Origin of the sequence: Lapidilactobacillus gannanensis, from assembly GCF_003946675.1 — a bacterium.
GTDB classification, from domain to species: Bacteria; Bacillota; Bacilli; order Lactobacillales; family Lactobacillaceae; genus Lapidilactobacillus; species Lapidilactobacillus gannanensis.
The window spans coordinates 57,672-115,342 of the sequence record NZ_RHOT01000002.1; the positions used below are offsets into that span (position 1 = coordinate 57,672).

Consider the following 57,671-nt stretch of genomic DNA (forward strand, 5'->3'; position numbering starts at 1 on the left):
TGCTTTCGAGTGGCCAGCTTCAAAAACTTGTTGAAACTCCCGCTCTTTTTTAACTCGATAACGTTTACGCATTACACGAACCCAAACTTTCACTCAGTAAAATAAAAAATAACGAGTTTGCTAAAAAGCACTTAATTGCTTTTAAAGTCAAAAACACCGATATCCGCAAATTGGATAGCGGTGTTTTCGGATCAAGCAATTGAGCAGCTCTTTTTCGAAATACTACCAAAATTAGATCAGTCATTTACCGACCTAATAAAAAAACCACTGAAACTTCAGTGGCCTTAAGCAGATAACACTTTTCTACCTTTAGTACGACGTCTTGCTAATACTTTACGGCCGTTTTTAGTGCTCATCCGTTTCATGAAACCGTGAACGCGTTGACGATGACGTTTCTTTGGTTGATATGTCCGTTTTGTTGTCATGTGTGTGGCACCTCCTAATATAAGTGGATACACCATGAAGATCGTTTTTTATCGAAAAGTTCTTCAAGCGCAATTACTTTAAATATATTATCATATACGCGCTTAAAAATAAACTAGCAGTTACGATTTTTTTCATAAAATATACATATTTTTCCAAATTTGCTTGTCAATAAGCTGTGGAAAAGTGTTTCTTTTTAAAGATCCTGTCCACTACTTTTGGGGATAAATTTAACAATTCACCGTTTTTGGGATAACTTTACGCACACCCTGGGGAATGGTGGATAACTTTAATGTAAGCTTGACCGCAAGCAGTTAGTTGTCCACAAGTTGTTGTTAATAGTCAGCAAACTTCTGAAAATGATCCACTTTATCAACAGCCTGTGGATAATTTTGGCCACACCTGTGCATTACTTTTATTTTTTATTGCCAAATCTGTGGAAAACTTTTTTATTTTCGGCTTATCTATTGTATACTAAAGCAAGTATCTTCATTTTTATTTCCGAATAAAGGGGCGTCACCATGGATAACGCAAAATTACTATGGCAACAACTAGACGCCGAGTATAAGAAAACTTTCGAACCATTAAGCTATGACACTTGGATCAAAACTGTTGTGCCGCTGCAAGTGAGCAACCAAACGTTGGTATTGGAGGTACCTTCGCAGTACCACGCTGACTATTGGCGGATTCGGTTGATTGATCAAGCAACGGTTTCATTGCAAAAAATTAGTGGTGAGAATTTAAATATTAAACTCGTCGTCAAAAATGAACACGAGGATCCAGCAGCTAAGGAATACCCAGCTGTAATCGATCCAGGAGAACCGGGGCAAGTTTATTCCCACGATACCCACTTAAATGATAAATACACCTTTGAAAATTTCGTCACTGGTGGCGGGAACTACTTAGCCCAAGCAGCGGCACTATCTGCTGCCGAAGAACCAGGGCAAATTTATAATCCGCTAAACATTTACGGCGGCGTGGGTTTAGGCAAAACCCATTTAATGCAGGCGATTGGCCATGAAGTTTTACGGCGCAATCCTAAGGCCAAAGTCAAGTATGTGACCAGTGAAGAATTCGCCAACGACTTCATTAACTCCATTCAAACTCGGCGTCAAGAAGAATTCCGTCGTGAATATCGTTCGGTAGATTTACTATTAGTCGATGATATTCAATTTTTCGCCGAAAAAGAAGCAACTCAAGAAGAGTTCTTCCATACTTTCAACAAATTATATGAAAATAAAAAACAAATCGTCCTCACTTCCGACCGCGTTCCTAACGAAATTCCTAAGTTGGAAGATCGTTTGGTTTCCCGATTTAAGTGGGGGTTGTCTACTGATATCACACCACCAGACTTGGAAACGCGAATTGCGATTTTGCGGAATAAGGCCCAAGCTGAAGGTCTCGAAATTGATGACCAAACTTTAAGTTATATTGCCAGCCAAATCGATACCAATATTCGTGAACTTGAAGGTGCCTTAGTCCGCGTCCAAGCCTATTGCACCATCAATAAAATCGACATCAATTTGGAAAATGCGATGGCGGCACTGCGCGGATTGCAGGAAATCTCCGCAGAACGCGGCTTATCAATTAGTAAGATTCAAGAAATCGTCGCCCAATATTATCGGTTGCAAGTTTCTGATTTGACTGGGAAGAAACGAACTAAAAATATTGTTGAACCACGACAAATTGCGATGTATTTGTCGCGCGAACTGACTGAAAACTCCTTACCAAAAATTGGCAAAGAATTCGGTGGTAAGGATCACACGACTGTTATTCACGCTTACGATAAAATTAGCCAGAATTTACTTAGTGATGCTGAACTGAAAAAACAATTAAGTGATCTCCGCAAATTATTGCAAGGCTAAATATGGCCCTGTGGATAATTAAAAAAAACATCCCCAAATCTGTCCACAAGTTATCCACAGTGGAAAACAAATAAAATCATTTATGCGGCCTAGTTTTCCACAGCTTCAACAGGCCCTACTATTATTACTTTAAATTCTTTATATAATTAACTGCACACCTAGGAGGAACCTCTTATGAAATTCACGATAAATAGAACTGCTTTTTTACGTTATTTCAACGACGTCTCACGTGCCATCCCTTCAAAAACGGCCATCTCAATTTTGACAGGCCTTAAATTAGATTTAACTAATGATGGCTTACAGCTTACTGGGAGCAATGCTGATATTTCAATCGAGTCATTTCTACCAGTTAGTGATGAGGAACTTGATTTACAAGTTGAATCAGTCGGCGCAGTTGTTTTAAGTGCGCGCTTCTTCGGGGAAGTCGTTAAACGCCTACCTGACGAAACTTTTACTTTTGACGTTCAAGACAATTTTCAAACTGTTCTGACTTCTGGCCAATCAGAATTTACGATCAATGGCTTTGATGCTAATAACTATCCGCGTTTACCAGAAATTGAAGAACAAAACGAACTGAAAATTAACGCTGACATTCTGCACGATTTGATCAACCAAACTGTTTTAGCCGTTTCTAATCAAGAAAGTCGCCCAATTTTAACTGGGGTTCATTTTCTGATCGACGGCAATGGCTTGTTAGCAGTTGCAACCGACAGTCATCGTTTAGCCCAACGCCGGTTAGACTTGGAAAATATTACTGGAACTTATAACTTAGTGATTCCTGGTAAAAGTCTGCTAGAATTAGGCCGAATGTTAGCTGATCTTAAAGAAGATGTCAGCTTAAAAATCAATGAAAATCAGGTCTTATTCTCCTTTGGTAACACGAAATTCTATTCGCGCTTACTAGAAGGCAATTATCCAGACACAACAAAATTAATTCCGACTGATGCCAATACAACCTTGCAATTAGCTGCTGGCGATTTGTTATCCGCAATCGACCGAGCGTCATTGTTGTCTCATGCTAGTCGCAGTAATGTGGTCCGTTTAATTTTGAACCCGGCTAATAATGTGGCGACTTTATCGAGTACTTCGCCAGATGTAGGGACCACTGAGGAAAACTTGCAAATTGCCACTTTGTCAGGTGAGGAGTTAGATATTTCCTTTAACCCAGATTATATGAAAGATGCCTTACGGGCCTTTGGTGCCACCGATATTATTTTGGCGTTCACCACTAACTTACGACCATTTACGTTATACCCATCTGAGGATAAGGAACATTACATCCAATTGATTACCCCAGTCCGAACTTTTAATTAAAAAAGAAAAACATGTTTCGCTGCAGCGTTGATTTTGACTTTTAGTCAGAACCGGCGCTGCTTTTTTATGAGCAAAAAAGCAGCATTAGAATGTATGATTATGCAAGCAGCATAAATGGCGAAAAGGCCGACATTATATTTTGTTATATAACAGTCACGGCCAGAATCTGCTTTCGTCGTAAAAAGGGTAATCAAGTAGGTAACGACTAGTCGTCAGTAGCGGTAATTAAAAATGACGGTTGAAAATGAATTGGTAAAAGACAAAAATAGGTTTAGGTAATTTTAAATAATCCGAATTAACTATTAGTGGAGTATGTTGATGACAAAATTAAAATTTAAAGCTAATCAGCAATATGGTGATTTATCGGGGACTGACCTAAATTGGTTTGCGACTCATCGTAACTACAGCGATACTGCCTCTTGGCTGATTTATCAAGATTCGTTGAAAGAAGCGCAGAATCCGCCTGCGACCATTGGCAATACGAAAGGTGATCGCATTTCATTTCGGGCAGCTGTGCAGGCAAAGGAAACCAACTTTAATGGTCAGACCATGCTGATTCTGTCTAATCCTGCTAGTCAAAAGACTGTAGTCAGTGATGCTGATTTTGAAGCTTTTCACCATCCTAGTACAACTGATCGGCGGTTACGTTATTTAGCTAAGCATTTACAGCCAAATCAGTTTAAGTTGAATTTAGCAGGAGCCTTCGTGACTGACATGATCACCAATAAGTGGGATTCTAACCCTGATGCTGAGAATGTTTGGGCCAATGTTAGCTATGCGGCGATTGTTGAGCAATTATTAAGTGTTGCGAATGATTTATTAGTTCATAATCAGTGCCGACTGCGAAAACTTGATTTAGTGCTGGGCATTCACAAAAGTCGCCGCTCTGACAAAATCGTGACCTTACTGTTAGCACAATTAGAATTGTTAAAAGCTGGTCCTATTACGACTACTTCAGCATTGACTCAAGCCGTGCAAGCAGATCAAATTCGGGTATTTCGGCTACCATTTCATCCGGGAATCCAAGGCAAAGGTGCGCAACAAACAATACCAGCCATTCGCGCTGGCATTAAAAGAATTTTTTAAGTAAACGAAAGCCATTAAAAAAGCAATCAGTGAGCTATGTTCAACGCTCACTGGTTGTTTTTTTGACTTAATTATTGAAAATTTTTAAGCGTAAATTAATGAATTAAATCGGCAATCCATTGAGCTGGCAGCAACAACCGTTTTTTAAAGCAACTAATCATTTTGATAAAAATAAATTTATTTAGCATACTAAAGTGCAATTAATGGTCATGAAAATTTTCATTATTTTAAAAATAAATCATCAAAGAACGTCGTCATTAGCAATGATAACGAACTAATCGGCAAGATCGAAAGTATTTTCAGAAAATGGCCGAAATTTGTGTAAATCTTTGTGATTTAAGGTTCATTTATCTATATATTAGCGTTATACTATTTCTGTATGACTAATGATTAGTTTTTTTAAGGGAACGATCAGCGATGTTTAGGGCAAAAGGAATCGGAGCAAAATTTAGAACGATTTTTACAATTTTTGTATTAGCAATTTCACCACTATTCTCGGCAAATAGTGTTAGTGTGCTGGCAGCAACTAAAGCTAGTAGTGAGAGTGTTCCTAGTGGTGGCGACTTCTATGATGATGTGCCTGAAGCTGAGGATGCACCCTTAGGCGCGGCGCAATACTTCCATATTTTCTCAAATAAAACGAAAATTAGTGCTCACGTCAATGGCAACATTTCCACTGGCGAATTTGATGGGCAAGTTAATTTCGGAACTAATATTATTCAAGGGTTAGTTGATCAAGACATTAACTATTTCCAAAACATTGAAAACATCGCCAATAGTTCCTTCGTTGATTCTGGTAGTAGTGATGCGCGGATCAACAAGGTTGTTGTCGGTGACAACGTTGATGTTGGTCTAGAAAATCAAAATACCGTTTATCTAGAAAATAGTAAGATGGACCATTTAGCTGCTGACGAAATTTATCAAGATCCTTCTAACGACGAGACTTATATCAACATTAAGAAAGAACTCGGCGAAGATAAAACGCAAGGCGAGGAATGGGCTGCTAAGGAAGATTCAGCCAATGTTACGCCTAAATTTGCTGATGAAAATAATCGCGAAATTGCAATTTCGCCTGACGCTGAAGAGAGTGCTAAATATTCAGTTGAACTAACTAAAGTTGATGAACAAGGTAACCCTTTGGCAGGTGCTGTTTTTGACCTATATGAAGAGGGTAATGAGCAACCAATTCGTGAAGGGTTAACAACTGATAAAAACGGCAAAATCACTTTAGATAATTTAACGTCAATCGGTGATTATTATTTTGTCGAAACCAAAGCACCTGAAGGTTATCAACTTGATGGTGTTAAACATTACTTCAAAGTGACAATTGCTAGTCAAACTAGTAAAAGTGACTATGTTTATTACAATCTCGACGCTGCTGAATTAGAAAAAGATCGGCCATTAAAGATTTCAGGGATTAGTTCTGATGGCCCCTCAATTATTGTCAACGTTGATTTAAAGGGTCGTAGTGAACTTAATATTAATTCTAAAATCATCCCAGTCATTGATGAAAATGATCGTCATAATCAAGAAACTGAAGATTTTGCTGATGCTAAGATCCTTTTCAATTTTTATAATTCTAACGACACAACGATTAATGTTAATCAGCCATTTAGTGGCACGATGTTGGCACCGGAAGCTAAGATTGTCGCTTATCAAAACGTTGATGGTAGTTTAATTGCTGATGATGTCAACGTTGTTGGCGGGGAGACCCATCGCTGGGATTTCCAGTCGGCTTTCCAAACTGGGGATGGCGTGCCCGTTGAATTAACTGTCACGAATAGTAAAGAAGAAACGGCCGAAACAGTTAAGGTTGCTGGTAACAAGAAATGGATCGATGGTAATAATCCTGAACGACCTAAACAAGTTATCGTCGATCTTTATCAGAATGGCCAGTAAATCGATTATCGTGAAATCACAGCCAAAGATAATTGGCATTATAGTTTCGATAACTTGCCGAAGTACGATGAAAACGGTGACGAATATCTTTATACCGTGAAGGAATGGAAAGTGCCAGGTTATATTACTGGCGTTGATGGTGATGATAATATCACCAACACGTTAGCCACCAGCATTAGTGGCAACAAAATTTGGGTCGACAATGATAACGCTGCGGGGAAACGCCCAAGCAGTATTAAAGTGGACCTCTATCAGAATGGTGTTCAAATAGATTCAAAGAAAGTCAGTGGTGAAGGTAATGAGTGGCCTTATAATTTTGCCAATTTACCTAAATATGACGCTGATGGCAAAGAGTATGTTTATACCGTTAAAGAAGAGACGGTCCCTGGCTATACTCAAACGCAAAATGGTTTGGAGATCACCAACACGATTGAACCAGAAGTAACGCCAGAACCTGAAACAACAGCTGTTAGTGGTACGAAGACTTGGATCGATAATGACGACGCTGGTAAAACCCGGCCTGATAGTATTAATGTCCACTTGTATCAGAATGGCGAGTTATTTAAGTCGCAAACAGTAACGGCGGCCAACAACTGGCAATATAGCTTCACTGATTTGCCGAAATATGATGAAAATGGTGCCGAATACGAGTACACCATTGGTGAAGACGCCGTGCCTGGCTACACCAGTGATCGCGAGGGCGATAATTTAACCAATACCCTCGAAGAAACAACAACTGAACCAGAAAAGACTGAGATTAAAGGGACCAAGACTTGGGTCGGCGATGATGAAAATAACCGACCAAGTAGTATCACGATTGACCTATATCGCGACGGTCAAAAAATCGACAGTAAGCAAGTCACAGCTGCTGATAACTGGGCATACAGTTTTACTGACTTAGATAAAGATGATGGCAATGGTCACGAATATGTTTATTCCGTCAAAGAAGCTGATGTTCCTGATGATTACACCAGTGAACAAATCGGCACTGATTTCGTCAATACGTATATTGCCAAAGAAACCACTGAAATTAGTGGTACGAAGATTTGGCAAGATAATAACAACGCGACAAATTCACGACCTGACAGCGTGACTGTTATGCTTTATCGGAACGGTGAAGCAACTACGCAAACTCAAACCGTGACTGCAGCGAATAACTGGCAATACCACTTTACTGATCTTGCTAAGTACGATGAGAATGGCAAGCCATATGTTTATCTTGTTAAAGAAACGGATGTCCCTAATAATTATCAGGTGACTTATAGCGGCTTTGACATTGTTAATACTTTAAAGAAAACCAGCATTGCTGGTACGAAAACTTGGGTCGATGATAATAACGCTGCTAATAAACGGCCAGCCAGCGTGACTTTCGAACTTTATCGTAACGGTAAAAAGACTGGTCAAACAGCCACAGCGACGGCTGCCACCAACTGGCGATATCAGTTCACTGGTTTGGCCAAGCTCGACAAACTAGGCAAAGAATATACCTACACCTTTAAAGAAGTGGCGGTGCCAGGTTATACCACTAGTCAAAACGGCCATGATTTCACCAATACTTTAGACAAAGAAACCACTGATGAAGATAACAATGGTTCTGGTGAAGAAGATAACGGCTCTGGGGATGAGAATCACGGTTCTGAAGACAACCATGAAACTGACCACCACGAAGACCAACAAAATCAAAAAGACAGCAATAAACAGAAATTACCACAAGCTGGGGAACAACATAGCAGCAACTTATTAATCGTTGCTGGGTTCGTTCTGTTACTAACGACAATCTTCAGCTTGGCAAAAATTGGTTTTAAAAAAGAAAATTAATTTCTGATTTAAGTAAGCAGTCCTAATTCAAATGAATTAGGCTGCTTTTTTTATTGGCGCTTCACTATTATCACTCTTTGGTTTAGGAACGTTGAACAAGAAACGATGCTCATAAATTCTTCGTTTATAGCAAGTGGCCTTGATTCTTCCTAAATAAAACTCAAGATCATTCTCTGTTGTTCCTATGATAGAGAAATCTTGAGTCTTTTAGTGTTTAAAATAAACTGCATTAATTTGGATACGCTTTTTTAAGATTAGTTTTCCGTAACTGTCATTTTCGATACACGACCTATTTTCAAATAGGTCGTGTCCCTAGAATCACTTTTTTGATATCGTGGGTTTTCGTAGACAACAGTGGAATTCGAAACGTGTTCTTGTTCAGTGGTCTAAATGCACTAAAACATGTTATACTGTAGTCACAATGATATTGCAACATCAGATGCACCAAAGCCCTCAACTATGTCGGTAGTTGAGGGCTTTTTTTACACTAATTATCTTAATTTAGCGGGTGTGTCATCGGCTAATTGTGTTTATCAAGTCAATGCTGAATCAGCATTAGTAGAAGGCCCACAATTAATGGCGCAATAATATCGCCGAACATCAGATCACCTCCACTCTGCTGCTAGACTGGAAGTCTATTCCGGAAACATAACCAATATATCATGGAATCATTCAAGATTGATTGAAAAATGAAAAATAATGAGTAATATCATGATCAACGTTTTTATTTCGCCTTAACTAACACTGGAAACTCCTTACGCCAGTTTGAAAATTTACCAAAACGAAAAAGGCCAATCTAGCTACACGAGCAATATTTAAATTTGTCGTGTGTCTAAAGTGGTTTTTACCATGAAGTAGTGGTATTTTTCCAGATAATAGTTCGAAAGTTATTTTTACTAAAGTTAATGTTAAAAATTTGAATTGTAATTGTTGTCAATTCAATGCCTGTACTATAGGCCATTTAATGGCATATTTGTGTTAGACCTGTTATACTAAAAGTGCAAATAGGTTACTAACATTAGTACACCAAAGCCCCCAACTATTCCAGTAGTTGAGGGCTTTTTTTACACTATTTCGTTATCTTCTAGTGGGTGTGTCATCGGTTAATCGTGCCGATCTAGCCAGTGCTGAAGCAGCAATAGAAGAATGCCCACGATTAGAGGCGCAAATAAGTCACTAAACATCAGTATCACCTCCAACTAGTTGTAAAATTGGAAGTTTCTTCCGACAACATCCTCAATATATCATGAAAGCATTGGGAATTGGCTAAATTATGAAAAATAATGAGCAAAATCATCATTAGTGTTTTTAATTTCTCGGTTTTTAAGGTCATCGTCACAAATAGTCGGTTAAATTTAGTCTGTTTTTCAAAATTGGCCATTTTACTTAAAATCAAAAAAACGGCCCTTCTCAGCAATTTTAATAAAAATAGTCTACCTAGTTTATTTAAACTAAGATTTGCTATAAACGCCAAATTTCCAGTCTAAATTGTTTTTTAGGTAAAAAAGAGTATAATTTAATAGTGAAACTAACTCATCGTGGTGTGCTGGGGGCGAAAATAATCGAACAAGTTAAATTAACAGATAATTTCATGACTTTAACGCAGTTATTGAAAGAAGCAGGAATCGTTGGCAGTGGTGGCCAAGTGAAATGGTACCTGCAAGAAACCCCTGTTAAACTCAATGGGGTTACTGAGAATCGTCGTGGGAAGAAGCTTTATCCCAATGATGTGGTGGAATTAGCGTCTGGCGAAGTTTACCAAATCGTGCAGGCCTAAAATGTACCTGAAAGAATTAAAATTAAAGAATTTTCGCAATTACAGTGATTTGGATCTGACTTTTTCGCCGCAGATTAATGTACTGATCGGTGAAAATGCCCAAGGTAAAACCAATTTACTGGAAGCCATCTATGTGTTGGCTTTGGCGCGATCACATCGGATGAATGATGACAAAGCGCTGATTAAATGGGGCGCTGATTTCGCCAAGGTCAGTGGTGTGATTGAACGGAAGTTAGGGTCCTTGCCCTTGGAGATTATTCTAAGTCATCAAGGTAAGAAAGCGCGGATCAATCATTTGGACCAAGATCGGCTGTCCCAATATGTGGGTCAGTTTAATGTGATTTTGTTTGCGCCAGAGGATTTGGAATTGGTCAAGGGTTCACCAGCTAAACGGCGCCGTTTTATTGATATGGAATTTGGTCAGATCAATCACCAGTATCTGTATAACATCACCCAATATCGCAATATTCTGAAGCAGCGTAATCTTTATTTGCGGCAATTGAAATTTCATGAAGCTAAGGATTTAGTTTATTTGGATATTTTGTCAGATCAACTAGCTGGTTTTGGCGCTGAAATTGTTTGGGCGCGACATCAATTTTTGCAGCAAATGGCGGTTTTTGCCAAAGAGCAACATCAGCAAATCACCCAGCAACGTGAGCAACTGCAGTTTGTTTACCAGACGGTGTTGCCCGATGAGGAATTAACGGATTCAGATCAGATTTATCATTTCTTACAAGATCAATATCAGAAGAATCGTAAGCGTGAATTGCAACAAGGAACGACTGTTTTGGGACCACATCGTGATGATGTGGCGTTTATTGTGAATGACCGTAATGTGCAAGATTTCGGTTCACAAGGGCAACAACGCACCGTTGCTTTAAGTTTAAAGCTGGCTGAAATTCAAATGGTCAAGCAACAGACTGGCGAAGCGCCCGTATTGCTGTTAGACGATGTGCTGTCAGAGTTAGACGATTTACGGCAAACCCATTTATTACATACCATTAAGAATCAGGTGCAGACCTTCTTAACCACCACTAGTCTTGATGGCGTTGCCGAAGAAATTATTGGTAAACCTACGATTTTCCAAGTGGCCGCTGGGCAAGTGACGTCCGCTACCACTGAATCAGAATAACCAGAGGAGGTTTTCGCATGAGTAACGAGAATGATTCGCAGCAAACAACTAATCAACCAGTAAATGATGCGCAAAATCACGAACAGCCCACTACTGAGGCTAATATTGATCAAACGGCAGTCGATCAAGCCAATGCTCAACCAGAATTAACGGCTGAACAAGCAGCTGCTAAAAAAGAAGAAGCCTTAGAAGCTAAAGACGAAAAAGTTAAAGAATATGATGCTAGTCAGATTCAAGTTTTAGAGGGACTTGAAGCGGTTCGTAAGCGTCCCGGAATGTATATCGGCTCAACTAGTAGTCAAGGTCTCCATCATTTAGTTTGGGAAATTATTGATAACGGGATCGACGAGGCTTTAGCCGGTTTTGCCACGCGAATTGATATTGAAGTTGAACCAGATAATAGTGTTACCGTAACTGATGATGGCCGTGGTATTCCTGTGGGTATCCAAACCAAGACGGGCCGACCAGCGCTAGAAACAGTCTTCACGATTTTACATGCCGGTGGTAAATTCGGCGGTGGCGGCTACAAGGTTTCTGGTGGTCTCCACGGTGTTGGTGCTTCAGTTGTCAACGCTTTGTCGACCAGCTTGGATGTTACCGTGACCCGTGATGGTAAGCGTTACTACATGGATTTCGTTCGGGGTAAAGTGCATACCGAAATGAAAGTCATTGGCACCGCAGCGCCGCATGAACACGGCACTAAAGTTCATTTTGTTCCTGATAGTGACATCTTTACTGAAACCACCGTTTATGATGACAAAGTGTTGAATACCCGAATTCGCGAGCTGGCTTTCTTGAATAAGGGCTTGAAACTAACTTTTACTGATAAGCGAGCCGCAACAGCTGAGCGCATCACTTATCACTATGTTGGTGGGATCAAGAGCTATGTTGAATTCTTAAACGAAGACAAAACCGTGATTTTCCCTGAGCCAATTTATGTGGAAGGTCAACAGGATGGGATTACTGTGGAAGTCGCAATTCAGTATACGGATGACTTTCACTCGAATTTGTTAACCTTTGCCAATAATATCCACACTTATGAAGGTGGGACTCATGAGGCCGGATTTAAGACGGCCTTAACGCGGATCATCAATGATTATGGTCATAAAGCCAATATTCTTAAGGATAATGATGATAACTTGTCTGGGGATGATGTGCGTGAAGGGATGACCGCCGTTGTTTCGATCAAACATCCGGACCCTCAATTTGAAGGTCAGACTAAGACGAAGTTAGGTAACTCCGATGCTCGGACAGCCACTGATCGTCTGTTCTCCGAAACTTTCATGAAGTTCTTAATGGAGAATCCGACGGTTGCTAAGCAAATCGTGGAAAAGGGTCAATTAGCCTCGAAAGCACGGTTAGCAGCGAAACATGCGCGCGAGGTTACTCGGAAGAAGTCTGGTTTGGAAATTAGCAATTTACCAGGTAAGTTAGCTGATAATTCTAGTAAAAATCCAGATATTTCTGAATTATTTATCGTCGAGGGTGATTCTGCCGGTGGATCTGCTAAGCAAGGTCGTTCGCGGTTAACACAAGCAATTTTGCCAATTCGTGGGAAAATTCTGAACGTCGAAAAAGCTTCCATGGACCGGATTTTAGCTAATGAAGAAATTCGGACTTTATTTACGGCCATGGGGACTGGTTTTGGTGGTGATTTCGATGTCACCAAGGCGCGCTATCATAAATTGATCATTATGACTGATGCCGATGTCGATGGTGCTCATATTCGAACCTTACTGTTAACGTTATTTTATCGTTACATGCGACCAATCGTTGAAGCAGGCTATGTTTATATTGCCAAGCCACCACTATATCAAGTGCGTCAAGGTAAATTTATGCGTTACATTGATTCTGATGAAGAATTAGATGAAGTGCTGGGTCAACTACCAGCTTCACCGAAACCAGCGATTCAGCGTTACAAAGGTTTAGGAGAAATGGATGCATCCCAGTTATGGGAAACAACCATGAATCCGGAAAATCGACGGTTGGATCGGGTTGAAGTGACTGATGCTGAAGAAGCCAATGGCGTTTTTGAAATGTTAATGGGTGACGATGTAGCACCACGGCGCGAATTTATCGAGAAGAACGCCAAGTATACCAAGAACTTAGATGTCTAAAGGGAGAGTTGATGAATTAAATGGCAGAAATTGAAGATCATCGCATTGAAACCATCAATTTATCGCGAACGATGCGCGATTCGTTCTTAGACTACGCGATGAGTGTAATTGTGGCTCGGGCTTTGCCTGATGTTCGCGATGGTTTAAAGCCCGTTCATCGGCGAATTCTTTATGGGATGAATGAGTTAGGGGTTACGCCGGATAAACCGTATAAGAAGTCGGCCCGAATTGTCGGTGACGTCATGGGTAAGTACCATCCCCATGGTGACTCCGCAATTTACGAGTCAATGGTGCGGATGGCCCAAGATTTTAGTTACCGTTACATGCTCGTTGACGGCCATGGTAACTTTGGTTCAGTCGATGGCGATGGCGCGGCAGCGATGCGTTATACCGAAGCTAAAATGAGTAAAATTTCCGTAGAAATGTTGCGGGATATTAATAAAGATACAATTGATTTCCAACCCAACTATGATGGCACTGAACGGGAACCAGTCGTTTTACCAGCACGCTTCCCTAACTTACTAGTTAACGGGGCTACTGGGATTGCCGTCGGGATGACCACTAATATTCCACCGCATAATTTAAGCGAAGTTATTAGTGCGTTACATTTGTTAATGAAAAATCCTGATGCAACGATTGCAGATTTGATGGAAGTTTTACCAGGGCCTGATTTCCCGACTGGCGGAATCGTTATGGGTAAGTCTGGTATTCGCCGAGCTTACGAAACTGGCAAAGGGACGATTATTCTTCGGGCTAAAACTGAAGTTGAGACTAATAAGAGCGGTCGTGAGCGAATTATTGTCCACGAGATTCCTTACATGGTCAACAAGGCCAAATTAGTTGAGCGAATTGCTGAATTAGCACGTGATAAGCGAATTGATGGCATTATCGATTTAGCTGATGAATCCGATCGTGAAGGGATGCGGATCGTCATTGACGTTCGCCGCGATACCAGTGCCACTGTTGTTTTAAATAATCTCTACAAATTAACACCAATGCAAACAACATTCGGGTTTAATATGGTTGCGATTGTTGCTGGTGCACCTAAGCAATTGAGCCTTAAAGAGATTTTACAGTATTACTTGAAGCACCAAGAAGAAGTTATTCGTCGGCGGACTGTTTTTGATTTAAAGAAAGCACAAGCACGGGCTCATATTTTGGAGGGCTTGCGGATTGCGCTGGATCACATTGATGAAATCATTCGGATTATTCGTGGTTCAGAAACAGGTGAAATTGCTAAGAATACTTTGATTAGTAATTTTGGGTTAAGTGACAAACAATCTCAAGCTATTTTGGACATGCGCTTAGTTCGTTTAACTGGCTTGGAACGAGAAAAAATTGAGTCAGAATATAACGAACTGATGAAGACGATTGCTGATTTGAAAGATATTTTGGCTCGTCCAGAACGAATTGACACGATTATTTATCAAGAATTGCTTGAAATTCAACGTCGCTTCGGCGATCCGCGGCGGACCGAATTATTAGTTGGTGAGGAATTAAGCCTTGAAGATGAAGACTTGATTGAAGAAGAAGACGTGATGATTGTCTTGACTCATAATGGCTACGTGAAACGTTTGCCAGCCACTGAGTTTAAAATTCAAAATCGCGGTGGTCGTGGTATTCAAGGTATGGGTGTTCACGATGATGATTTCATCGAACACTTGATTTACACTTCAACGCATGATACTTTGCTGTTCTTCACCGACGTTGGTAAGGTTTATCGGGCGAAGGGTTATGAAATTCCTGAATATGGTCGTACTGCTAAGGGCCTGCCAATTATTAATCTCCTCGGCGTGGAAAATGGCGAGAAGATTGAAACCGTGGTTAAGATTCATGAAGTTCATGACGATGATTCCTTATTCTTTATTACTAAGTTAGGGACGGTTAAGCGGACACCGGTGGCTGAATTCACTAATATTCGCCGCAATGGTTTGCGTGCTTTAACATTACGTGATGGCGATTCTTTAACCAATGTTTTGTTGACTGATGGTATTCAGAATATCTTCATTGGCACACATCTAGGCTATGCTGTTACTTTTAATGAGCAGGATGTTCGTTCAATGGGCCGAACTGCCGCCGGTGTGCGGGGGATTCGTCTTCGCGAGAATGATTATGTTGTGGGCTCAGCCGTCTTACAACCTGATCATGAAGTATTAGTTATTTCCGAGAATGGTTATGGTAAGCGGACTGCAGCTAGCGAGTATCCAGTTAAGGGCCGTGGTGGTAAGGGTATCAAGACCGCCAACATCACCGAAAAGAACGGGCCATTAGCTGGTATGGCCGTTGTTGATGGTAGCGAAGATATTATGCTAATCACTAACGAAGGCGTGTTGATTCGTTTTGCAGTAGCTAACGTTTCGCAAACTGGCCGGGCTACTTTAGGGGTTCGTTTGATCAAGGTCGATAATGGTGCCAAGGTTGCAGCAATGGCTAAGGTCGATCACGAAGAGCCTGAAGATTCTGAAGATCCTGAAGATCCTGATTCTGCAGCAGTTACAGCTGATGATCCGAATGAGGTAGCAAGTGAGGAATCAGCAACTGTCAGTAATCCTGCTGATGAGACACCGCAAGCATTACCAAGTGATGTCCAGAAATTAGTTGATCGCGCTGAACAGCCTGATGATACAGCTACACATGACGATGAAAATACTGATGATCAGAAATAAATTTTAATTTAAAAAAGTAATTTATAAATACTTTGGCGTAATTAATTAGGTAAGCTATTCAACATCCAGTTAATTGCGACCAAAGTATTTTTTTGTGGGAAATTCAGAAATAACGGCTGAAAATTCTAGCTAATTCACAAAATTAAATTGTTAAATTGGCTTAGTTATGATAAACTAGTAGCTTGTGAGTAGCCATATTGACTAACTTACTCCTTGCTCTTAGTAGAAAAGAGCCAATAGTCCACGAGGAGGTGTACAAACCATGACACAAACTAACTATGAAGTTACTTATATCATCAAGCCTGATATCGACGAAGAAGCTAAGGCTGCTTTGATCAAGCATTATGATGAAGTTTTAGCTGCAGATGGTGCTGAAGTGGTTGATTCTAAAGATTGGTCTAAGCGTCGTTTCGCTTATGAAATCAATGATTACCGTGACGGTGTTTATCACATTGTTAATGTGAAGACCGACAACGATAAGTCAATCAACGAATTTGACCGTTTAGCTAAAATCGACAATGCTGTTTTACGTCACATGATCGTTAAACGCGATGACAAAAAATAATTATAAAACTTCAGTGAGATGAGTTCAGGAAGGGGATTTTTTCAATGATTAATCGTGTAGTGCTTATTGGTCGACTAACTCGGGATGTTGAATTACGTTATACCGGTAGCGGTACTGCAGTGGCAACTTTTACACTTGCCGTTAATCGTCAATTTACGAATGCCCAAGGTGAACGTGAAGCTGATTTTATTCAATGTGTACTCTGGCGGAAAGCAGCGGAAAATTTCGCTAATTTCACGCATAAGGGATCTTTAGTTGGTGTCGAAGGCCGGGTGCAAACACGGAATTACGAAAACAATCAAGGAAACCGGGTTTATGTAACCGAAGTTGTCGTTGATAACTTCTCGTTATTGGAACCAAAGAGTAGTCAAGATGGTAGCCATACTAATATGGGCGGTAACGCTAATAATGGTGGCGGTTATCAATCAAACAACACGAATAATAACAACTTCAATAATCAGAATCCGACTGGCCCAACTAATGGGACTGCTAATAACCAAAATCAAGGGAACAATAGTGGCAATAATGCGACGAATGATCCTTTTGCGGATAGTAGCGAACCAATCGATATTTCTGATGATGATTTACCATTCTAAAAGAACTTATTGATTACGCTTGAGAGGAGGAACCAACATGGCTCAACAACGTCGTGGCGGCCGTCGTCGCCGTAAGGTCGATTTTATCGCTGCTAATCACATCGAATATATCGATTACAAAGACACAGAATTGTTGAAACGTTTTATCTCAGAACGAGGTAAAATTTTACCACGCCGCGTAACTGGTACGAGTGCTAAAAACCAACGTAAATTAACAGTTGCGATCAAGCGTGCACGGATCATGGGCTTATTGCCTTTCGTCAGTGCAGAATAATTCTGAATAAACAAACCTCACTTAGCTTATTGCTGGGTGAGGTTTTTATTTTACAATTGGCAGCTGATACTGTGATCAACGTTTTTAAAACCAAATTGTTTAGGCAGAGTAGCGGTCAACTCCATTTCGGCCGGCAGGTATGGAAACGCAGCCCGGATTGATTTGGGCCTTTGGTGTCCATGAAGTGCTCCATTTCAGGTCTGTTCCTCTATCTTTACTAGGTTTTGATGTTTTGGCATTTAATCAACTTCGATCAATGCTGGCCGCGTTCACAACAAGTAAGCTCGAATGGCGTCAAAACTAGTTCTGTTTTAACAGATTTAAGGTCTTGCCAGTTGGGAAGACTACAGAGAAAACTAATTTATGGTAAAATAGTTTTGAATGGATATTTAGCGGAACTAACAACGAAGGGGTATTATGAAGAAGTTTATTAATTTCTTAAGGAATAAATTTGCTTTACCGACCTTTTTCGCCGATTTGCAATTGCGAGTTATCGCGTTGACTGTCCTCGGTATTGCTATTGCTGCCAGTGTGATTGCATTGATTATTGAGCCTATTTTTGGACTCATTTTTCTAGTGGCAATTATTTTGCTAGTCGGTGTTATTTTTTACGGGTTTGAAGTGCTTTCTAAAAATACCAATCAGTATGTTTCCGACTTGTCTTATCGAATTAAACGTGGTGAGCAAGAGGCTTTGATCCAAATGCCGATTGGAATCATGTTATTTGATACTGATTATGAAATTCAGTGGGTCAATCCCACCTTACAGAAGTATTTAGGCGATCGTAGTGTCTTAGGGCGCAAAATTAAAGATGTTGATCCTGATTTGGCTACTTTAATTGAACAACACCAGGAAGACGATGTTTCACGGATTGTTGACTGGGATCAATATAAGTTTGAAATCACGCTACAAGCTAAAGTAGGTGCGCTCTATCTACTGGATGTAACACACTCAGCAAAAATTGAACAACGATTCATTGATCAGCAAATCGTGATTGGCCAAATTTTCATCGATAACTATGATGAAATTACGCAAACAATGGATGATCAAGGGGTTTCCAACTTGAGCAATTACCTGACTAATCGTTTGAGTAATTGGGCAAGTCGTTATGAAATGTTCTTGAAGCGGGTTGATGAGGATCATTTCTTTGTCCTAGCTTACGCTCAATCGTTGGCTAAAGCTGAGAAAAATAAATTTCAAATTTTGGATCGTATTCGTGAAGATACGTCGGCCCAGAATTTTCCGATTACTTTAAGTGTCGGTTTTGCCTATGGTAGCGATGATTTAGCAGATCTTGCCGTCACATCACAGAATAATTTAGATTTGGCTTTAGGACGTGGTGGGGATCAAGTTGTTGTTCGGGCTAAGGGTCAACAAGCTCGTTTCTATGGTGGTAAAACCAATCCGATGGAGAAACGGACTCGAGTTAGAGCACGGATGATTAGCCAAGCCTTACAAGGGTTATTCACACAAGTCCAAGATATTTATGTGATGGGGCATAATCATCCAGATATGGATGCAATTGGTTCCTCACTGGGAATTAGACGGATTGCACAAATGAATAATGTGAAGTGCCACATTGTTTTAGATCAATCATCAATTCATTCTGATGTGCAGCGATTGGTTGCTGAAATCAAACGGTATCCTGACTTGATTCAATGCATAGTTACGCCGGAACAAGCCTTGGCATCAGCAACGGCAAAGAGTATGCTAATTATGGTTGACCATTCTAAGCCGTCAATTTCGATTAGTCCAGAGTTATATCATAAATTAGAGCAACGGGTCGTGATTATTGATCATCACCGTCGTGGGGAGGAATTCCCAGAGAATCCAATGCTAACGTATATTGAGCCTTACGCTTCCTCAACTTGTGAGTTGATAACTGAAATTTTTGAGTATCAGCCAACTGATGCTGAGCCCTTGAATAAGATTGAAGCAACGGCAATGTTAGCTGGTATTTCAGTAGATACGCAATCATTCTCACAGCGAACTGGTACACGAACTTTTGATGCTGCTAGTTATTTACGTTCGGTTGGTGCAGATAATTCCATGGTCCAACGGTTGTTGAAAGAAAATGCTGATGATTTCATTCAGCGTAATCATTTAATTGACGGCATGGAAATGGTGAAACCAAGAATTGCGCTGGCAGTTGGCGAGGAGGGTCAGGCTTATGATCCAGTTATCGCTGCTCAGGCGGCTGATACCATTCTTAGATTAGCTGGTATTGATGCTTCATTTGTCATTAGCCGCAGGGTTGATAATGTTATTGCCATTTCAGCACGAAGTCTTGGCGATTTCAATGTCCAGATAATTATGGAAAAAATGGGTGGTGGTGGCCATTTGTCTAATGCCGCGACTCAACTTAAGGACACGACAATTGAAGAGGCTAAGCAGCAATTAATTACGATTCTGGACCAGCAAGATCAAACTGAGCAGAATCAGCAATCATAGGAGGTTACAACAATGAAAGTTATCTTTTTGAAAGACGTACGTGGTAAAGGCAAGCGTGGCGATGTGAAGGAAGTTCCTGATGGTTATGCGCGTAACTTTTTAATTAAAAATGGTGCTGCCAAAGTTGCAACTAAAGAAGCCATTAGTCAATTACAAGGCCAACAAAAGGCAGAAGCTAAGCAATTAGCTAATGAAAAGGCAGAAGCAGTTGCAATTAAGGAAAAATTAGAAGCCGATGACACGGTAGTTCAACTGAAGTCTAAAGCTGGTGCTGACAGCCGCTTATTTGGTTCAGTACCAAGTAAACAAATTGTTGAAGCTTTGGCGAAACAATATGAAATCACGATTGATAAGCGAAAATTACAATTAGCTGAGCCAATTAAAGCATTGGGCTACACCAACGTGCCAGTGAAATTATTCAATGGTGTTAATGCAACGATCCGCGTTCATATTACTGCCGAATAAGCAGCTATCATTCATAAGTTTAACAATCCGTCAACGAGGATATATTCCCCTTGACGGTTTTTTTTACTATAATAAGAGTGACGAGATTATTAGTTAGAAAATAGGTTAAACGAGTTTTTTAGCGTTATAACGCAGGTAATGAGGAGTAAAAATGGATAATATAGCAAGTCAGTTACCACCAAATAGTGAAGAAGCAGAACAATCAGTACTAGGGGCCGTTTTTCTACAACCAGATGCTTTAATTGATGCTATGGAGTATTTAACTCCGGCTGATTTCTATCATCACGCGAATCAAGTTGTTTTTCAGGCGATGATCAATTTGAATGATCAAAATTTGGCTATTGATGTGGTGACAATGCGCAACGAGCTGGAAAGTCATCATCAATTGGAAGATATTGGCGGTATTGGCTATTTAAGTGATTTGGCCGTTGCCACACCTACTGCTCGCAATATTACCTATTACGCTAAAATTGTTGAAGAAAAATCAATGTTGCGTAATTTAATTGGAACAGCAAATCATATCATAAAAGATAGCTTTCAGCAGGATGATGATGCCGCTACAATTCTTGATAACGCCGAACGGCAGATTATGGATGTTGGACAGAACCGTAATCGTAATGGTTTTAAACAGATCAGTGACGTATTGACGGAATCGCTAGCAAACATCGATGCATTAACTCAAAATGATAGCACCGTTACGGGGTTGTCGACTGGCTATGCCGATTTAGATAAGATTACTGCTGGTCTACATCCAGATGAATTATTGATTTTAGCAGCGCGTCCTGGTGTTGGTAAAACAGCTTTTGCTTTAAATATCGCACAAAATATTGGAACGCGTAATGATGATACGTCGATTGCCATTTTTAGTTTGGAAATGGGTGCGGAACAATTAGTTAACCGGATGGTCTGTGCTGAAGGAAGTATTGATGCTGGTCACTTACGAACTGGTCAATTAAATGATGCTGAATGGCAACAATTAGTCGTCGCAATGGCTAGTTTAGCTAAAGCAAAAATTTATATCGATGATACACCTGGTGTTAAAATGGCCGAGATTCGAGCTAAGTGTCGCCGACTCCAACAGGAACAGAAAAATCTCGGTTTAATTGTGATTGACTATTTACAATTAATTGAAGGTAGTGGCCAAGAGAACCGCCAGCAAGAAGTTTCGGCAATTTCACGGCAATTAAAAAAATTGGCTAAAGAATTACACGTGCCCGTCATTGCTTTGTCACAGCTCTCGCGTGGTGTCGAACAACGACAGGATAAACGCCCCGTGTTATCTGATATTCGGGAATCAGGTTCAATTGAGCAGGATGCTGATATTGTTGCCTTCTTATATCGTGATGATTATTATCGTGATGAAGGTGAAGATGGTGATGGTGACACTTCAGGAGCACCAGCAGTTAATGATGATGAAGATCAAAATGTTGGCCCAGTGGAAGTTATTATTGAAAAGAACCGTTCGGGAGCCCGCGGGACGGTTAATTTATTATTTGTTAAATCCTTTAATAAATTCTCCTCAGTTTCAACACGCGAACAATAATTAATTTTGGGAATTATTTCCCGGGAAATAATCGCATCAAGAAAATACTTAAATGAACAAAAAAAATTTTAAGAAAGCGGTTAAAACACGAACGATAGCAACTACAAATTGATTAATATTAGTGTTTATGATAAGATACTCCTTGGCGTCTGATTTAATCAAGGATAAGGGAGCTGTCGAAATGACTGGTGTAGTGGTAATAGGTACGCAATGGGGCGACGAAGGAAAAGGTAAAATTACCGATTTCTTAAGCAGAAAAGCTAACGCAATCGTTCGATATCAAGGTGGCGACAATGCAGGACATACAATAAAAAATGAGGGCCATGTTTACAAGTTACGTTTGATCCCATCAGGAATTTTGTATGCTGATAAATTTAGTATTTTAGGTAATGGTGTTGTTATTAATCCGGAATCGTTAGTTGCTGAAATTGCGCATATTCATGCTGAGTCGTTAAGTACTGATAAATTTGTCATTTCAAATCGGGCTCACTTAATCTTGCCTTATCACATTGCTCTTGATAAAGCTCAAGAAATTTATCGAGGTGCTAATAAGATAGGGACTACTAATCGTGGCATCGGCCCGGCATATATGGATAAGGCTAGTCGCTCTGGAATCCGCATGGCCGATTTGCTCGAACGTGACGTTTTTGCAGAAAAATTAGCGGAAAATTTAAAGTTAAAAAATGATTTACTAACCAAGGTTTATCATCAAGCACCTTTATCGTTTGATGATATTTTTGAGAAATTTTATCAGTACGGACAACAATTGACACCGTTCGTTCAAGATACTTCGGTATTAATTGATGAAACTGCGCGCCAAGGTGGGAATGTTTTATTTGAAGGTGCCCAGGGTGTGATGTTAGACCTTGATCAGGGAACGTATCCCTATGTTACTTCTTCCAATCCGGCTGGTGGTGTGTCAGTTGGTGCCGGTGTTGGTCCTTCTGAAATAGATCATGTGGTTGGGGTTGCCAAGGCCTATACTTCACGTGTTGGTGATGGGCCATTCCCAACTGAACAATTAAATGAAACTGGTGACTTTATTCGTGAAGCCGGTCATGAATACGGTGTTGTTACTAAACGGCCTCGGCGGATTGGTTGGTTTGATGCCGTGGTGATCCGTCATGCGCGCCGCGTTGCAGGATTGACTGATTTATGCTTAAATTCGATTGATGTGCTAACTGGTTTACCAACTGTTAAAATTTGTGTCGGTTATCGTTTGAATGATGAAACAATTGATCGTTATCCGGCCAGTTTGACGGAATTAGCAAAATGTAAACCGATTTATGAAGAATTACCCGGTTGGACGGAAGATATTACTCAAGCAAAAGCCTTGTCTGATTTGCCAATTAACGCTCAGAACTATCTGAAGCGGATTGCTGAGTTGACTGGTGTACCATTAGCAACCTTTGCCGTGGGGCCTGATCGCCATCAAACCGTTATCTTGCGTGATGTTTGGGATAAATGATTATTAATGGCAGTTATTAAAGGGAGCAATCATCTGAGTGAGATGATTGCTCCCTTTATGTAAAATGACTAAGCTCTTTCTAAATACTAGGCTTAATAAAGATTTAAGTTGTCACGAATTGGTGAAAGCAGAGCTCAAACACGCTTACATTTAAAATCGATCAGGTTGTAGTCCAGTATCGTGGATAAAATAATAAGTTAACCATTGCTGCTGATCATTCACTTTCCAACTGGGTTAAGTGAAGTGAGCAGTTCTACTCAGTAATTCCGGATAGTCATACTATTTAGTCTTACATTAGTAGATCTGGGCTGATTACTCAATATCAATATTTGGCTAGAAATTAATGCTAGTGAATAGTATATTGAAATGATTTAACATCAGATTAAAGGACATGAGCAGTTACAATTTTAAAACCCTCTGATTAAATGTGTTAGCTGCAAATGCTTTTTGGCATCGTAAAGCCTGTTATTCTAATTTGGGATCTAATGTTTATTAGAAGAGGTGATTAAGCCGTAAACTGCCTCACCTAACATACCAAAACCCATTAAATACATTGAAGCCATACTTTGATGAACAATCAGTAACACGACCACTAGTGCATAGACGATTACTAAAAGAATGTTAAGCCACTTTGGATTATTCATTTATCTCATCTCCCAAAATCGATTTTAGCACAGTTACTGAAAAATAAATAAAAAAAGAGAACACAAGTCTGTTTTCTAAACGTTTGCACGCCAGCAGACTCTGTTCTCAGGGTTTGGCACCCACAGACATTATAGCATGTTTTGAATCAAATAACGAAATAATTTTTTAGCAAAATGTTCCACGTGGAACATTTGAGCTCTTCTGAAAACCGATGGCCAGATAGACTAAAATCTAATTTTTTAAGTAAATGCGAGTGAGACAAACAGTGATAAATAGCTTATAATAAAGGCATTGTATGAAATGTTCCACATGAAACATTAAAGGAGATGGCAATATGGAAAAATCTGCAGCAATTGATTTGATTCAAAAACTATCTAACGTTTATGGAATTTCCGCTTTTGAAGATGAAGTGACAGCACTATTCAAAGATGAGGTGGCTGGCTCTGGAAAAGTCAGCGAAGATCATATGCGTAATGTGTTTGTCCAACAAAAAAATAACAACGGTAAAAAACCGATTGTTGAATTGGATGCTCATTCAGATGAGGTTGGTTTCATGATTCGTGCCATTAAGCCAAACGGACAAATGATGTTTGTCCAAGTAGGTGGTTGGGCGACGGTAACCATTCCAGCTCAAAAGGTCAAAATTCGAAATCGGGCTGGTGAATGGATTTCTGGAATTGTTAGTAGTACACCACCACATTTTATGACGCCTGAGGAAAGAACTCGCTTGCCAAAAATGGATGAGTTAAGCATCGATGTTGGCGCAAGTAGCGCAAAAGAAGTCTCAGATGTTTATCAAATTGAAATTGGCGCGCCAGTAGTTCCTGATGTTACTTGTGAATATAATGAAAAAACTGGACTGTTTCTGGGAAAGGCTTTCGATAATCGAATTGGAACAGCATTACTTGCTTCAACTATGAAAGATTTAAGCGAGGATCAGTTAGCAGTTGATCTTGTTGCTGGCCTTTCATCACAAGAGGAAGTCGGTGACCGCGGCGCTGAGGTTGTTGTCCGAAAAATCAAACCAGATTTAGCAATCGTGTTCGAAGGTGCTCCAGCTGATGATACAGTAATGCCTGATTATTTAATTCAAACTGGTCTGCGTAAAGGACCAATGCTACGTCATTTTGATTCAACAATTGTGACGAATCCGCATTTCCAACAATTTGCACTTGACGTCGCCGCTAAGAATGATATTCCTATTCAACGATCAGTTCGTACAGGTGGTGGTCAAGACGGAGCCATTATAAATCGTTATAATGGTGCCCCAACAATTGTTATCAGTGTACCAGTGCGCTATGCACACACACCATATTGCTTTATTGCTTATGAAGATTACGAAAACGCATTGAAATTGGCTAAACTAATTATTCGGCAGTTAAATGCGGAAGTGATTGAAAAGTTCTAGTAAATAAACATAATGAAAGATGTTTTTAAATCATAAAAGAAGGCCACAACCATTAATGGTTGTGGCCTTCTTTTATGATTTATGAACTGAAAATTAATTAACTTCTTCTTGGTGACGACGAGCAATTGCTGGTAGGATGAAACCAATACCAATTAAAACGATCGGTGTTAAGACATTAAGAATTAATTGGAACCACCATGCACTAGGATTGCTAGCATAAGTGATCTTTGGCACCATACCTAAAATACAAGCAAAAGCGGTAAATAGGAAGCACCAAGCACCAAAGCCAAAACCAACTTTAGGATTCTTAACAAACATATAGTCAGAATGGAACTTATCAAGTTGCTTGTTCAGCATCATGAAGGCCCAGAATACCCATAAGTAACGTAATGGCATAACAACTGAGTTAAGATTTAGTAACCAGTTGTAGAGGTTGTTAGTACCACTAATACCAAGAGCAGGAATAATAATGATGATACTAACAAGAATACCGGTCAATTTATAACCATTGATTGGCACACCGCCGCTAGTTTTACGCCGTAGTGCATTAGGTACATATTTAGGATCAGCATCATCAAGCAAAATTCGTAGTGGCGCGTCAATTGAAACAGCTAAAGCAGCAATTGAGGCCATCGCATTTGCAATTGCGTAAATCCAAAGGAGTAGGTTACCAACATGATAGAAATTACCTAGACGTTGGAAAGCAATATAAGCACCGTTGGCCATTAAATCATCAGGAATATTATTCGCATCGAAAATCATGCCCATAGCGAAGGAACCGAGGATTGCCGAAACCGCTACCATGATTGCTAAAGCAATCATGCCCTTAGGAAAGTTTTTGGCAGGATTTTTAGTCTTATTAACATAAGGTGAGATTTTTTCAGCGCCACCTACGGCAAAGACTAACATCGAAATTGTTGTAAAATATTTAAAATCAAACTTAGGAATATAATTACTAACATGGGTCATATTAGCAGTTGCAATAGTGGAACCGGTCATTGCTGGTGCTGACAAGCCTAAGATAATGAATAGGATTGACATGATGAACATTGACATGCCGGCAATTGTCCCAACACGATTCAAAGTGGCAATCCCACGTGAAGCCATATACAAGAAGATTAAGAAAATAACCAAACACAGTGATTGTACAATAATCGATGGTGTATTTTTAACAAAATTACCATTTGAACGGAATAACCAGCTACCAGCAATTAAAATTGACTGAGGCTTTTGTGCGAGATAAGGAATATGAACGACCCAATAGGTCCAAGCCGCAAAATAAGCTAACCGCCGCGTTGAAACTTCTTTGATCCAACTGGAGACGCCACCTTCAGCATCCTTAAATGTGGCACCCATTTGTCCAACCATTAATGTATATGGAACAAAATATAAAATCATGATCAAGATCCAAGAAACAACAACAACTAAACCTTCTTGGGCAAAGTTGTTAACGACGTTTCCTAAACCCCAAACACTAACGAAAGCAAGCAAGGCAATATTATACCAAAATAGCTGCTTAGGTTTTTTCTCATCAGTCATGATTGACCCCCTTAAATTAGATAACAAAAGTATACAAAAACTACTATAAACCAATTTTTGTGGTTAATCATGAGAACTATCTGAGAAAACTAACGAGATTGTTGAAAACCATCAAGGACTATTAAATCAATAGAGCCGTTACTATTGGCTAAATAAAAATGAGAACTAAATCGAATTCTTCATTTTTTGCTAATAAAAAAAGCTCAACAAAATTCTTGGTTGAGCTTTTAGGTTGATTCAACTGGTGCTGCCTAGTGTTTTTAGAAAGAGAGCGTTTTAATCTATGTTCATTTTAATAAAGTTCAGCAAGTAAAAATTAATTGGCTAATTTAGGTTTTATAAATTAACACTATGACTTTGCCCAGCCTTCAAATAGGTTAATTGACTTTGCTGGAAGGCGTGTTTTAAATGCGTTGTTTGTTGGTCGATCTCTTCAGGTGTCCATTGAAAATATGCGGCCATAGCAGTAATAACGGGTTTGGCAATTTTGGTAAAACTTTCAGCCTCGAAAAGCAAGTGGTTTGTTCGACGCAGCAAGTAATCAACTGGTGTTAAAACCATTTCTTCTTCGAGACAGTAATTAAGAATTAGCGTTTCACTTAAAGAGAGTCCAGCTACCGGTTTGGTAGTACGAATGCCAGTAAAAATCTGCAAAGCATTGGAACCAAATAAATCAGTGATTCTTTGTGCCTCCACTTGAGTTAAACCTAAAGCTTCGCCTTGATTACTGATCATTTGTAGCTCTTGAGGAACAGTGTCTGGATTAATATCGCCACCGGAAACTTGGAGATGCTTAGAATCAACTGGTAAAAAGGTCAAATGATGTTTTTCCTTCATTAACTTTGCTAGTAATTGGATGGCACCAGCCGCCATCCGTCGATAGTCGGTAATTTTACCACCGGAAAGAACAATTAGGCCATCTTCCTTGGTTTTTAAGGCACTACCTCGAGAGACTTGCGAAGGTTTAAGAATTTTCTCTGACAAGTCCTGTTCACTGGCGAGGATTGCTTCGGCGATTTCATTACGTGAGGCGCGCCCTTGACTATAATTGTTGACGATGCCAATAACGCGGTCAATACTTTGGTCAGTAATATGGGAACCACCACCGCCATTGTAGTCAGAACTTGAATTAGAAGCAATTAGTGGCCGAATACCTACCCAGCTAGCTTCAATATCACTTAATTTGATTTTGGCTTCAGGGAAGCGCTGATTGACTGTTGACAATAAATAATCGACATCTTGTTGCTCGATTTGTGGATGAACTAAGTCACCGCGATAATCTGTATCTGTGGTACCAAAATAAGTTTTATCAAAACGAGGAATAATGAAAATCATGCGTTCGTCATGGTGTAAACTATCAACGTAAAGTGGCTGCGGAACTGGTAATTTGTGCCAGTCAACTACTAAGTGAATGCCCTTTGTGGGGCGCATTTGTTTTAAAAAGGGGACTTGATCGTCGATTAAATCAATTTGATCAACCCAAGGACCAGCTGCGTTTAAAACAAATTTGGCCTGAATAGTGAAAGTGTTGTCAGATAGTGTGTCTTGCACAGTGGCACCGTTAATGATTCCGGACTCATCGTGGGTCAGCGCGGTGGCTTTGACATGACTAGCAATCACGCCACCAAAAGCGGCCGCCTTTTTGATGTTTTCAATGACTAAACGAGCGTCGTTGTTCGTAAAATCTAAATAAGAGCCACCACCAAGTAAGTTTTCAGAGTTGATTTCAGGAACCTGTTCTAAAACTTCTTCTTTAGTTAGCGTAAAACTGGTTAAATTGGGGTTGGTAATGCCGGCCAGGCGATCATAAAGCCCCATTGCCACCTTTACCGAGAACATATCATATGTGGCGTCTGGCTCACGATAAATAGGTAATAACATGCGAATTGGTCGGGGAATATGTGGTGCGATTCGTTGGACATTCTGCCGTTCCCGAACCGTGTCAGCAACAACACCAACATCGAAATTTTTTAAATAACGGATGCCACCATGCACCATTTTAGTGGAACGTGAAGAAGTGCCTTCTGCAAAGTCTTGCATTTCAATTAAGGCAGTCTTAAAGCCAGAAGCAGCAGCTTGCAATGCTACACCAGCCCCAGTAATCCCACCACCAATGATTAAAACATCAAAATCCTCATTGGCTAAGCGCAATAGATTTTCTTGTCGTGTCGTTGCTGAAAACGTCATGTTACTTTTCCCCCCAAAGGAATCTGATTCGTTAAGTTAAGTTTAGAACAGCAAAAAAAAATTGCAAGCAATCTTTTTTTCATAATTAAATCGTGATTTGGCCTAAAGCCTGCTTTTTTTGAGGAAAGCAAGTACAATTAAGATAGTAAATTTTTTGATGAGGTGAATGAATTATGACAGTTACAATGGCTCTTGTTGGCTTTGGTAAAAGTGCTAATCGTTATCATCTACCATATTTGCAACAGCGGCAGAATCTACGCGTGAAAATGATTTATGACCATGGTTTTCGTCATTATTCTGAGAAACAGGCTGAGTATCGACAAGCTGGGGTTCAATTAACTACCGATTTCTCAGAGCTATTAGCTGATCCTGACATTCAGTTAGTGACGATCACGACCCCAGCTGCCACTCATTTTGAACTAGCCAAGCAATTGCTACTTAATGGTAAGAATGTGCTTGTAGAGAAGCCTTTTTGTGAGACAGCGGAAGAGGCAGAGACTTTACTGAACTTAGCTAAAGAAAAAGGCTTAGTTGCGATGCCTTTCCAAAATCGCCGTTTTGATAGTGATTACTTATCTTTAGCACAGGTTCTACAAGTTGGCTATCTTGGTCGGCCTTTGGAAATTGAATCCCATTTAGATCATTATCGTCGTCAATCAACACAACAGGATGGTGTAGCTATTAATGGTCAGTTTTATGGTTTAGGAATTCATACAATTGATCAGATGGTTGCTTTATTTGGCCAGCCAGATCAAGTCTATTATGATATTCGGCCACAACAAAATCAGGGTAATTTAGATGATTATTATGAAGTTGATCTGTTTTATGATGGCTTTAAAGCTAAAGTGAAGTCTAGTAATTTGATTGCGACGCCTTATCCTAAGTTTATTTTGCATGGTACAATGGGTAGTTTCATTAAATACGGCATCGATCAGCAGGAAAATGATTTAAAAGCACAAATTATGCCAGGTATGACTAACTTTGGTCAAGATGCGCCAAGTGCCTATGGTCATTTGCATTATCAAAATAGCAATGGTGACTGGATCGATAAGGATTTACCGACACCAACTGGCGATTATGGCCGAGTTTATGATGCGATGGTTGCAACCTTAACTGCTGGCCAGCCTAAATTAGTCAGTGATACCGAAATACTAACAGATTTACGAATTCTTGAAGCTGGTATTCAAACAACTGGCCCACATGTTGTTGATTTTACTGATTAAGTTTAATGTAATTGGCGGAACTGACGTGGGGTTAATTGTGTTTGGCGGTGAAATTGAGCGATAAAATAGCTACTACTATTGAAGCCAGTCTGAATGGCCACCTGTTCAATGCTTAATTCTGGTTGGCTGATCAATAACACTTGGGCTTTACGTAAACGTAAATCAGTTAAATATTGTAGTGGTGTTGCATGATAACGCTGCTTGAATTGTCGGTTTAAATGTTGGGTAGTGAAGCCGGAACGTGCTGCTAATTGTTCATTACTAATGGCCTGTTCGTAACGTCGATCAAGGAATTGCTTAATATCAGCCAAGATTGGTAAATTATGCTGGCGTGGATTAAGTAACCCATTTTCTTGCCGGGCTTGATTCAATAAGAGAATAAACCGATAAATAAAAATAGATAGCTCATTGGGATCAGACGTCAAGGTGACGGCTGATCCATTTTTTTCGATAAATTTTTGTAAGGTTAAGTTATTTTTGTTAAATAACTGATAGTTTAGTTGTTGACTATCTAACAAATCACTGGCATTCCGCCCACCAAAAGTTAAATATTCGGTGCGCCACTGATTTGGTTGTACGCTCTGATATTGATGGGGAACATGGGGATTAATTAAAATACCAGTGCCGCGATTTAAGAGAATTGCCTGATCATTAATGGTCACGATACCTTGTCCAGAAGTTGTTTGTAACCAGTGATAATAACGATAACCAGTAGGTCGCTGAACGTCCTCTTGTTGCCAATCCGCGCCGATGCTCTCAAGAAATAAGGGTAGACGATTATTAATTTGAGTAAAAACAACCCGCATATTAAGCACCTCACTGATAAAAGTTCAAATACTAATACTTTCTCTTCAAATCATACGACAAAAAAGCGCTTTTGTCAGTTAAACTGAGATTATTAAAACGTTATCACGTAATAATGGAGGTTAAATAATGACAACAAAACAATTTAAGCGTATTTTGTTTGGCGGCGATTATAACCCTGAACAATGGCCTAAAGAAGTTTGGTATAAGGATATGCAACTGTTGACGAAGGCTGATATTAATGAAGCCACGATTAACGTTTTCTCTTGGGCACAAATTCAGCCTTCTGAGGAACGCTATGATTTTTCAACGCTTGATGAAATTATTAATTTACTAACTGAAAATCATTTTCAAATTGTTTTAGCTACCTCAACAGGTGCTTTGCCAGCATGGATGGCTAATCGTTATCCAGATGTGACGCGGACTGATTTTGAAGGTCGCCATCATCGGTTTGGTGGTCGGCATAATGCTTGTCCTAATAGTCCGATTTTCCGTTATTTTGGTCAAAAATTGGCTGGCGAATTAGCTAAACATTATGGTCACTTAGACAATGTTGTTTGTTGGCATATTTCTAACGAGTATGGCGGTCAATGCTACTGTGACAACTGTGTCGCAGCATTCCGAGTTTGGCTGAAGAAACATTATCAAACACTTGATGCTGTTAATCAGGCCTGGAATACTCATTTCTGGGGTCATACATTTTATGAATGGGAAGAGATTTTTCCACCTAATGATTTAGGTGATGCAATTGGTGAGGATAATTCAACGATTGCTGGATTATCAATCGATTATCGGCGGTTCATGTCTGATAGTATCTTGCAAAACTTCACTGATGAGCGCGATGCTATTCGTCAATTTGATGCTGATACCCCAATTACGACCAACTTAATGGGGACTTTCAAGGATTTAGACTACTTCAAGTGGGCTAAAGAGATGGATCTTGTTTCTTGGGATAACTATCCTTCATACAATACACCGTACAGTTTTACTGCGATGTCCCATGATTTGATGCGTGGGGTCAAGGGTGGCGCGCCATTTATGTTAATGGAACAAACACCTTCACAACAAAATTGGCAACCATATAATTCCTTAAAACGACCTGGCCAAATGCGTTCAATGAGTTATCAAGCAATGGCCCATGGTGCTGACACCATTCAATTCTTCCAATTGCGACAATCACGGGGTGCTACGGAAAAATTCCATGGTGCGGTTATTAGTCATGCTGATACTGACAATACCCGGGTTTTCCGGGAAACCGCTGCTTTAGGACATGAATTAAATGGTTTAGGCACGGAAATCTTAGGTGCACGTACACCAGCTAAAGTGGCAATTATGTTTGATTGGGATAATTATTGGGCTTTAGAGTATGCCAGCGGTCCAACAGTTCAGTTGAAATATGTTGACCAAATTCATCAATATTATGCTGCTTTTTATCGGCAGAATGTCGCTGTCGACTTAATCCCGACTGATTTGTCAGCGAAAGAACTGGCTAAATATGATTTAGTTGTCGCACCGGTACTTTACATGATCAAGGATGGCGTGGCTGCTAACTTAACTAGCTATGTTAAAAATGGTGGCCATTTCTTAACCACCTTCATGAGTGGGTTAGTTGATCGTAACGACAATGTCTTTATTGGTGGCTATCCTGGTCCGCTACGTGAATTACTTGGTGTCTGGGTCGAAGAATTTGATGCATTACCACCAGAAAAGCACTATCAAGTAACATTCAATGATCAAGCTGATTTCACTTGTGATATGCTTTGCGACATTATGCATCTTGAAGGTGCTAAGGCCTTGGCTAAGTATAGCCAAGGTGAGTTCTATCAAAATACACCAGCAGTTACAGAGAATGATTTTGGCCAAGGTCAAGCTTTCTATGTAGGTACCCAACTAGCGGCTAAGGGACTAGATTACTTAGTTGGTCAATTAATCGATCAATTCGGTTGGGAGCATTATGCTACTAGTGAAGCGGTTGAAATTACTCGTCGTGATCAAGCTGATGCTAGTTACTATTTCATTATCAATAATGGTGGTAACACGGAACAAGTTAACTGGACTAAAGCTGGCCAAGACTTGTTGAGTAAACAAGCAGTAGCTACAGGAACACTAGCTTTGGATCCATATGCTGTTAAATTAATCAAAGTAACTAAATAATTTTAGTAAAACTAAGAAAAAAGTGCGTCACAATGGTTAGCTAGTGCACCTTGATGTGGAATCAGAGTGTGACAAAAAAGCGGTCAATCGATGCTTTTTAACGTAAAATACCGAGCAATTCTGCGAGAGAATTGCTCGGTATTTTTGGCGTTAAGCGGAGCCGGTTGTTTTTGAGAACACGTGGCAGCACGCCCATTTCTAGTAATGGGTATAGTCGTTATAACGCTGCTATATAAAAAGCCACTCCATGAGGGGGGTGGAGTGGCGAAAGACTGAATTACCGCTCGGCTGCCCTTGCATAGGTAGATTTTACTGAACAGATGGTAGGAAGGGGGGAATCAAAGAATCGACACAGGGGTGCTCTCAGTTTGATATTATGCCCTAGTCTGTTTAAAAATCGCGGTAAACTAAGTATTTAACTAGATGATTAAGAACTTTATTTTATAGTTCTATGGGAAGAGCCTAAAATTTTAGTGACTGGGTAATTTAAAAATGATAAGATTTTAAATTACAAACAGTTTCACAACAAAGAAACTGAATCCGCTTACTAAAAATAATAGGAAATCTTAATAAGTTAATTATACCAGGTTTTAAAGGCGAAAAGGCACTTTTCTTAATTATTGTGTATTGTAAATCAAATGAGCTGCTTTAGTGACTGGGTGACTAGTTAACTGTTCAATTTCTATTACGGACAAGAGATGTAAAAATTTGTTACCTGTAAATTACTGCAGGCACTTAGGACACTGTTTATTTGTGGTGAGTTATTATTTGTAGCGATTTCGTAAAAAGGTGGGATGGTTTTGTATTGACAGACTTACTTTTAAAAAGTATCATAAAATATGAAATCGTTTCACAATTCTTCTTAGGAGGTTGAAGGTCATGTCTAACCAAACAGCAAAAAACTTGAGTGTGTGTTGTAACTGTTGTTTAATGAACAACAGCTTGGTTCCGTGTGCCTCAAAATCTACCTCTATTGTCGATTTACGATGTTAGTACTAGTGTGAAGATTAGTATTAAATAAAGTTGATCAGTATTGTAGTAATTGCGGCTAGCCACGGATGTTTCTATTCGTGACTAGCTTTTTTAAACCATGGAAGGATTATTTAAAAAATGAAGAACAAGCGATTAATTATTAGCGGGTTATTGGTGGCTGCTTTAGCAATTGGCCTAACAGCTTGTGGCAGTAAACAAGCCACGTCGAATTCTGGTAAGTCAGCCCAGGTCTTGAATCTATCGGCAGCTTCACAGCTAAATACAATTGATATTGCTACGGCGACTGGCTATGGTCAGACTGGGAATGCTTTTGAAAGTTTCTATCGCTTAGGCAAAAATGGAAAGGTTACGCCGGGACTGGCTCAATCCGTTAAGAAAAGTGCTGACGGGTTAACCTATACATTTACCTTACGTGATGCAAAATGGAGTAACGGTGATTCGATTACGGCTCAGGATTTTGTTTATTCATGGCGGCGGACCGTTACACCAAGTACTAAGTCAGAATATGCTTATTTATTTGATGGGATTAAAAATGCTGATGCTATTAATCAAGGCAAGATGAATCCTGATCAAATCGGGATTGCAGCGCCTGATAAAAAAACAGTTGTGGTTACTCTGGAAAAGCCGATTCCTTATTTTAAAGTATTAATGGCTTATCCGTTATTTGGACCCCAAAATCAAAAAGTTATTGAAAAATATGGCAAGAAATATGCCACTAATTCCAAATATATGGTTTACAGTGGTCCCTTTAAGATTACTGGCTGGAAGGGAACCAATAATACTTGGCAATTTGTTAAGAATAAGCAGTATTGGGATGCGGACAAGGTTAAGCTAGATAAAATCAGTTATACCGTTGTTAGTAATGCCCAAACAAGTTTAGACCTCTATCAAAATGGTAAATTAGACTTAAGTCAATTATCGCAAGAGCAGGTCCCAACGTATCAAGATGACAAAGAGTATACGCAATATCCGTATTCCTATGTGAGTTACTTGAGTTATAACTTTGCTTCAAAAGACGCAACTAAGAAAAAGATTTTAACAAATCAAAATGCTCGACTTGCTTTTTCATTAGCGCTCGACCGTGAACAATTAACTAAAAAAGTATTAGGTAGTGGTTCATTAGTACCAACAGGTTTTGTTTCAACAGATTTAGCGAAGAATCCAACGACTGGTGAAGATTTTTCAAAGGCCCAGAAGACTGCTAATACAATGGATTATAATTTGAAATTAGCTAAGTCAAAATGGGCGGACGCTCAACGGGAAACCGGGGTTAAAAAGGTTACCTTGACCTTGTTGGCGGGGAATGATAACGGCGATGATCCTTCAACTAACATTGTAGTGCAATATTTGAAGGGGCAATTAGAGAAAGAATTATCAGGCTTGACGATTAAAATCAGGACTGTACCAACTACGGTTGCTTCAACAGAGCGCCGTGATGGTAATTTTGATATTGCTTTAGCTGGTTGGGGTGCTGACTTCAATGATCCGATTTCTTTCTTACAAATTCCTGAAACCGGAACTTCATATAATTATGGCCAGTACAGCAATCCAGAATATGATGCTTTGGTTGAGAAGGCTTCAAATGCTGATGCTAATAATGAAAAACAGCGTTGGCAAGATTTAGTTGCTGCAAGTCAATTGCTCTCCAAAGACCAAGGCGTAACGCCGTTATACCAAAGCGTATACTCTTACATGCAAAATAAGGATGTTAAGGGAATTATCCATAACACAGCAGGAACTCAATGGAATTACAAATACGCCTATATTAAGTAAGGAATTAAAAACAAGCGGGTACTTTGTGGGTCATCAGGCTGTGACCTAAGTTCTTTTATCAAAAACTAAACGAACTTTACCTGTTGAAACGTGTTCTCAATAGGAAACCAGTTCTACTTAACGGCAAAAACGAGCAATTTCGTCAAGAATTGCTCGTTTTTTTGTACTCAGGTTTACTGTTCTTGTCCAGGCTGTATAACAATCGTTTTAGGAGCTATCTTTTTATAGACATCATAAATTCAGTCACCTTATGTTTTAATAATGGTTGTGGCAATAACAAATAAATATTATCATCTGGTTTTAAATACCAGGTTATGTGTTATAATATCATCGAGAAGGATTTTTGGAGATGATGATAATGATAGTTAAAGCACTTTTTAGTACACCCCAGCATGATACGCATCGTTATGAAGTCCGTAATGAAGTATTTTCAGCGATTACTCATGGCATCGGCTTTGGTTTAGCAGTTGCAGGTTTGATTTTGCTAATTATTCGGGCAGTGAGCTTAAATAGCCCGATTCGAATTGTAACGTTCACAATTTATGGTAGTTGCTTGATATTACTGTACTTATTTTCGACCTTATACCATAGTTTGATTTTTACGAAAGCGCGTCATGTCTTTCAAATTTTTGATCATAGCTCTATTTTCATTTTGATTGCTGGCACCTATACACCATATACTTTGGTAGCCCTAGGTGGTTGGCAAGGTTGGACGATGTTTGGCGTTATTTGGGGTTTAGCAATTTTGGGAATCCTGTATAAGGTTTTTGTTGTTGGTAAACATCCAATTTTTGAAACGTTACTTTATATTTTAATGGGCTGGATCGTGGTGCTCGCATCGCGCCCTTTGGCGGCTAGTATTGGGAGTACTGGCTTATGGCTATTAGTTGCAGGTGGTATTGCGTATACTTTTGGTGCGTTGCTTTACAGTATGCGTGGAATTAAATATATTCATGTTATCTGGCATGTTTTCGTTATGTTAGGTTCATTTTTGATGTTCTTATCTGTTTATCTGTACGTTTAGACAGTATCAATTTTCGCTTAACGTCAAAAAAACGAGCAATTCGAATTGCTCGTTTTTTTTGACGTTAAGATTCACTGGTTAGTCGCTTTGATCATATTTGGAATAAGCATGATGCAAGGCTGACGAGATTAATCAGTCATCAAAAATAATTGTTTCTGAAATTTGAATACTAGCATTAAGTGATTGTGTAACTGGGCAATTTGCTTGTACTAGCCGTAGTGCCCGCGTCGCTAATCCCTGCTTTTCAACGGGGACGTCCTTTAAATAGAAGGTCACACTAATTGTCTTGACTGGATTAACATGACCTGCTTCTTCGCGTTCATAAGAAACGACGGTTTTTTCAAAGGTATAGTTAACCTTTGAATTGGTTAGAATTTCCTGATAGACATAACTTTCGCAAACGGCTGTGGCTGAGACAAGTGCCTGTACAGGTGCATAACCAATGCCACGTTTGAAAGTCCAAGTTTCGGTCTGCGTATTCTGTAAACCATTAGCGGTTTGATTAAAAGTGAGGGTTTCCATGGATAAGACTCCTTTATAAGATAATAATCTAACTAATAATAAGTGTAGCAGTTTTTGAAAATGAAATCGTCTAATGAGGCTCCTTTTTTCAAGCTATTCGTGAAAAATAAATTTTAATCGGGGCTTGTTACCGGAAACGAGCGGTTTACTCTTGCAAAGCCTAGTTAATTAAACTAATCTTAACTTAACAAAAGATAAACGGAGGTATGATTGATGCAAAAACATTGGTGGCAAGAGGCTGTTGTTTATCAAGTTTACCCACGTAGTTTTCAGGATACCAATCGTGATGGTATTGGTGATTTACAGGGGATTATTCAACATTTGGATTATATCAAGACTTTAGGTGTTGATGTGATTTGGCTAAACCCAATTTATAAATCACCGAATGATGATAATGGCTATGATATTGCTGATTACCAAGCAATTATGAAGGATTTCGGTACGATGGCCGACTTTGAAGAGTTATTAAAGAAAGCGCACCATCGTGGTTTGAAGATTATGATGGATCTGGTTGTCAATCATACGTCTGATGAACATCATTGGTTTGCTGAAAGCCGTTCTAGTAAGGAAAATAAGTATCGTGATTATTATATTTGGCATGATCCGGTTGATGGGCATGAACCTAATGACTGGCAATCGTCATTTAGTGGCTCTGCTTGGCAATTTGACGAGCAGACTGGCCAGTATTATTTACATCTTTTCTCCAAAAAACAACCTGATTTAAACTGGACCAACCCTGATTTACGGCAGTCAATCTTTACGATGATGGCTTGGTGGCTGAATAAGGGCGTTGATGGTTTTCGAATGGATGTTATCAACCTAATTTCGAAACCAGAAAATATTTTACCAGATAAAGATGGCTATATTGCGCCAATCGCTAATGGTCCTCATGTCCATGACTATTTGTTAGAAATGAATAAGAAAGTCTTATCTAAATTTGACATTATAACGGTCGGGGAAACGCCTGATGTTAAACCATATGATGCGATTAATTATGCTGGTTTTGATCGTCATGAGTTAGAGATGATCTTCCAATTTGAGCATATGGGAATTGACCAGGACCCTAAATTGGGTAAATGGCGGCCAAAGGCTTATAAATTAACAGAATTAAAGCAAATTATGAGTAAGTGGCAGCTAGAGTTAAATGGTAAAGCTTGGAATTCGTTATATTGGAACAATCATGATCAACCTCGGGTCGTTTCACGGTTTGGTAATGATACCACGCCAGAATATCGTGTACTTTCGGCTAAAATGTTAGCTACTGCGTTACATTTTCTTCAAGGCACACCTTATATTTATCAGGGTGAGGAAATTGGGATGACTAATAACTATGATTTCAACTCGATTTCTGATTATCGTGATATCGAAACGGTTAATGCCTATCGTGACTTAGTTGAAGATCGCCATGCGCTAAGCAATCATGAATTCATTGAAGCTGCTCATAAAATGTCGCGGGATAATGCGCGGACGCCAATGCAGTGGCATGATGGGATTAATGCCGGCTTCTCTGAAGAGGGCGTTGATCCATGGCTTGCTGTTAACTCGAATTGCGAGACAATCAATGTGCAAGCGGCTTTGCGTGATCCTAATTCAATTTATTATTATTATCAACGGATTAATGGCTTGCGGCATCAATTTCCGGTCATTGTCTATGGTAATTATGAATTGCTGTTAGCCAATGATGAGCGAATCTGGGCTTATCATCGTCATGATGATAAACAAACAATTTTGGTTGTTTGCAATTTCAGCCAAGATACAGTTACTTGCGACTTGCCAGAATTGAAAGATAGCAATCGCGAACCATTAATTAAGAACTATGCTGATGATCAAGGAACAACACTACGTCCTTACGAAGCTAAAGTTTATATTTACGAAAATTAATTGGTTAGCAAGGGGCTATTGGCTCTAAAATTTGATTTTAGTGCGCGCAATCAATGATTGCTTAAATCAGCGTCGCTAGGATCTTGCAATCACCAGCTTGATAGATAAGTTAGCGCCGTTACTTGATTTTACATGCAGTTTAAAATAGGCATCAAAAAAAACACACCAGCGGGCAACTGGTGTGTTTTCGTATATATGGGTATACGGGGTTTGTAGAGGAGGCCTCTACAATCATTCTTGTCTTTGGAGGAGTAAGAATGAAATGAAAAAGTTGGGTCATTACTATGGGTTAGCTCCAAAGGAGGGGGTAATCCCTCGAAGCTATGATTATAATATAACGGATAAATGTGAAGAAAGTTTGACGGAAGCCTTAAGGAAAGTAAAATCAGACCTTGGACCTAGATAGGCGTGAATAAAGCGGCCTAACTAGCTTTCTCATCGTACTAGCAGGAAAATACTTGCTATAGCAATTATCAACAACAAGTATCGTTGTCTGAAAACGGAAAATTCGGATTATTATATTTGACATCTAGTTTTAAAAACTAGATAATAATTAATAGCTCAATAAATAATGCTGGAGGTAATTTCTATGTGGTTAATTGGTGTGATAGTACTGGCACTAGTACTAATATTTTTTATAATTGCGGCTTGGAAAACATATGATATCGCAATTCGCACGACACCAATAGCAAAAGAAAAATATCGCCAGCGATCGCGTCAAGAGAATAGCACGCAATTTTTGAACTGGTATGACCAGCAGAATTGGCAAGTTTGGCAACAGCAAAGTGAAGATCAATTAACTTTAAAGGCTAATTTTCTGGCGGGTGAAGTTGACCAACCAGTTGCTATCATTGCTCATGGTTATCACCACACCCACCAACAAATGGCCAAGTATGCACAACTGTTCCAAAAATTAGGTTATCAAGTGTTACTTCCCGACAGTCGCGGGCAAGGTGTTAGTGGTGGCTTTCATATTGGCTTTGGCTGGCAAGACCGGCGTGATTATGTTGGTTGGATTAAACAAGTTCAACGACATTGTGGCGCTGTACCAATTGTGCTGTTTGGTGTCAGTATGGGTGCAGCAACTGTGCTTGCTACTAGCGGTGAGACTGATTTATCTGTTCAAGTTAAGGCAGTTATTGCTGACTGTGGCTTTGACCAAGTCTATACCCAAGTTCGACATCGTGTCTTAACGAAATATCATTTGATACCAGAGCCGACAGTGTGGTTAGCTAGTTTATTGACGAAACATTTTGCCCATTATCGTTTGCAAGATGGTGATATTGCAGGTCAAGTTGCTAAAAGTAGCACGCCCACCCTCTTTATCCACGGAAAAGAGGACAATTATGTGCCATTAAAATCAGAACGGGTTTTATATCAAGCTTGTACGGCGCCTAAAGCGGAATATTTGGTAGCCAACGCAGGTCATACGCAAGCTTATCAGCGGAATCCGGCCGAATATTTTTCACAAGTAAAAAGTTTTTTAGATGAGTATGTGAAAGATGACCATAAGTGAGATTCACGAATAATTTGATGAAATTTACAAAAAAAGCTGAAACTAGTTGTTGACAGGAAATGAGATGATGATTTTATGGGCAATGCAAGCGGTTATCTTGATTATCACCAAAAACTTATTTAAGAATTTTATTTATTTTATCCAAATTAATTACAATTATAATTCACAACAAAGTTAATTGTTCAGGCTTGTTAATGTTTGCTTGAATGAAATAGTTATGGAATAATGACTGGTGTTAGTTATTATTGATTATTCTTTGGAGGGACTAAATATGAATTTTGGAAAAGTTTTGGCAGAAACTTTTACGAATATGAATATTGTCAGTGCAATTACGTCGACAATTTTTATCATTTTATTGGGTTTTGTTTTACGAAAGAAGAACATTTTTACAGCCCAATTCGGGAAAGTTTTAACTAAGGTTGTTTTATCAGTATCATTACCTGCATTAGCATTTAATTCCTTCATGGCACCAATTGATCAGAAGACTTTGCGTCAAGGAATCAATGTGCTGATTTTTGGGATCGTTGTTTATATTATTCTAATTTTTGTAACGAAATTAATGTATTTAAAGTATCCTAAGGGTCGCGGCGATGTTTTAAGTGTTTTGACAACATTCGGCTCAACGACATTCTTTGGGATTCCAATTGTTGCCGCAATTTATGGCGCTAAGGGTGCCATGTACGCTTCAATCTTCAATATTGGTTACCGGATTTTCCTCTATTCTTACGCTTATATCAAAATGAGTGGTTTAGAGATGGACAAAAAGAATATTAAGCAAATGTTCTTAAATCCAATTGTTATTGCAACATTCTTAGGTTTGATTCTTTGGATTATTCAACCATATATGCCACAAGTTAGTGCATTTAATGCGGCAACGAACCAAACTGTTCAAGTGGCTTTTTATCGAATTGATTTGACGGCACTTTGGCTCTTTAAACCATTAACTTATTTGGCAGGCTTAGCATCACCACTAGCTTGGTTGGCAATTGGGTCAACACTAGGTGAAATCACTTTGAAGAGTGCTGCTTCTGATAAGACTTCATGGTACTACACTGCCATGAAAGTGATTGCTGTCCCAGCAATCAATGTTATCTTATTAGTATTGTTAACGGTTAGTCATATCTTACCAGTTGATAAAGTTGCTTTGGCAACCATCATTATTATGATGGCAACGCCAACGGCAGCGGTTGCGTCTTCATATGCAATCGGCTTTGATCGTGAAGCAGTATTAGCTTCGAATGCGTCATTGCTATCAACGATTGGTGCGGTTATTATGATGCCAATCTGGATTGTGGTGGTTTCGATCTTAGGTGCAACTGGTATTTTCTAGGCTAATGTAGTTCAGTCAAGATTAGCGTCAGTTAAGTACGAGGATATTCAGAAAGGTAGGACTTACTAATGTTCAAAATTGTTGCTTATGGTGTTCGCGAAAATGAGGTACCATTCTTTAAAAAACTAAACAAATATAATTATGAGTTGAAATTATTACCAGAATTACTAACTCATGACAACATTGAGACAGCCAAAGGGATGGACGCAGTTTTATTGCGAGCTAATTGTGGTGGTGACGCGACGAATTTGGCGAAGCTGAAGGAGTGGGGAATTAAGTACGTTTTCACACGGACAATCGGCTTTAATCATATTGATTTAGCAGCAGCAAAAGCAAATGGTCAATTGGTTGCGCGCGTACCTTCATATTCACCGAATGCGGTAGCTGATTTGGCATTGACTTTAGGCTTGACGCTACAACGGCATGTTGCTTTGGCCGCATATCGCTCACAACAGCAAAACTTCCAAGTTATTCCTGAAGAATTCAGTCATGAAATTCGTGATTTGACAGTTGGAATTATTGGGACTGGTCATATTGGGGTCGCCGAAGCACAATCGTATAAGGCATTAGGCGCTAAAGTCTTGGGTTATGATATTTACCAATCCGACGCTGCAAAAGCTGTCGTTGAATTTGTTAGCCAAGAAGAGCTGCTAGCTAAATCAGATATTATTTCCTTACATGTACCTTACATTAAGGGTGAGAATGATCAATTCATTAATGCTGATTTATTGAAGCTCGTGAAACCAACAGCTATTTTGGTCAACACTGCACGGGCAGAGGTAACTAATGTTGGTGATATTATTGCTGCGCTGAAGGCTGGTAAATTAGGTGGCTTTGCAGCTGATGTTCTCGAAAATGAAGGTCAATTTATTGGTAAAAATCTTGAGGGCGCAAAAATCTCCGACGAGCACTTACAAACACTAATTGATCTTTATCCAAGAGTGATTTTAACGCCACATATTGGTTCATACACTGAGGAAGCCTTGACTGATATGATTCGAATCAGTTTTGATAACTTTAATGAAGTTTTGACCACGGGAACTAGCAAAAATTTGTTAAATAAATAACAATTAGCAACATCGCCAATTTAGGTGATGTTGTTTTTTTTGTAAATTATTTCCCGGGAAATATTATTCTCAAATGACTAAAACATTAAACTGCGGTATATCACACTTTTATGCGCAGATGGATTCAATAATATTAAATAATACACCGTTGGATTGTGCCACCTTCAAAATACAGATATAGAGCCTAATACGCTGACAAATCACTAGCGTATTAGGCTCTATATCTTTTATCACAGGTATCTTTGCCCCATACATGCTAGAGGCAAATACAAGAAGATCACTATTAATTCTCCATCTCTTTGTCACAAGCACACATACGCTCTTACTGTACGCATCCATGATATTTACCGTGTTTGAGATTCACCGATTCATACAAATATTTCTTACTTACTGTCTTTGTCGAAACGATGAAGCTTCACACTATCTAAATGTATATTCCGCATACACACCTCAATCTTAATAACTTCATGCTTACTTAAGCAATGATCAGCCTTAACAGTTAAACACTTACAAATTGGCTATTTAAGAATTGTACAACAAAGTGTGAGCCTCAATTTGTCTAGCTAGGTTTTGATCCGTTGTTGAAACACGTGCATATCCAATCTTCATATACTGCCACCTCTAAACGGAGTTTCAATTTATACATCAATATTCATTTCTTATTTTGAATTAAAAACGACCCAAAAAGGAAGCTGAAACTGCATTTAAATCGCCTGTCTCTGCTTTTTTGGGGGTGTACCCCCAAAAAAGCTCAATCTATCAATTCGAGTAGTGAACGCTTCTTTCCAATAGGAAACTCTAGGCAAAGTGCTAGCAATAAGTTCGTCGTCGGGTCTCTGCGCCCGCCGTCGCATCTAAACTTACTTTCGCCACGGTTGAAGAAGAACGGTTTTCAAACGACACCCTCGGTTTCATCGACGGCAACGGCAAGAACAGCTGCTATTGCGGCAAAGTGACTTGCTTTAGGAGATCGACAATATTTCATCGTACCTAATGCATTTCTTTTTTGGAATTTTCCCAGGTATTCTACATCCGGATTTGAAACCGAGCTTTTAAAACGTCAACTTTTGTGGTACACTTCTAAAGTGTTATGAGTGGAGTTTTATACATTGAGTGACTCTAAATTTTACCCGTCTATTTCAAACATCAAGATATTGTAATGATGAGGAAAGTCAGCTCTAGTCCAACCGCAGTTTACGCGGGTGCAAATAGTATGACGATGTTTTTAATTATATTGGACAGTGAATTTTTAGGAGGATATAAGTTATGAAAAAAAGGCGATTACTTCAGAAGACGTACTCTTGTATTCTGATATTATTGCTCTTCTTACAATCATCAGCCCAAGTTGTGGAAGCTGTTACATCTAGTGCGACCGGTGATTCTACTGAGGCTCAACTTCTGGGGGCAACCCAGGAAACTGCTGGTTCGCGGAACATTGATTTGAAACTTTCATTAAACAATTTAACGGATGAAAGTATTCATAAGGATGTTTCCGTATCTTTTTCTAACAATCAGCAACTAAAAGAGATGGCCAACTCCAACGTTCTTGATGCCAATCAAAAAGTTGTCGGAAAATATACCTATTCTGCTAATAAATTACGACTATCGGTTTTAGGAAATGTTTCTGGAACGGCGACTATCCAACTAAGTCTCACAGATGCTTCATCCTTAGCCGGATCTATCAATTTCTCGATGGATGGTCAAAATATTGCTGCAAAACTGTCTGATACTACTTCAGTAGCAAAAGCTGATAAACCTTCAGCGAATGTTAGCAGCAAGGCTACTTCTAGTGTTGCGTCGAAGAGCCAAATCGTAAAGACAGTATCTGTGAGTGCTGAGGGCAATGATATCTCACAATATTTGCCAGATGACTCCAAAGGAACAATCATTACCGGAGCAAATATTAAATTCACAGATAGCAAAGGTAATCCTGTTGATTCTACACAAGTGACAAAAGATACCAATCTTAATTTTCAATATACGTGGGCAATTCCGGATGAGCTGAAAGACGGATACCAAGTAAAAGATGGTGACTATTTCTCATTTAAGTTACCTGAAGGAGTTACCTATAAACCAGGTACGGGAACCCTCGGTGACTATGGAACTTATAGCATAGCTGCTGATGGCACAGTTAAGTTCACCTTTAACAGTGATGTTGAAAACGTGAACCACATTGAAGGGACATTTAGTTATACTTCTACCATCAGCAGTGACTCATCGTCTGGCAAAGAAGGCATTGTCATTGACACGACTACTGGACCGGTAACGATACCAATCGTTGTTCAGCCATCAGGTGGTAACGACATCGCAAAGACTGGTCAACTAACTGGCGCTAACACATCTGGAAATAATCCAACCGGGATTACGTGGAACGTCACAATTAATACCAATGGTCAAGAGCTAAAGAATGCAACAATTTCTGATCCAATGCCAAGTGATACTACCAACACTGTGCCAACCACGCTGAAATCGGTTAGTGTATATCCCTTGACAGTTGATCTGAATGGGAATGTGACTAAAACTGGCGATCCTCTTAAAGAAGGTACAGATTACAAGGTCGAAAATGGAAAAATTACGTTTATTGGTGCATATGCGGATACCTATCAGGCTTTTAAGGTTGAATACACTAGCGATATTGATTCGAGTAAATTGCCAGATAATGGTGGAAAATTAACCTTTACGAACAACGCTACCTTAACTAACGGTGATAAAAACTATCCAGCTAGTGCGACAGTAAACGCTAACTACGGAAAACTTTTAACCAAGAGTTTTGACGGTCAGGATAATAATGGTAGTCAAAAGTATAACTGGCATATTGACTACAATTATGGTGAAAAGGCACTTCCTGCCAATACTAAATTAATAGATACGTTATCAGAGGGCCAAACATTCCCGGAGGACAATAAGCTTTCATTAGTTGATGAGGCTGGTGTGCCTATTAGTGCCGATCAATATGAAGTGACTTACAACACTGATAGAACTGAAATGACTATTGCTTTCCCCAATGGTTTGAACCAAGGAGTCAAAATTTCGTATCAGTCACAAGTAACAGACCCAATTGGTGATAAAGGCCAAAAGATTAGTAACAGGGTAGATAGCAACGGCCAAACCTCTAATTCTGAAAATAATCCAGTCGGACAGCAGGGGCTAACTAAGTCTCTAGGGGCCGTTGATTACAACACCAAGAATGTTACGTGGAACTTTGATATCAATATGGCTCGGCAAGATATGAGCAATTGGTCAATGACCGATCCAGTCCCGAATGGGCTGACCGTAGACTATAAGTCCTTTGTTCTAAAGGATAAAGATAGTAATACAACCCTCAGTGAAGGAACGGACTATGTGATTAGCAAGCAGGGAAACGGGTTTACCATATCCTTTGCTAATGCTTTAAAGGAACATGCCACAAGTTGGTATACACTAAGTTATAAAACTGCCTTTGAAACGAATAGCCTTCCAGATGGGGGCAAGTGGACTAACACTGCTACGGCAACTTGGACTGACAAAGACGGTCACGATCATACAAACAAGGGACAGGCAGATTTCACTCCTAAGACTGAGTTTAAAAATGATGGCAGCAAGTCAGGAAGTTACAACGCTGTTTCGAAGACAATTACTTGGAACGTGGTTGCTAACTATAATCAACGTCAACTTAGCAACGCTTCCATCACTGATCCAATCATTGGTGACCAAGACTATGTAGCAGATAGTGCCAAGTTGTATGAGGCTTCTATTAACAAAGATGGCTCATATGTTTTGGGGACACAAGTTGCTTCCGCTAATATTTCCTTTGACAGCGCTAAGAAACAACTTACTGCGAAATTACCAGACAATAGTTCTAAAGCTTATGTATTGAGTTACCAGACTAGCCTCTCTGGTAAGGTCATTGATCAAAAATCGTATGACAATACAGCGATCTATACAAACAACCAAGAGTCCAGTGATTTGACGGCTAAGGTGACAGTGCCAAACAGTGGCAATGTTCTGGATAAAAGTGGCAAACAAGACCCAACAAACTCTGCTTATGCGTTATGGACAATATGGGTCAATAAAGCCCAGTCAACTTTCAGCAATGCAGTTGTTACCGATGAGCCTTCTGACAATCAGATTATTGATCAGAGTTCTATTGTGATCTATCCAGGGAAGGTAGCTTCTAATGGTGAATTTACTGAAGACAAGAGCAAGCCATTAGTACTTGGTAAGGATTACTCTGTGGATTTGCAGACTGATAATGCAACTGGTAAGCAAACGATGAAGATTTCCTTTACAAATGAAATCAGCTCGGCTTACTCGATACACTATCGCTCACTGATCAATTCGTCAAAAATTAATGATATGTTGACAAACACAGCATCGATATCAGGAAAAGGCGAAAAAGATGTTGATAACAATACCAGTGGATCGACGGCAGTAGTAAACAATAGTGGGTCGGCAACGGGTAAGAACACCAATCTTGTTCTCACCAAGAGTGATGCAGATACCAAAAAGTCAATTGCTGGAGCTTCTTTTGAACTTTGGTCTGATGTTTCTGGACAAAAGGGACAGTTGCTTCGCAAAGGCACAACAGATTCATCTGGCAGTATTACTTGGAACAATCTTAAATCTGGGAAGTATATTTTAGTTGAAACAAAGGCCCCAGATGGGTATGTAATCTCTACCATTTTGGCCAATGGTAAGGAAATTAACCTTCAGTATAGTGATGCAAACGATGATAATAACGTTTCTATTTCGGAAACTAATCAAAAAGGAAAAGTTACGGTTGAAAAGTCTGATGCTGATAACTCAAGTCCTTTAGCTGGAGCAATATTTGATCTTTATAAGAAAGACGGGACTAAGGTTGCTTCGAATCTTAAGACGGGATTAGATGGCACTGTAAGTTATACCGGCCTTAATGCTGGAGACTATTATATTGTCGAAACAAAGGCTCCTGATGGATATAAGCTAGATGATACTCAGCATGCCTTTACAATTAATGGCGATAGTATTCAATTAAAAGTTCCAGTCACAAATGATAAAGCATTAGGGAGCGTTCTTCTAACAAAGACAGATGGTGATACTGGTAAAGTTCTTTCCGTTGCCGTGTTCGATCTGTATAAGAAGGACGGCACAAAGCTTGCTAGTGGTTTGACGACAGATGCTAAAGGTCAAATCAAGGTCAATGATTTGAAACCAGGTGACTACTATTTTGTCGAAACAGCAGCACCAGCTGGCTATGAATTGAATGATAGTAAGCTGAACTTCACGGTTGAGTTACAAACGACAACCAAGGTTGCGACCGTTGCCGCAACCAATGCTGAGAAGACTGGCTCCGTTGTCTTGAATAAGACAGATGGCGATACTGGTAAAACTCTTGCTGGTGCAGTATTCGATCTGTATAAGAAAGACGGCACTAAGATTGCCAGTGGTTTGACGACAGATGCTAAAGGCCAGATCCAAGTCAATGACTTGAAGCCAGGTGACTACTACTTTGTCGAAATAGCAGCGCCAGCTGGCTATGAATTGAATGACAGTAAGCTGAACTTCACCGTTGAATTACAAACAACGACTAAGGTTGCGACCGTTTCCGCAACGAATGGTCAGAAGACTGGTTCCGTTGTCTTGAACAAGACAGACGGCGATACTGGTAAAGCTCTTTCTGGTGCGGTGTTCGATCTGTATAAGAAAGACGGCACTAAGGTTGCCAGTGATTTGACGACAGACGCTAAGGGTCAAATCAAGGTCAATGACTTGAAGCCAGGTGACTACTACTTTGTCGAAACAGCAGCACCAGCTGGCTATGAATTGAATGACAGTAAATTGAACTTCACGGTTGAATTCCAGGCAACGACCAAGGTTGCGACCGTTTCCGCAACGAATGGTCAGAAGACTGGTTCCGTTGTCTTGAACAAGACAGACGGCGATACTGGTAAAGCTCTTTCTGGTGCGGTGTTCGATCTGTATAAGAAAGACGGCACTAAGGTTGCCAGTGATTTGACGACAGACGCTAAGGGTCAAATCAAGGTCAATGACTTGAAGCCAGGTGACTACTACTTTGTCGAAACAGCAGCACCAGCTGGCTATGAATTGAATGACAGTAAATTGAACTTCACGGTTGAATTCCAGGCAACGACCAAGGTTGCGACCGTTTCCGCAACGAATGGTCAGAAGACTGGTTCCGTTGTCTTGAACAAGACAGACGGCGATACTGGTAAAGCTCTTTCCGGTGCAGTATTCGATCTGTATAAGAAAGACGGCACTAAGATTGCCAGTGGTTTGACGACAGATGCTAAAGGTCAGATCCAAGTCAATGATTTGAAGCCAGGTGACTACTACTTTGTCGAAACAGCAGCACCAGCTGGCTATGAATTGAATGATAGTAAGCTGAACTTCACGGTTGAGTTACAAACGACAACCAAGGTTGCGACCGTTTCTGCAACCAATGCCGAGAAGACCGGCTCCGTTGTCTTGAACAAGACAGACGGCGATACTGGTAAAGCTCTTTCCGGTGCAGTATTCGATCTGTATAAGAAAGACGGCACTAAGATTGCCAGTGGTTTGACGACAGATGCTAAGGGTCAAATTAAAGTTGATGACCTGAAGCCAGGCGACTACTACTTTGTTGAAACTGCCGCCCCTGCTGGTTATGAACTAAATGATGGTAAGCTTTCGTTTACTGTCGATCTACAGGTTATCGGAAAACAGGCTGTGGTTATTGTCAAGAACTTTAAGAAGAGTTCATCACAAAGTAACAACGATAAGCACAAAGGCGACCAAAACATGCCTGCTACAGGAGATACCAATAGTTTAGTAACGACACTGATGGGAGTGGTCTTGTTGCTCAGTATGTTCACCTACAGTCTTTTCAATCTTTACAGACGAGAACGCCAGTAGAGATAGAAAATGAGGGTCTCTGGTGCTGAAGGATTATTTTAGTGAAGTAAAAGAACTTCGACTCAAATTTTTAGAGCGTCAGTAAACCGCTAACAATTAGTAATCACCTAATAATCAACCATACGAAGGAACCCCACAAACTTGTTTTTTGAGATTGTGACTCTTCGTCAAGTAGAGTTGATAGTTTTTTTATGAAGCACTTGGGCCTTAACTGGTCTAGGTGCTTTTCTTATGCCCTTTCATTCGTAAGCACCCAATAACTGACCGCATATGAATCCCGCTCGTAAGGTAAGCACCTAGTAATCGACCGCTGAAATAGGCCCGCAATCTCGTCTTTTGAGATTTCGGGCCTTCGTATTCTTTAAACGCTTGATTCTACGTTTGAACTGTTAGTCTTTAAATTCCATGGCAAACACGCCTCCAACGATTCCGTTTTTGCGAATGTTGGTAGCTGTGAGACAATCTCTAACAGTTGTGTGATGTAGTTCCGCGGATCGAGCCCATTGGCTTTCGCGGTTTCAACCACGGTCATCCAGATGGCGTTGGCTTCGGCACCTTTTGGACTAGTGCTAAACAGCCAGTTTTTCCGGCCAATCACATAACTCTTCATGTTGCACTCAGAAGCGTTATTACTTAAATCGATTTCCCCAAATTCTAGGACGCGATTTAATGCGACACGTTGCCCCTGCGCATACGCCAATGCTTTACCTAGACGATCTTTTGGTAAAGTCTCGACATGATCACACCACTCCCAAAAGTGCTCGATCAACGGTTTAAGCACCACTTGACGCTTTTCCAGGCGTGATGCGCTATCTAAGCCTGCCCAATTCCGTTCGAGTTCAAGCATCTGATTGAGTAGCTTCAAGCCCAGCGTCATCTTCTTAGTGTTCTTGAAATCATCGAAGAACTTACGCCGTACATGCGCCCAACAACCAACGCGAGTGATTGAATCACCCAGAAGATTGTAGCCGGCGTAGCCGTCGCATTGTAGGACACCAGGAAAGCCACTGTATAAGTTCTGAGCGAATTTCCCGGAGCGAGTATTCGCATAGGCATACATGACGACTGGCGTTTCGCACCGCGTGATACTACGGGCTACCCAAATATACGACTTGCTCTGCGCCGACTTGCCAGGCTCTTGAAGTACCTGATAAGGGGTCTCATCGCCTTGGAGAAAACCTTGGCTCATCAAGTGGCTACGCATCAGGTCATAAACTGGCTTCACTAACTCGGCACACTTGATGACCCAATTTGAGATTGTGGTCTCACTTAATAAGACGCCTGCACGCTGCCAATCCTTTAATTGGCGATAGAGCGGTGTCCCGAGAATGCATTTTTGATGCAAAATCGACGCGATCAACGAAGGCGTCGCAATGCTGTGGGCAATTAACGCCTTCGGCGCGTTACCACGATAGATATGACTACATCCATCTTCAAGTTCGCAAGTCGAGCACTTGTAGGTCTTCTCATAGATTTTCTCGACAAACAAACGCCCTGGGATTCGATGAACGACCTCGCGAACAAAGTGAGTGCCTACCAATTTCAATTCATGACCATGTTCACTGTATTCATCGGTTTTGGAAACAACGGTGGTTCTTACCGGTAGATCATTCGCCAACAACTGCTGCCGAGTAGATTTCGGCTTTCTTAGCTGCTGCGGTTCATCATCTGTTACTGCTTCGCTTTGTTGCCCAGTTTGCGACAATATCACCGATATTGTCGTCCGGATCCCCAACATCAATGTAGTTGACAGCGTTGTCCACCGATATAAAGGCATTACCGATTGCTTGCTCCATGTTCCCTTTTCCACAAATCGTAATTTTAGTCATTATACTTCGTCTCTTTCTTTTAGTGAGTTAGGAATATCCTGATTGGCTTATTTAGTCAAGGCGATATTTCGTCAACACCCAAACAACTAGCTTGGAAATTAAATCAATAAGAAGATTTCAGAAGGCTTCGAATTTCCGGCAACAAGTAGTTGTGGCGTCATACCTTAATTGCCTTACATTGGGCATCACAATACAAATAGCGGGTCTTCCATATGCTTACCAAATCCTTAATAGTCTGAACTTGAACGGACCTAGGTTGACCTCAACAGCGTCAAATCCGTGATCCGAATCTCTGATCACTGACTAGAGCAGATAAAGAACGCCGAGCACTTGTTACGGAAAGTGGTAGTAATAAAGCCTTTTAATCCATGTTATTCACTTCGAATGCGTTATAGGACTTACATTCCGTGTATATGTAAGCAGAAATTTGAATTGGCATAAATCGGAATTGCTTACGAGGTGTTCTACAAAGACGGTTAGTGACTTGGTCATTAGTGGAGGCTCAGAATTTTTGAGGAGCGTAAAGTGCCTTAAATATTAGGAAACCATTACATTTCAGAGCTTTGGTTTCAAATACGCTGTAAAAGCTGTCTGTATATGGTGAGAGCAAAAGTTCTCAAATCTCTTTGAAAGGAGGTAGCCTTGCCGCCGTGCGCGGCGGTCGGCGTTAGCCGGCCGCCATCAGCCCCCAGTATCTAATAGGGGGGCGATAGTATGACAGGATAAACCTTCTGGGCAGAATTAAGCCGCGTAAGACCGGCGTTTTGCCAGAAATATGACGCAAAATTGACGCCCAATTAGTTTACATCGATTTGAGCGCACGACGTTGAGATTCATGTTCATGCCAGGCTTGCGTAGCGGTGAAGCACGGGCGTTAAAGTGGACAGACGCTGATCTCGAAGCTAAGACGGTGAACGTCAATAAGACGATGGACTATCACAACCACAATTGGTTTGAAACGCCCGCGCCGAATACTGCCGCTAGTCGTCGCACCGTGGCGCTTGGTGATGATGATACCGTGGCGTGCTTAGGCGCGTGGTATGTCGCACATGCGGCGATGGTGCATTCCGAGTGGGTATTCTCACGCGATGGGATTCCGTGCTCTGACGGACAATTTTTGGACATTGTGGACGCGTACAGTACACTCGCCAAAGTTCAGCGAATTACCGTGCACGGCCTCTGCCACTCGCACGTGTCGCTGTTGATCGGCGTCGGTGAAAATCAGCTCCAGATCAAAGAACGTCTGGGGCATGAGGACATTGAAACGACACTCGGCACTTACGGTCATCTCTACCCCAACAGTAACTTTGAAGTCGCAAAAAAGCTCAACGGGATCTTCTCCGAGGAGGTACCCGATGAGCCAAAATAATTTGAAAAGGGTCAAAACTGTGCCACCGTAAAATCGGTGATGCTGGAAACGTTGATACTAAGGGACTTACACGAGATGTGTCATTGTTCCCGGGAAATAATTTACTGTAACGACGTCACGGAAAATATTACCTGAAGAAATGGGGAAGTATCGGTCATTTGGATAATAGGCTGAACTTTGGTTGCTGAAACATATTCTTGAGCGGCAATCGGTTTCACTTAACGCAAAAACAACCAGCAATTCTAGCGAATTGCTGGTTGTTTTTATGTTAATACTCACCGGCTGGCCACCTGTGGGTACATTCTTTTTTGCTAGACTTGTTATTCGTATTAATTGCCAAAGTGATTATATTAGCGGGTAATGACGATTTTTCCTTCGGTGTGACCAGTTTCAATAAGTTGATGGGCTGTTAATAAATTAGCGACATTTAAACCGGGGATTGTTTTAGTCAAAGTTGAATGAATCTTTTGTTGATCAAGAAGATTGGCTAATTGCTTCAGAATCTGTCCTTGAGTGGCTAGTTCATGATTAAAATTGCTTTTGGCAAACATGAATTCCCAACTCCAACAAACGTTCAGATTTTTTAATTTACCAATCGGCAATGGAGTTTGAGTTTCAACAATACAGCCAACCTGACCAAAGGGCGCTATTTGTGTCGTGATTAGGTCAAAGTACTGGTCAGGATTGATCAATACAGCAATGCCGTCAAATTTTCCCCAGCCAGCTTGCTTGACTTGAGCAGCGATATCTTGATGATAGTCTAAACATAAGTCGACTTTATTTTGACGAAGCCAATCGAAATGTTTGGGACTTGCAGTTGCCGCAACACGAAATCCGGCCCAATGCGCAATCTGGCTGAGCATCGTGCCCACGCCACCGGCACCATTGATTATCAATAATTCCTTATCGCGGTTACTACGGAAGCCGAGTTCTTCTGGCGTTACGGCGCCATGGGCAATTTTTTCTTGAACTGCTGGATTGTCTAATGGCTGACCAAAGCCGATTTGCTCGAAAAGCAATTCCCAAGCGGTTAATCCGGTTAATGGAATCGCAGCACTTTCTGCAGGTGTTAATTTTTTCGGTGCTAGACTGACTAAGCGATAGTCGATGAGCTGATGTGTGGCGTAACTACCATCACGATTGATTGTACCAGCGTAATAAACCTGATCATTAATTTGAAAACCAGTGACTTGGTTTCCCATCGCAACGACTGTGCCAACAGCATCGTAGCCTAAAACGTGAAAGCGATTGTCGCTGAGACTTTGGCGCTGCTTAGTATCAACTGGATTTACTGAAATAGCCATTATTTTAATTAAAAGATCTTGGGGTCCAGGCGTAGGTAAGTCACTAGTTTTAATGTGAAAGGTACCGGAACCTAAATTGAAGCCTTGATTGAATCCATATTGGATCAGATTAGTTTGGCTTTGAGTCATGGTCAAATTCCCCCTAATTATATTTGTCTAGCTGTTTTGTGATAGGACCTCTTTTAGTATAGCAATCAAGTAAATTCAGATAAAGTAATGCTACTTTTGCCTGCTAAATCAATAATCTCACTCAGGCGGCGTATTGTGGGTAATCTAAGTAAACATCTGGTATTATGAACGTATAAGTGATTTAAATGAGGATTTAAGGAGCAACGCATGTTTAATCGGAATTCTGACCACGATCACACGTTAACTTTGTTAATTGCCAGTTTAATTTGGATAGGTGGTGCATATTTATTAATTAATGATTATTTGAAAAACCATTTGTTAAATGGACCAATGGCTTTGGTTCTATTGATTGGCGTGGTATTGACTGCTTTAGGATTTTGGCAGCAACGAAAAAAATGAATTTGCATTATTTTAAAGATTATGCGAATTAATCTTCTCATTATCTGCCCAGAGTTAAAGCTCGTTCCTGAGAAAATATGATAAAATAATTATTTTTTCTCATTGTTTTTAGTAACTGATTTCATTACTAATATCAATATAATCAGGCGGTTAGTATTAGCGTAATATCTTTTATGATATAAAAATTAATATTAACATTTCTATTGACATTAAAGTTTAATAATTGTACTATTTTATCAACTTCATAAAACGATTAATTTATTTGGTACCCGTTTTGGTGAGAAGAATTTCGATTTGGAGGGCTTTATTATGAAAAATGGTAAGAAAGGGTTATTAGCACTCGCTTTGGTGAGTGTGGCACTGTTAGGCGCCTGTGGTAATAAAAAAGCCGCTTCGTCCAATAGTAGCAATACTTCAAGTTATAACTACGTGTATACAACTGATCCAGATAATTTTGACTATATTGTTTCAATGCGTTCTACAAATAGTCAGGTATATGGTAATTTTGAAGATGGGTTACTGGAACGTAATCAATACGGTCAATTGAAACCTGCTTTAGCTAAATCATGGAAAGTTAGTGCAGATGGTAAGACTTATACTTATAAATTACGTAAGGGCGTTAAATGGGTTGACAGTGATGGTAATGAATACGCCACTGTCAAGGCTCAAGATTTCGTTACTGGCTTAAAGCATGCCGTGGCTGCTAAGTCTGAAACATTATATATTGTTCAAGATAGTATTAAGGGCTTGAATGATTATGTTAATGGTAAGACTAAAGACTTCTCAACAGTTGGTGTCAAGGCAATTGGCGATGATACTGTTCAATATACTTTAAATCAACCAGAGAACTACTGGAACTCGAAATTAACTTATGGGGTAATGTTCCCAGTTAATGCTAAATTCTTGAAATCCAAGGGTAGCAATTTCGGTAAGCCACAAGCTGATGGTATTCTCTACAATGGTCCTTATATCTTAGCTAACTTCACTTCTAAGTCTGTTCTTGAATATAAGAGGAACGATAACTATTGGGACAAGAAGAATGTTCATGTAGATGATATCAAGTTCACTTACAATGATGGTAGTAATCCTGATGGCTTATATAAGTCATTTAAGAAGGGTGACTTCACGGCTGCTCGGGTTTATCCTAATTCAGCTGGTTATAGCGATGTTGTTAAGAATAATAAAAATAATATTATTTGGTCACAACAGGACGCTTCAATTTATAACTTTACGTTTAACTTAGATCGTCAGACTTATGGCGCAACTTCTAAGAAGACTGATCAAGCTAAGTCTGATACTAAGAAAGCAATTTTGAATCGTAATTTCCGTTTGGCTATTCAATTTGCTTTCAATAAGTCACAATATAATGCTCAGGCTAATGGTGCTCAAGGTGGAACCAAGTCATTGCGTAATGAGATCACGCCACCAGATTTTGTTTCAATAGACGGTAAAGATTACGGAGACTCAGTCAAATCAGACTTAGATAGTCTTGATAAATCAGCCTTTGGTGATGTTAATTTAGCAGATGCCCAAGATGGTACGTATAATGTAGCTAAAGCTAAGGAATATATGGCTAAAGCCAAGAAAGAATTGGCTGCAGAAGGTGTTTCCTTCCCAATTCATTTAGACTTACCTGCTAATCAAAAAGCTCAATTAACTTTAAACCAATCGAAGTCATTTAAGAGTTCTGTTGAAAAGAGTTTAGGTAAAGATAATATTTCAATTGACATTCAATTATTGAATGAAGACAAGTACTTGGCAGCGACTTACCAAGCAACGACCGGAGCTGCTGCTGACTTTGATATTAGTAATGCTTCTGGTTGGTCCCCCGATTACGATGATCCATCAAGTTATTTGGATATCTACACACCAACTGCTGGTTCAATGATTTTGACACTTGGGTTAAATCCTTCATCTGCTGGTACTCAAACTGCATCTAATAAAGCTGCAATTCAGGCTGTTGGTTTGGATGAATACGAAAAATTAGTTGATGCTGCTGAAGCCATTACTAATGATAATAACGCTCGTTATGCAGCCTTTGCTAAGGCAGAAGCTTATCTATTAAACACCGGCGTCACAATTCCGGTTAATTCATCAGGCGGTTCTCCTTCAGTAACTAAAGTTGTACCATTCACAAGCCCATTCGCTTATTCCGGTTTAGGTAGTTTCAGATATAAGTACATGAAGGTTCAGGATACACCAGTTACAATTGCTCAATACAATAAAGCTAAAGCAGCTTGGGATAA

Annotated in this window: 41 protein-coding genes (2 of these 41 cut by a window edge); 30 read left to right on the forward strand and 11 right to left on the reverse strand. The window is 39.9% G+C overall.

The window, feature by feature from the left end; all coding sequences use genetic code 11:
* Positions 1-72: the 5' portion of a ribonuclease P protein component gene (gene rnpA / locus EKM81_RS01050; RefSeq protein ID WP_125647110.1), read on the reverse strand. Its footprint begins 294 nt before the window's first position; the window shows 72 of its 366 coding nt (coding positions 1-72); its start codon is at positions 70-72; its stop codon lies off the left edge, out of view.
* A 212-nt stretch (positions 73-284) separates the two neighbouring features.
* Positions 285-425: a 50S ribosomal protein L34 gene (rpmH, locus tag EKM81_RS01055; RefSeq protein ID WP_125647113.1), complete on the reverse strand. Its 141-nt coding sequence runs from the start codon at positions 423-425 to the stop codon at positions 285-287.
* Between the two features lie 519 nt (positions 426-944).
* Here rpmH and dnaA point away from each other — a divergent pair.
* The 6 genes from dnaA (at position 945) to EKM81_RS11060 (ending at position 8,993) form a co-directional block, all read left to right on the forward strand.
* On the forward strand, positions 945-2,288 hold the full coding sequence (gene dnaA / locus EKM81_RS01060) for a chromosomal replication initiator protein DnaA (protein ID WP_125647116.1): 1,344 nt from the start codon (positions 945-947) through the stop codon (positions 2,286-2,288).
* Positions 2,289-2,462: 174 nt separating this feature from the next.
* Complete coding sequence (gene dnaN, locus EKM81_RS01065) at positions 2,463-3,602, forward strand: DNA polymerase III subunit beta (protein ID WP_125647119.1); 1,140 nt, start codon at positions 2,463-2,465, stop codon at positions 3,600-3,602.
* A 318-nt stretch (positions 3,603-3,920) separates the two neighbouring features.
* Positions 3,921-4,688, forward strand: a complete 768-nt coding sequence (locus EKM81_RS01070) for a hypothetical protein (RefSeq protein ID WP_125647122.1) — start codon at positions 3,921-3,923, stop codon at positions 4,686-4,688.
* A 417-nt stretch (positions 4,689-5,105) separates the two neighbouring features.
* Positions 5,106-6,587 carry a SpaA isopeptide-forming pilin-related protein gene (locus EKM81_RS01075; protein WP_125647124.1) on the forward strand — a complete coding sequence of 494 codons (1,482 nt, stop codon included), beginning with the start codon at positions 5,106-5,108 and terminating at the stop codon, positions 6,585-6,587.
* Positions 6,588-6,602: 15 nt separating this feature from the next.
* On the forward strand, positions 6,603-8,405 hold the full coding sequence (locus EKM81_RS01080; RefSeq protein ID WP_225420139.1) for a Cna B-type domain-containing protein: 1,803 nt from the start codon (positions 6,603-6,605) through the stop codon (positions 8,403-8,405).
* A 402-nt stretch (positions 8,406-8,807) separates the two neighbouring features.
* Entirely contained in the window at positions 8,808-8,993 is a 186-nt protein-coding gene (locus EKM81_RS11060) for a hypothetical protein (protein ID WP_164509144.1), read from the forward strand.
* A 515-nt stretch (positions 8,994-9,508) separates the two neighbouring features.
* On the opposite strand, the gene EKM81_RS01085 is transcribed toward EKM81_RS11060, so the two are convergent.
* Complete coding sequence (locus tag EKM81_RS01085; protein ID WP_125647290.1) at positions 9,509-9,589, reverse strand: type I toxin-antitoxin system Fst family toxin; 81 nt, start codon at positions 9,587-9,589, stop codon at positions 9,509-9,511.
* A 377-nt stretch (positions 9,590-9,966) separates the two neighbouring features.
* On the opposite strand from EKM81_RS01085, the gene yaaA reads away from it, so the two are divergent.
* The 11 genes from yaaA (at position 9,967) to EKM81_RS01140 (ending at position 23,459) form a co-directional block, all read left to right on the forward strand.
* Complete coding sequence (gene yaaA, locus EKM81_RS01090; RefSeq protein ID WP_125647293.1) at positions 9,967-10,182, forward strand: S4 domain-containing protein YaaA; 216 nt, start codon at positions 9,967-9,969, stop codon at positions 10,180-10,182.
* 1 nt (position 10,183) lies between these two features.
* On the forward strand, positions 10,184-11,314 hold the full coding sequence (gene recF / locus EKM81_RS01095) for a DNA replication/repair protein RecF (RefSeq protein WP_125647130.1): 1,131 nt from the start codon (positions 10,184-10,186) through the stop codon (positions 11,312-11,314).
* A gap of 17 nt (positions 11,315-11,331) precedes the next feature.
* Entirely contained in the window at positions 11,332-13,431 is a 2,100-nt protein-coding gene (gyrB, locus tag EKM81_RS01100; protein WP_164509145.1) for a DNA topoisomerase (ATP-hydrolyzing) subunit B, read from the forward strand.
* 20 nt (positions 13,432-13,451) lie between these two features.
* On the forward strand, positions 13,452-16,097 hold the full coding sequence (gene gyrA / locus EKM81_RS01105) for a DNA gyrase subunit A (RefSeq protein WP_125647133.1): 2,646 nt from the start codon (positions 13,452-13,454) through the stop codon (positions 16,095-16,097).
* Between the two features lie 262 nt (positions 16,098-16,359).
* Positions 16,360-16,662 (forward strand): 30S ribosomal protein S6, encoded by a 303-nt coding sequence (rpsF, locus tag EKM81_RS01110; protein ID WP_125647136.1) that lies wholly within the window; start codon positions 16,360-16,362, stop codon positions 16,660-16,662.
* A gap of 44 nt (positions 16,663-16,706) precedes the next feature.
* Complete coding sequence (ssb, locus tag EKM81_RS01115; protein WP_125647139.1) at positions 16,707-17,258, forward strand: single-stranded DNA-binding protein; 552 nt, start codon at positions 16,707-16,709, stop codon at positions 17,256-17,258.
* Positions 17,259-17,295: 37 nt separating this feature from the next.
* Positions 17,296-17,532 (forward strand): 30S ribosomal protein S18, encoded by a 237-nt coding sequence (gene rpsR, locus EKM81_RS01120; RefSeq protein ID WP_125647142.1) that lies wholly within the window; start codon positions 17,296-17,298, stop codon positions 17,530-17,532.
* Between the two features lie 417 nt (positions 17,533-17,949).
* Positions 17,950-19,983 (forward strand): DHH family phosphoesterase, encoded by a 2,034-nt coding sequence (locus EKM81_RS01125; RefSeq protein ID WP_125647145.1) that lies wholly within the window; start codon positions 17,950-17,952, stop codon positions 19,981-19,983.
* 12 nt (positions 19,984-19,995) lie between these two features.
* Positions 19,996-20,448 (forward strand): 50S ribosomal protein L9, encoded by a 453-nt coding sequence (gene rplI, locus EKM81_RS01130; RefSeq protein WP_125647148.1) that lies wholly within the window; start codon positions 19,996-19,998, stop codon positions 20,446-20,448.
* Between the two features lie 151 nt (positions 20,449-20,599).
* Complete coding sequence (gene dnaB / locus EKM81_RS01135; protein WP_125647151.1) at positions 20,600-21,991, forward strand: replicative DNA helicase; 1,392 nt, start codon at positions 20,600-20,602, stop codon at positions 21,989-21,991.
* 181 nt (positions 21,992-22,172) lie between these two features.
* A complete protein-coding gene (locus EKM81_RS01140; protein ID WP_125647154.1) occupies positions 22,173-23,459 on the forward strand; it encodes an adenylosuccinate synthase in 1,287 nt (428 codons plus the stop codon).
* 482 nt (positions 23,460-23,941) lie between these two features.
* Here EKM81_RS01140 and EKM81_RS11065 read toward each other — a convergent pair whose 3' ends face one another.
* A complete protein-coding gene (locus EKM81_RS11065) occupies positions 23,942-24,103 on the reverse strand; it encodes a hypothetical protein (protein WP_164509146.1) in 162 nt (53 codons plus the stop codon).
* Between the two features lie 335 nt (positions 24,104-24,438).
* On the opposite strand from EKM81_RS11065, the gene EKM81_RS01145 reads away from it, so the two are divergent.
* Positions 24,439-25,512 carry a M42 family metallopeptidase gene (locus EKM81_RS01145; protein ID WP_125647157.1) on the forward strand — a complete coding sequence of 358 codons (1,074 nt, stop codon included), beginning with the start codon at positions 24,439-24,441 and terminating at the stop codon, positions 25,510-25,512.
* A gap of 93 nt (positions 25,513-25,605) precedes the next feature.
* On the opposite strand, the gene EKM81_RS01150 is transcribed toward EKM81_RS01145, so the two are convergent.
* Positions 25,606-27,051, reverse strand: a complete 1,446-nt coding sequence (locus EKM81_RS01150) for an amino acid permease (RefSeq protein WP_125647160.1) — start codon at positions 27,049-27,051, stop codon at positions 25,606-25,608.
* A 336-nt stretch (positions 27,052-27,387) separates the two neighbouring features.
* Entirely contained in the window at positions 27,388-29,238 is a 1,851-nt protein-coding gene (glpO, locus tag EKM81_RS01155; RefSeq protein ID WP_125647163.1) for a type 1 glycerol-3-phosphate oxidase, read from the reverse strand.
* 173 nt (positions 29,239-29,411) lie between these two features.
* On the opposite strand from glpO, the gene EKM81_RS01160 reads away from it, so the two are divergent.
* Complete coding sequence (locus tag EKM81_RS01160) at positions 29,412-30,461, forward strand: oxidoreductase (protein ID WP_125647166.1); 1,050 nt, start codon at positions 29,412-29,414, stop codon at positions 30,459-30,461.
* A gap of 2 nt (positions 30,462-30,463) precedes the next feature.
* On the opposite strand, the gene EKM81_RS01165 is transcribed toward EKM81_RS01160, so the two are convergent.
* A complete protein-coding gene (locus tag EKM81_RS01165; protein ID WP_125647169.1) occupies positions 30,464-31,267 on the reverse strand; it encodes an AraC family transcriptional regulator in 804 nt (267 codons plus the stop codon).
* A gap of 127 nt (positions 31,268-31,394) precedes the next feature.
* Here EKM81_RS01165 and EKM81_RS01170 point away from each other — a divergent pair, with 127 nt between their 5' ends.
* The 3 genes from EKM81_RS01170 to trhA all read left to right on the forward strand — a co-directional run bounded on the left by EKM81_RS01170 (position 31,395) and on the right by trhA (position 37,209).
* A complete protein-coding gene (locus EKM81_RS01170; protein ID WP_125647173.1) occupies positions 31,395-33,419 on the forward strand; it encodes a beta-galactosidase in 2,025 nt (674 codons plus the stop codon).
* 1,110 nt (positions 33,420-34,529) lie between these two features.
* On the forward strand, positions 34,530-36,185 hold the full coding sequence (locus EKM81_RS01175; protein ID WP_125647176.1) for a peptide ABC transporter substrate-binding protein: 1,656 nt from the start codon (positions 34,530-34,532) through the stop codon (positions 36,183-36,185).
* Between the two features lie 358 nt (positions 36,186-36,543).
* Positions 36,544-37,209: a PAQR family membrane homeostasis protein TrhA gene (gene trhA, locus EKM81_RS01180; protein ID WP_125647181.1), complete on the forward strand. Its 666-nt coding sequence runs from the start codon at positions 36,544-36,546 to the stop codon at positions 37,207-37,209.
* Between the two features lie 132 nt (positions 37,210-37,341).
* On the opposite strand, the gene EKM81_RS01185 is transcribed toward trhA, so the two are convergent.
* Positions 37,342-37,731: an OsmC family protein gene (locus EKM81_RS01185; RefSeq protein ID WP_125647186.1), complete on the reverse strand. Its 390-nt coding sequence runs from the start codon at positions 37,729-37,731 to the stop codon at positions 37,342-37,344.
* 213 nt (positions 37,732-37,944) lie between these two features.
* Here EKM81_RS01185 and EKM81_RS01190 point away from each other — a divergent pair, with 213 nt between their 5' ends.
* The 4 genes from EKM81_RS01190 (at position 37,945) to EKM81_RS01205 (ending at position 43,525) form a co-directional block, all read left to right on the forward strand.
* On the forward strand, positions 37,945-39,612 hold the full coding sequence (locus EKM81_RS01190; protein ID WP_125647189.1) for a glycoside hydrolase family 13 protein: 1,668 nt from the start codon (positions 37,945-37,947) through the stop codon (positions 39,610-39,612).
* Positions 39,613-40,201: 589 nt separating this feature from the next.
* On the forward strand, positions 40,202-41,128 hold the full coding sequence (locus EKM81_RS01195; protein WP_164509147.1) for an alpha/beta hydrolase: 927 nt from the start codon (positions 40,202-40,204) through the stop codon (positions 41,126-41,128).
* A 271-nt stretch (positions 41,129-41,399) separates the two neighbouring features.
* Positions 41,400-42,458 carry an AEC family transporter gene (locus tag EKM81_RS01200; protein WP_125647194.1) on the forward strand — a complete coding sequence of 353 codons (1,059 nt, stop codon included), beginning with the start codon at positions 41,400-41,402 and terminating at the stop codon, positions 42,456-42,458.
* A gap of 68 nt (positions 42,459-42,526) precedes the next feature.
* The gene (locus EKM81_RS01205) at positions 42,527-43,525 is read left to right on the forward strand and encodes an NAD(P)-dependent oxidoreductase (RefSeq protein ID WP_125647197.1); all 999 of its coding nucleotides are present in this window, start codon (positions 42,527-42,529) and stop codon (positions 43,523-43,525) included.
* Between the two features lie 522 nt (positions 43,526-44,047).
* Here the strand turns inward: EKM81_RS01205 and EKM81_RS11545 are convergent.
* The gene (locus EKM81_RS11545; RefSeq protein ID WP_125647299.1) at positions 44,048-44,134 is read right to left on the reverse strand and encodes a recombinase family protein; all 87 of its coding nucleotides are present in this window, start codon (positions 44,132-44,134) and stop codon (positions 44,048-44,050) included.
* A gap of 657 nt (positions 44,135-44,791) precedes the next feature.
* Here EKM81_RS11545 and EKM81_RS01215 point away from each other — a divergent pair.
* Positions 44,792-50,395 carry a SpaA isopeptide-forming pilin-related protein gene (locus EKM81_RS01215; RefSeq protein WP_164509148.1) on the forward strand — a complete coding sequence of 1,868 codons (5,604 nt, stop codon included), beginning with the start codon at positions 44,792-44,794 and terminating at the stop codon, positions 50,393-50,395.
* Positions 50,396-50,756: 361 nt separating this feature from the next.
* On the opposite strand, the gene tnpC is transcribed toward EKM81_RS01215, so the two are convergent.
* Positions 50,757-52,205, reverse strand: a complete 1,449-nt coding sequence (gene tnpC / locus EKM81_RS01220; RefSeq protein WP_164509149.1) for an IS66 family transposase — start codon at positions 52,203-52,205, stop codon at positions 50,757-50,759.
* A gap of 845 nt (positions 52,206-53,050) precedes the next feature.
* Between tnpC and EKM81_RS01225 the strand changes: the two genes are divergently transcribed.
* Positions 53,051-53,593 (forward strand): site-specific integrase, encoded by a 543-nt coding sequence (locus EKM81_RS01225; protein ID WP_225420138.1) that lies wholly within the window; start codon positions 53,051-53,053, stop codon positions 53,591-53,593.
* A gap of 350 nt (positions 53,594-53,943) precedes the next feature.
* Here EKM81_RS01225 and EKM81_RS01230 read toward each other — a convergent pair whose 3' ends face one another.
* A complete protein-coding gene (locus EKM81_RS01230) occupies positions 53,944-55,026 on the reverse strand; it encodes a zinc-binding alcohol dehydrogenase family protein (protein ID WP_125647206.1) in 1,083 nt (360 codons plus the stop codon).
* Positions 55,027-55,233: 207 nt separating this feature from the next.
* On the opposite strand from EKM81_RS01230, the gene EKM81_RS01235 reads away from it, so the two are divergent.
* Both EKM81_RS01235 and EKM81_RS01240 read left to right on the forward strand, forming a co-directional pair.
* Positions 55,234-55,425 (forward strand): hypothetical protein, encoded by a 192-nt coding sequence (locus tag EKM81_RS01235; protein WP_125647209.1) that lies wholly within the window; start codon positions 55,234-55,236, stop codon positions 55,423-55,425.
* Positions 55,426-55,734: 309 nt separating this feature from the next.
* Positions 55,735-57,671: the 5' portion of a peptide ABC transporter substrate-binding protein gene (locus EKM81_RS01240; RefSeq protein ID WP_125647212.1), read on the forward strand. The gene runs 40 nt beyond the window's last position; 1,937 of the gene's 1,977 nt are visible here — the first part of the coding sequence; the start codon lies at positions 55,735-55,737; its stop codon lies off the right edge, out of view.

Bases quoted from the DNA above. Each gene is read 5' to 3' on its own strand.
- rpmH (WP_125647113.1), bottom strand. From the start codon at position 425: ATGACAACAAAACGGACATATCAACCAAAGAAACGTCATCGTCAACGC.
- dnaA (WP_125647116.1), top strand. From the start codon at position 945: ATGGATAACGCAAAATTACTATGGCAACAACTAGACGCCGAGTATAAG.
- dnaN (WP_125647119.1), top strand. From the start codon at position 2,463: ATGAAATTCACGATAAATAGAACTGCTTTTTTACGTTATTTCAACGAC.
- EKM81_RS01070 (WP_125647122.1), top strand. From the start codon at position 3,921: ATGACAAAATTAAAATTTAAAGCTAATCAGCAATATGGTGATTTATCG.
- EKM81_RS01075 (WP_125647124.1), top strand. From the start codon at position 5,106: ATGTTTAGGGCAAAAGGAATCGGAGCAAAATTTAGAACGATTTTTACA.
- EKM81_RS11060 (WP_164509144.1), top strand. From the start codon at position 8,808: ATGTTATACTGTAGTCACAATGATATTGCAACATCAGATGCACCAAAG.
- EKM81_RS01085 (WP_125647290.1), bottom strand. From the start codon at position 9,589: ATGTTTAGTGACTTATTTGCGCCTCTAATCGTGGGCATTCTTCTATTG.
- recF (WP_125647130.1), top strand. From the start codon at position 10,184: ATGTACCTGAAAGAATTAAAATTAAAGAATTTTCGCAATTACAGTGAT.
- gyrB (WP_164509145.1), top strand. From the start codon at position 11,332: ATGAGTAACGAGAATGATTCGCAGCAAACAACTAATCAACCAGTAAAT.
- gyrA (WP_125647133.1), top strand. From the start codon at position 13,452: ATGGCAGAAATTGAAGATCATCGCATTGAAACCATCAATTTATCGCGA.
- rpsF (WP_125647136.1), top strand. From the start codon at position 16,360: ATGACACAAACTAACTATGAAGTTACTTATATCATCAAGCCTGATATC.
- ssb (WP_125647139.1), top strand. From the start codon at position 16,707: ATGATTAATCGTGTAGTGCTTATTGGTCGACTAACTCGGGATGTTGAA.
- rpsR (WP_125647142.1), top strand. From the start codon at position 17,296: ATGGCTCAACAACGTCGTGGCGGCCGTCGTCGCCGTAAGGTCGATTTT.
- EKM81_RS01125 (WP_125647145.1), top strand. From the start codon at position 17,950: ATGAAGAAGTTTATTAATTTCTTAAGGAATAAATTTGCTTTACCGACC.
- rplI (WP_125647148.1), top strand. From the start codon at position 19,996: ATGAAAGTTATCTTTTTGAAAGACGTACGTGGTAAAGGCAAGCGTGGC.
- dnaB (WP_125647151.1), top strand. From the start codon at position 20,600: ATGGATAATATAGCAAGTCAGTTACCACCAAATAGTGAAGAAGCAGAA.
- EKM81_RS01140 (WP_125647154.1), top strand. From the start codon at position 22,173: ATGACTGGTGTAGTGGTAATAGGTACGCAATGGGGCGACGAAGGAAAA.
- EKM81_RS11065 (WP_164509146.1), bottom strand. From the start codon at position 24,103: ATGAATAATCCAAAGTGGCTTAACATTCTTTTAGTAATCGTCTATGCA.
- EKM81_RS01145 (WP_125647157.1), top strand. From the start codon at position 24,439: ATGGAAAAATCTGCAGCAATTGATTTGATTCAAAAACTATCTAACGTT.
- EKM81_RS01150 (WP_125647160.1), bottom strand. From the start codon at position 27,051: ATGACTGATGAGAAAAAACCTAAGCAGCTATTTTGGTATAATATTGCC.
- glpO (WP_125647163.1), bottom strand. From the start codon at position 29,238: ATGACGTTTTCAGCAACGACACGACAAGAAAATCTATTGCGCTTAGCC.
- EKM81_RS01160 (WP_125647166.1), top strand. From the start codon at position 29,412: ATGACAGTTACAATGGCTCTTGTTGGCTTTGGTAAAAGTGCTAATCGT.
- EKM81_RS01165 (WP_125647169.1), bottom strand. From the start codon at position 31,267: ATGCGGGTTGTTTTTACTCAAATTAATAATCGTCTACCCTTATTTCTT.
- EKM81_RS01170 (WP_125647173.1), top strand. From the start codon at position 31,395: ATGACAACAAAACAATTTAAGCGTATTTTGTTTGGCGGCGATTATAAC.
- EKM81_RS01175 (WP_125647176.1), top strand. From the start codon at position 34,530: ATGAAGAACAAGCGATTAATTATTAGCGGGTTATTGGTGGCTGCTTTA.
- trhA (WP_125647181.1), top strand. From the start codon at position 36,544: ATGATAGTTAAAGCACTTTTTAGTACACCCCAGCATGATACGCATCGT.
- EKM81_RS01185 (WP_125647186.1), bottom strand. From the start codon at position 37,731: ATGGAAACCCTCACTTTTAATCAAACCGCTAATGGTTTACAGAATACG.
- EKM81_RS01190 (WP_125647189.1), top strand. From the start codon at position 37,945: ATGCAAAAACATTGGTGGCAAGAGGCTGTTGTTTATCAAGTTTACCCA.
- EKM81_RS01195 (WP_164509147.1), top strand. From the start codon at position 40,202: ATGTGGTTAATTGGTGTGATAGTACTGGCACTAGTACTAATATTTTTT.
- EKM81_RS01200 (WP_125647194.1), top strand. From the start codon at position 41,400: ATGAATTTTGGAAAAGTTTTGGCAGAAACTTTTACGAATATGAATATT.
- EKM81_RS01205 (WP_125647197.1), top strand. From the start codon at position 42,527: ATGTTCAAAATTGTTGCTTATGGTGTTCGCGAAAATGAGGTACCATTC.
- EKM81_RS11545 (WP_125647299.1), bottom strand. From the start codon at position 44,134: ATGAAGATTGGATATGCACGTGTTTCAACAACGGATCAAAACCTAGCT.
- EKM81_RS01215 (WP_164509148.1), top strand. From the start codon at position 44,792: ATGAAAAAAAGGCGATTACTTCAGAAGACGTACTCTTGTATTCTGATA.
- EKM81_RS01230 (WP_125647206.1), bottom strand. From the start codon at position 55,026: ATGACTCAAAGCCAAACTAATCTGATCCAATATGGATTCAATCAAGGC.
- EKM81_RS01235 (WP_125647209.1), top strand. From the start codon at position 55,234: ATGTTTAATCGGAATTCTGACCACGATCACACGTTAACTTTGTTAATT.